At 44.0% G+C, this 57,671-nt stretch carries 43 protein-coding genes and 3 tRNA genes (2 of these 46 running past the window's edge); 13 read left to right on the plus strand and 33 right to left on the minus strand.

Annotation, left to right across the window (positions count from 1 at the left end; all coding sequences use genetic code 11):
• On the plus strand, window positions 1–364 hold the 3' portion of the coding sequence (locus W293_RS0106720) for a PilT/PilU family type 4a pilus ATPase (protein WP_025651703.1). It extends 758 nt beyond the left edge of the window; only the last 364 of its 1,122 coding nucleotides appear in the window; its start codon lies beyond the left edge, outside the window; its stop codon occupies window positions 362–364.
• Between the two features lie 101 nt (window positions 365–465).
• On the opposite strand, the gene fur is transcribed toward W293_RS0106720, so the two are convergent.
• The gene (gene fur / locus W293_RS0106725) at window positions 466–900 is read right to left on the minus strand and encodes a ferric iron uptake transcriptional regulator (RefSeq protein WP_025651704.1); all 435 of its coding nucleotides are present in this window, start codon (window positions 898–900) and stop codon (window positions 466–468) included.
• Window positions 901–1,225: 325 nt separating this feature from the next.
• Here fur and W293_RS16180 point away from each other — a divergent pair, with 325 nt between their 5' ends.
• Window positions 1,226–1,645, plus strand: a complete 420-nt coding sequence (locus W293_RS16180; RefSeq protein WP_025651705.1) for an outer membrane protein assembly factor BamE — start codon at window positions 1,226–1,228, stop codon at window positions 1,643–1,645.
• 85 nt (window positions 1,646–1,730) lie between these two features.
• On the opposite strand, the gene W293_RS0106735 is transcribed toward W293_RS16180, so the two are convergent.
• The 4 genes from W293_RS0106735 to W293_RS0106750 all read right to left on the minus strand — a co-directional run bounded on the left by W293_RS0106735 (window position 1,731) and on the right by W293_RS0106750 (window position 4,853).
• Window positions 1,731–2,192, minus strand: coding sequence for an RnfH family protein (locus W293_RS0106735; RefSeq protein WP_227502346.1), 462 nt, complete (start codon window positions 2,190–2,192; stop codon window positions 1,731–1,733).
• Window positions 2,111–3,253 (minus strand): hypothetical protein, encoded by a 1,143-nt coding sequence (locus W293_RS0106740; protein WP_025651707.1) that lies wholly within the window; start codon window positions 3,251–3,253, stop codon window positions 2,111–2,113. The genes W293_RS0106735 and W293_RS0106740 overlap by 82 nt, the downstream gene beginning before the upstream one ends.
• Before the next feature lie 234 nt (window positions 3,254–3,487).
• On the minus strand, window positions 3,488–4,156 hold the full coding sequence (locus W293_RS0106745; RefSeq protein WP_025651708.1) for a c-type cytochrome: 669 nt from the start codon (window positions 4,154–4,156) through the stop codon (window positions 3,488–3,490).
• 361 nt (window positions 4,157–4,517) lie between these two features.
• Window positions 4,518–4,853, minus strand: a complete 336-nt coding sequence (locus W293_RS0106750; protein WP_037025007.1) for a c-type cytochrome — start codon at window positions 4,851–4,853, stop codon at window positions 4,518–4,520.
• 391 nt (window positions 4,854–5,244) lie between these two features.
• On the opposite strand from W293_RS0106750, the gene yihA reads away from it, so the two are divergent.
• A complete protein-coding gene (gene yihA / locus W293_RS0106755) occupies window positions 5,245–6,018 on the plus strand; it encodes a ribosome biogenesis GTP-binding protein YihA/YsxC (protein ID WP_025651710.1) in 774 nt (257 codons plus the stop codon).
• A 104-nt stretch (window positions 6,019–6,122) separates the two neighbouring features.
• Here the strand turns inward: yihA and W293_RS0106760 are convergent, their stop codons facing one another.
• Both W293_RS0106760 and W293_RS0106765 read right to left on the minus strand, forming a co-directional pair.
• Complete coding sequence (locus tag W293_RS0106760; RefSeq protein WP_025651711.1) at window positions 6,123–6,800, minus strand: HAD-IA family hydrolase; 678 nt, start codon at window positions 6,798–6,800, stop codon at window positions 6,123–6,125.
• 147 nt (window positions 6,801–6,947) lie between these two features.
• Window positions 6,948–7,958 carry an RluA family pseudouridine synthase gene (locus tag W293_RS0106765; RefSeq protein WP_025651712.1) on the minus strand — a complete coding sequence of 337 codons (1,011 nt, stop codon included), beginning with the start codon at window positions 7,956–7,958 and terminating at the stop codon, window positions 6,948–6,950.
• 1,241 nt (window positions 7,959–9,199) lie between these two features.
• On the opposite strand from W293_RS0106765, the gene W293_RS0106770 reads away from it, so the two are divergent.
• The gene (locus W293_RS0106770) at window positions 9,200–13,567 is read left to right on the plus strand and encodes an Rne/Rng family ribonuclease (RefSeq protein ID WP_025651713.1); all 4,368 of its coding nucleotides are present in this window, start codon (window positions 9,200–9,202) and stop codon (window positions 13,565–13,567) included.
• A gap of 225 nt (window positions 13,568–13,792) precedes the next feature.
• Here W293_RS0106770 and W293_RS0106775 read toward each other — a convergent pair whose 3' ends face one another.
• Entirely contained in the window at window positions 13,793–14,722 is a 930-nt protein-coding gene (locus W293_RS0106775) for a DUF808 domain-containing protein (protein ID WP_025651714.1), read from the minus strand.
• A gap of 415 nt (window positions 14,723–15,137) precedes the next feature.
• Here W293_RS0106775 and W293_RS0106780 point away from each other — a divergent pair, with 415 nt between their 5' ends.
• The 5 genes from W293_RS0106780 to W293_RS0106800 all read left to right on the plus strand — a co-directional run bounded on the left by W293_RS0106780 (window position 15,138) and on the right by W293_RS0106800 (window position 21,788).
• Entirely contained in the window at window positions 15,138–15,998 is an 861-nt protein-coding gene (locus tag W293_RS0106780; protein ID WP_025651715.1) for a DsbC family protein, read from the plus strand.
• Between the two features lie 318 nt (window positions 15,999–16,316).
• Window positions 16,317–17,678: a homoserine dehydrogenase gene (locus tag W293_RS0106785; RefSeq protein WP_025651716.1), complete on the plus strand. Its 1,362-nt coding sequence runs from the start codon at window positions 16,317–16,319 to the stop codon at window positions 17,676–17,678.
• A 385-nt stretch (window positions 17,679–18,063) separates the two neighbouring features.
• A complete protein-coding gene (locus W293_RS0106790; protein ID WP_025651718.1) occupies window positions 18,064–19,245 on the plus strand; it encodes a thiolase family protein in 1,182 nt (393 codons plus the stop codon).
• A gap of 583 nt (window positions 19,246–19,828) precedes the next feature.
• The gene (locus W293_RS0106795; protein ID WP_037025010.1) at window positions 19,829–20,677 is read left to right on the plus strand and encodes a DUF2382 domain-containing protein; all 849 of its coding nucleotides are present in this window, start codon (window positions 19,829–19,831) and stop codon (window positions 20,675–20,677) included.
• A 499-nt stretch (window positions 20,678–21,176) separates the two neighbouring features.
• Window positions 21,177–21,788 carry a YsnF/AvaK domain-containing protein gene (locus W293_RS0106800; RefSeq protein ID WP_025651721.1) on the plus strand — a complete coding sequence of 204 codons (612 nt, stop codon included), beginning with the start codon at window positions 21,177–21,179 and terminating at the stop codon, window positions 21,786–21,788.
• A gap of 200 nt (window positions 21,789–21,988) precedes the next feature.
• On the opposite strand, the gene W293_RS0106805 is transcribed toward W293_RS0106800, so the two are convergent.
• Window positions 21,989–22,522 (minus strand): hypothetical protein, encoded by a 534-nt coding sequence (locus tag W293_RS0106805; protein ID WP_025651722.1) that lies wholly within the window; start codon window positions 22,520–22,522, stop codon window positions 21,989–21,991.
• A 318-nt stretch (window positions 22,523–22,840) separates the two neighbouring features.
• Window positions 22,841–25,657, minus strand: coding sequence for a preprotein translocase subunit SecA (gene secA / locus W293_RS0106810; RefSeq protein ID WP_025651723.1), 2,817 nt, complete (start codon window positions 25,655–25,657; stop codon window positions 22,841–22,843).
• 401 nt (window positions 25,658–26,058) lie between these two features.
• Between secA and mutS the strand changes: the two genes are divergently transcribed.
• Window positions 26,059–29,160 (plus strand): DNA mismatch repair protein MutS, encoded by a 3,102-nt coding sequence (mutS, locus tag W293_RS0106815; protein WP_025651724.1) that lies wholly within the window; start codon window positions 26,059–26,061, stop codon window positions 29,158–29,160.
• A gap of 92 nt (window positions 29,161–29,252) precedes the next feature.
• Window positions 29,253–29,576: a ferredoxin FdxA gene (gene fdxA / locus W293_RS0106820; protein WP_025651725.1), complete on the plus strand. Its 324-nt coding sequence runs from the start codon at window positions 29,253–29,255 to the stop codon at window positions 29,574–29,576.
• Window positions 29,577–29,665: 89 nt separating this feature from the next.
• On the opposite strand, the gene W293_RS0106825 is transcribed toward fdxA, so the two are convergent.
• The 22 genes from W293_RS0106825 to W293_RS0106935 all read right to left on the minus strand — a co-directional run bounded on the left by W293_RS0106825 (window position 29,666) and on the right by W293_RS0106935 (window position 54,946).
• Entirely contained in the window at window positions 29,666–30,115 is a 450-nt protein-coding gene (locus tag W293_RS0106825) for a pilin (protein ID WP_025651726.1), read from the minus strand.
• Between the two features lie 113 nt (window positions 30,116–30,228).
• Window positions 30,229–30,738 carry a pilin gene (locus W293_RS0106830; protein ID WP_025651727.1) on the minus strand — a complete coding sequence of 170 codons (510 nt, stop codon included), beginning with the start codon at window positions 30,736–30,738 and terminating at the stop codon, window positions 30,229–30,231.
• Window positions 30,739–31,033: 295 nt separating this feature from the next.
• The gene (locus tag W293_RS0106835; RefSeq protein WP_025651728.1) at window positions 31,034–31,468 is read right to left on the minus strand and encodes a type IV pilin protein; all 435 of its coding nucleotides are present in this window, start codon (window positions 31,466–31,468) and stop codon (window positions 31,034–31,036) included.
• Window positions 31,462–32,058, minus strand: coding sequence for a type IV pilin protein (locus W293_RS17555; RefSeq protein WP_025651729.1), 597 nt, complete (start codon window positions 32,056–32,058; stop codon window positions 31,462–31,464). Before W293_RS17555 ends, W293_RS0106835 begins: the two co-directional genes overlap by 7 nt.
• Window positions 32,051–36,055, minus strand: a complete 4,005-nt coding sequence (locus W293_RS0106845) for a PilC/PilY family type IV pilus protein (protein WP_025651730.1) — start codon at window positions 36,053–36,055, stop codon at window positions 32,051–32,053. The genes W293_RS17555 and W293_RS0106845 overlap by 8 nt, the downstream gene beginning before the upstream one ends.
• Window positions 36,056–36,096: 41 nt before the next feature.
• Window positions 36,097–36,918, minus strand: coding sequence for a hypothetical protein (locus W293_RS0106850; protein WP_156915626.1), 822 nt, complete (start codon window positions 36,916–36,918; stop codon window positions 36,097–36,099).
• A 161-nt stretch (window positions 36,919–37,079) separates the two neighbouring features.
• A complete protein-coding gene (locus tag W293_RS0106855) occupies window positions 37,080–38,189 on the minus strand; it encodes a PilW family protein (protein WP_084212284.1) in 1,110 nt (369 codons plus the stop codon).
• On the minus strand, window positions 38,189–38,752 hold the full coding sequence (gene pilV / locus W293_RS0106860) for a type IV pilus modification protein PilV (protein WP_025651733.1): 564 nt from the start codon (window positions 38,750–38,752) through the stop codon (window positions 38,189–38,191). Before pilV ends, W293_RS0106855 begins: the two co-directional genes overlap by 1 nt.
• Window positions 38,752–39,234 (minus strand): Tfp pilus assembly protein FimT/FimU, encoded by a 483-nt coding sequence (locus tag W293_RS0106865; RefSeq protein ID WP_227502366.1) that lies wholly within the window; start codon window positions 39,232–39,234, stop codon window positions 38,752–38,754. The genes pilV and W293_RS0106865 overlap by 1 nt, the downstream gene beginning before the upstream one ends.
• A gap of 303 nt (window positions 39,235–39,537) precedes the next feature.
• The gene (locus W293_RS0106870) at window positions 39,538–40,341 is read right to left on the minus strand and encodes a ComF family protein (protein WP_025651735.1); all 804 of its coding nucleotides are present in this window, start codon (window positions 40,339–40,341) and stop codon (window positions 39,538–39,540) included.
• Window positions 40,342–40,383: 42 nt separating this feature from the next.
• Window positions 40,384–41,826: a phospholipase A gene (locus W293_RS0106875; protein ID WP_025651736.1), complete on the minus strand. Its 1,443-nt coding sequence runs from the start codon at window positions 41,824–41,826 to the stop codon at window positions 40,384–40,386.
• Window positions 41,827–42,490: 664 nt separating this feature from the next.
• Window positions 42,491–44,695: a protein-disulfide reductase DsbD domain-containing protein gene (locus tag W293_RS0106880; RefSeq protein ID WP_025651737.1), complete on the minus strand. Its 2,205-nt coding sequence runs from the start codon at window positions 44,693–44,695 to the stop codon at window positions 42,491–42,493.
• A 128-nt stretch (window positions 44,696–44,823) separates the two neighbouring features.
• Entirely contained in the window at window positions 44,824–45,393 is a 570-nt protein-coding gene (locus W293_RS0106885) for a protein-disulfide reductase DsbD N-terminal domain-containing protein (RefSeq protein WP_025651738.1), read from the minus strand.
• 397 nt (window positions 45,394–45,790) lie between these two features.
• Complete coding sequence (gene gspG, locus W293_RS0106890; RefSeq protein WP_084212285.1) at window positions 45,791–46,330, minus strand: type II secretion system major pseudopilin GspG; 540 nt, start codon at window positions 46,328–46,330, stop codon at window positions 45,791–45,793.
• A gap of 516 nt (window positions 46,331–46,846) precedes the next feature.
• Window positions 46,847–48,049 (minus strand): type II secretion system inner membrane protein GspF, encoded by a 1,203-nt coding sequence (gene gspF / locus W293_RS0106900; protein WP_025651740.1) that lies wholly within the window; start codon window positions 48,047–48,049, stop codon window positions 46,847–46,849.
• A 125-nt stretch (window positions 48,050–48,174) separates the two neighbouring features.
• On the minus strand, window positions 48,175–49,254 hold the full coding sequence (locus W293_RS0106905; RefSeq protein WP_025651741.1) for a hypothetical protein: 1,080 nt from the start codon (window positions 49,252–49,254) through the stop codon (window positions 48,175–48,177).
• Between the two features lie 301 nt (window positions 49,255–49,555).
• A complete protein-coding gene (locus W293_RS0106910) occupies window positions 49,556–50,491 on the minus strand; it encodes an AraC family transcriptional regulator (protein ID WP_025651742.1) in 936 nt (311 codons plus the stop codon).
• A 787-nt stretch (window positions 50,492–51,278) separates the two neighbouring features.
• A tRNA-His gene (locus W293_RS0106915) sits at window positions 51,279–51,354 on the minus strand.
• Between the two features lie 39 nt (window positions 51,355–51,393).
• Window positions 51,394–51,470: transfer RNA gene (locus W293_RS0106920), tRNA-Arg, on the minus strand.
• A gap of 108 nt (window positions 51,471–51,578) precedes the next feature.
• A tRNA-Pro gene (locus W293_RS0106925) sits at window positions 51,579–51,655 on the minus strand.
• A gap of 225 nt (window positions 51,656–51,880) precedes the next feature.
• Complete coding sequence (locus W293_RS0106930) at window positions 51,881–53,443, minus strand: McrC family protein (protein ID WP_025651743.1); 1,563 nt, start codon at window positions 53,441–53,443, stop codon at window positions 51,881–51,883.
• Window positions 53,444–53,461: 18 nt separating this feature from the next.
• Window positions 53,462–54,946: an McrB family protein gene (locus tag W293_RS0106935; protein WP_025651744.1), complete on the minus strand. Its 1,485-nt coding sequence runs from the start codon at window positions 54,944–54,946 to the stop codon at window positions 53,462–53,464.
• Window positions 54,947–55,299: 353 nt separating this feature from the next.
• On the opposite strand from W293_RS0106935, the gene W293_RS0106940 reads away from it, so the two are divergent.
• Window positions 55,300–56,013 carry a DUF4442 domain-containing protein gene (locus W293_RS0106940; protein WP_025651745.1) on the plus strand — a complete coding sequence of 238 codons (714 nt, stop codon included), beginning with the start codon at window positions 55,300–55,302 and terminating at the stop codon, window positions 56,011–56,013.
• Window positions 56,014–56,215: 202 nt separating this feature from the next.
• A complete protein-coding gene (locus W293_RS0106945) occupies window positions 56,216–56,704 on the plus strand; it encodes a RidA family protein (protein WP_025651746.1) in 489 nt (162 codons plus the stop codon).
• Between the two features lie 105 nt (window positions 56,705–56,809).
• Here W293_RS0106945 and gspE read toward each other — a convergent pair whose 3' ends face one another.
• Window positions 56,810–57,671 carry the 3' portion of a type II secretion system ATPase GspE gene (gspE, locus tag W293_RS0106950; protein ID WP_037025520.1) on the minus strand. It continues 677 nt past the right edge of the window, so 862 of the gene's 1,539 nt are visible here — the last part of the coding sequence; its start codon lies beyond the right edge, outside the window — the gene reads right to left on this strand; its stop codon occupies window positions 56,810–56,812.

The raw sequence follows: 57,671 nt of genomic DNA on the forward strand, positions 1-57,671 counted from the left end.
GTTTATGGATTTGTCGCTGAACTTGCAAGCCATTATCGCCCAGCAATTGATTCCAACCCCAGACGGTAAAGGTCGACGGGCAGCTATTGAGATTTTATTAAACTCACAACTGATCAGCGACTATATCCGTAAAGGCGAAGTGCACGAAATCAAAGATGTCATGACGCGCTCGCGTGACAGCGGCATGCAAACCTTTGACCAAGCACTCTTTGACTTGTATGAGCATGGCGAAATCACTTATAAAGAAGCGATATTGCACGCCGACTCCCCCAATGATCTGCGCTTAAAAATCAAACTCAGCAGCAAAAATAGTAACGCCAATTTAGACGAAGGTGCTGATAGCTTGTCCTTAGACGTCAGCTAATCTGTAGCAAATAAGTCAGTCAATAAAAAAACAGCCCTCAATCATGAGGGCTGTTTTTTGCATGCATTAATATCAGCATCTATTAAGTGGTCATATAGCCATTATTTTGCGCTGTCGCGACATTCTTGATTGTTACAAATGCCATATAGTACCAATGAATGACCCGATAGCTTAAAGCCATGCTCAGCGGCGACTTTGATTTGTTCTTCTTCAATAGTTTCATTATGAAACTCAATAATCTTGCCGCAAACGTCACAAACCAGATGATCATGATGCTCTGCTTGGGTAATCTCAAACACAGATAAATTGTTTTCAAAGTTATGGCGCTCAACAATCCCTGCTTGTTCAAACTGGGTCAGTACGCGATAGACGGTCGCTAGCCCTACATCTTCACCTTGCTCAATCAGTGCTTTGTAGACCTCTTCTGCACTCATATGATGCAGCTCTGCGCGCTCAAGCAACTCTAAAATTTTGATACGCGGTAACGTTATTTTTAATCCTGCTTTACGTAAATCTTGATTGGTAAAAGAAGCCATAATATCCCTTCTGACTGTTAAGTCTTAGCAAATAAAAACTAAAGAACATGAGGTAAATAATCGCCAATGATTATTATTAATTAAATACTAAAAATTCAAATAGCCCTAAACTGGCTTATCTTGCGAAAATTTTTAGCATGGTTAGCGTGGTTAAACCTCACCGCAAGTCTATGAATTTAAAATATAAAACATCTAATACGTGAGGTAGTGTTTGGTAAATAATGTCGTAAGTGGTAGGCAATTGCAAGTAAATGACGTATCATTTGTCCAAGATTGTCGGCAAGACCATCAGCAACGCTTCTTGACCGCACCTAATCCATTTTTTATGAGTCATCTTACCATGATAAAGACATTAAATTTTCGTCCGTTAAGCCGCGCAAGCGCATTACGCAAGATTGTCCTGACCGGTATGCTTAGTGCCTCGGTTGTGATGTCTGGCTGCTCATTACTGAGTGTGTATAAGATTGATTTGCCACAAGGGACTGCGATTACCCAAGTGCAAGCACAAAAACTGCAAGTGGGCATGAACCAAAACCAAGTCCTTTATATTTTGGGCAGCCCAGCGATTAAAGATACGCTAGAGCCTAAACGTTGGGACTATATTTACGATTATAAAGCGGGCACAGAAGGTAAACATAAAGGCATCGCTAATGTCAAAAACGCTAGCCAACATTTAGTGGTGTATTTTGATGATAACGGCTTGGTCAGTCGCATCGAAGGTATCGAAACCCTGCCTGCCCAATAATTCTGATGTAAATTTAGGCTTATTGGTTGTTAGTCTCAAAATGGCAGACTTGATAACGCTTAAGCTTAACGGTTCGGCTAAATGATTAACCTCGAGACTTACTTTTGCGCTGAGACATAGGATCAGCGCTTAAGCTGCGATAGACTTCTATCCGGTCAAACGGCTGCAATTGATAGTTTAGCGGCTGCTTTTGGGCGTAGATACCTACATGCCAACGCTTAGCCGCTGGTGCTGTCACATGTTCCGCTTCCTCACACCACGTTGCCAATGCTGGAAATTGCATCAACCAGCCTGCTTGCGCGAGTGCCTCATACAAAGTAGTGCCCTCAGCGACTGACAACGTCAGATAATGTTGACGCTGCGCCTCTTCAGCATATGCCAGATATACTGTCATGAACGCGCTCCGCTTAGACTGGGCCACAGTATTACTGTTACGAGTATGGTTAAATTCAACCGCATCAGCCGTTAGCTCAACCACTGCATCACCCAGCCTATTAATGCCAATAGCAATGCCACTGGTACAATGAGACGTATCGCTACCCGCCATAGGTTATAGAACGCTTCATTGCCAAAGTTTAGAGACTTGCGTAAATGGCTTATCTTCATCTGCCAGCCGGCGAAAATCGACAACAACAATACCGTGATACTACTGATAATAACCAGTATACCTACTAGCCATGTAGTCGGTATAACGAGGACTAGTACCAGCGCTACCACAAAAGTTATCATCAAGCTAACCAACAGTCCAAACTTATGCGCCAACTGCTGTGCACTATAATGTAGCAAGTAGCTCGCCACAAACACCACCCCTAGCCAATAAATCAGTTGTCCGATCGGCGGTAGTGCCATGCCACTGATGAATAATGCTACAACGCCAACCAATAACTGTAATATCCATATAGGCAATACCAGCTTGGTCGCGCGATATTCTTGATTGGCACGAGTGCGTGCTGGCCTTTGCGCATTGATATTGTCTACCTCTACCGCTGTGACGACTTGCTTGGTTGATAAATGTTGACCGAACCAATACAGTCCTGTACCCGCCCCCACACTGACTAGCGCTAAAGCAACCGCGCGCGCCCATTCACTTAAGCTGATACCCGTCATCGCAAAGTCAATATTCGGCAAACCATTCGCCACCCCTAGCAGCAAGCCGACGAGCATTAATCCTAAGCCAATCGGTAAAGGCGTAACACCGAGTAAGCTTAATAAGACGGCGATGACCATCAATCCCGCAGCGATAGCAAAGCTTGGAATGTCAGGTGCACTATGAATATCGCTAAGCGCCGATACAATACCCGTGCTAGCGCCCGATATGACTAACGCGGCAATAATAATCGAAACTAGGGCTGCCAACCAACCAAAGCTTCGCCATAACGGACTGGCATCAGCCTCACGAGTGAGTTTCTGCATACCTGCCAACGGGGCATCGACACTACGATAAGCGAGCGCAATCTCAGCATATACCACTGGCAGTGAGACCAATAGCATTGCCAACAGCCAAAGTAACCAAAAGTCAATCTCACCAATGGACGCAGGCGCAAACCAGCGAAACAACAATAGTGGTAGCAACGCGGCGATAAAATAAGAAGCATAGCGGATCATCATAATCTAAATCCAAACGATCTAAAGTGAATAACGATAATTTATAACCCTCTGTACAATACACAGGTCTGTTTAATATAAGGGACTATCTAATATAAGGGACTAGCAGTTATAAAAAAACCCCGAAATCGGGGTTTAATAACTAAATAATGGCTGACACCTAAGCGACGGTTCCATAGCAAGGTACTATCTATGATACAGCCAATTTATAATATAGCCGACGCTAAGCAATATCACTTAGTGAACGGCGCTCACATAGTCGGCCAAAATACGGATATCGCGATCTGACAGCTTAGAAGCTACTGTCTGCATCATACCCTTTTCGCCTTCTTTCGCTGCATCGTTAGCACGCTTTTGATCATCGCTTGCGATATCATCTTCGCGGCCAGCGGCACGGAACAGTTTTAGCTGAGTCGCAATATATTGCGAGTGTTGTCCACCTAAACGTGGAAACGCCGCCCAAGTATTACCGGCCGCATCTGGACCATGACAACCTGCACAACCAATAATGCCACGAGATTTGTCACCACCTAAAAACAGCTTGGTCGCTTCTTGGTTAGTCGCTGGATTACCGAAGCCAACACCCCAAGGTGCTTGGCTTGCATAATAGCCTGCCACATTGGCCAAGTCTTGTTGCGACAAATTCGCCACTTGCGACTGCATAATACCGTTTTTGCGGTAGCCTGCTTTAAAATTGACCAACTGCTTATAGAGATACTTAACATTTTGGCCGCCTAAATTAGGCTGAGCAGGAACAACACTGACACCGTCAACACCATGACAAGCTGCACAGACTGTTTCTGCAATTTGCTTGCCGGCGTTAACGTCATATTCGGGAACAACAATAGCAGCTTGTACGCTGAAACTTGCAACGCATAAACTGGCAGCAGCGATTAACTTTTTCATTGATACAAATCCTACTAGCTCGGCGTAAGCATTATTTAGAGTGGTTGCATCGACGAGCCCATTGATATACGTCGCGCTACTATTTAGCGAGTTCAGCATATATCTTATGGACTTGCTACAAGCAGTCTGAAAGTACTTACTAACATCAGGGTTTATTTTGGATTATTATAGCAAGACTTTATAGTATTTGCCTACTTAATCCCTAATTAATACCTACTCAGTCACAGTAGCCAATGGTTTTTCTATTGGTGCTACCACAGAAAACTGCCTGAAAAATAAAAAGCGCATGAGGGGTATGCCCCTAGCGCTTTATTATATCCGTCTAAAATTTTGGTCAGGCACCTGCTATTTATGCGTTTTGCTATTTACTCATATAGTCAATCAGCTTGCGATAGTCATCATTACTACAGTTATCACAGAGTCCGCCAGCTGGCATCTGTGTCATACCACTTTTGACTGAGTTGATCAGAGCTGGCATGCCTTTTTGTTGGATGAGCTGCTGCCACTTAGCACTGTCGCCTTTTTTGATAGCATTCAACGCGCCACTATCGTGACAAGCCGCACATGAGTTATTATAGGTCGTAGCAATATCAGCAGCACCGGCACTGGTTGTCATTGCCGTTGTCAGGACAAGCGCTGCGCCGCTACCTGCTAACAGACGACAGGTTTTGGTAAAAAGTGTGGTGATTGAAGACATGGGACACCCCCTTATGTGTTTTTCAGACGTTTAATTTAATATTTGCTTAGTTAAATACGATCTTAAACGTTTTTCATTAAACATTGTAACAATATATGTCGACTTAATATACATGAATCGAGTTTGGCTTTCGTAACGCCTTTATTGTGCTGTAAAGAACTTTCGCTAAGCGCTACTACGCTTTAATGGTATGCTGTCGTTTATATGAGACTAATCGCCATCATTTCAATAAGTAAGACGGTTAATAGTATAGAATAGTCATAATTTGAGACGATCATAGCTATCAGCCTTAGCCACTCGCGTTTTATTTATTCGATGCGCCGCTTTAACGACTAGCCAACCGCAAACTCTCACTACCGTATCCAATTTTTTGCAGATTAATGAGCCATTTATGAGTACCCCGTTTACAGATGTCGCCGCCGAACATGCGGTGTTTAATACCAAATCGCGCCAACGAATTCAGCAAACTGAGTTTATGACGTCAGCACCTACGTTTCGCCTTTGTCCGCCTGATGTCGGGTTAGAGGTTGCTTTTGCAGGACGCTCAAACGCGGGTAAGTCCTCGGCTATCAATGCATTGACCAACCAGCGGCAGTTGGCGCGCTCGTCCAAGACGCCTGGGCGTACGCAGATGATTAACTTTTTTAGTATTGGTGACAAGCACAGACGTCTGGTTGATTTACCAGGCTATGGTTATGCTGCCGTGCCGCTGGAGATGAAAAAAGAATGGCAGGTCGAATTGGAAGAATACCTGGTATCGCGCTCAAGCCTAGCAGGTTTGGTGTTGATGACAGATATTCGTCATCCGCTCAAATTCTTTGATGAGCAAATGCTATTTTGGGCCAAAGAAGGTGATCTACCTGTCCATATTTTGCTGACTAAAGCGGATAAATTGAAATATGGCGCTTCTAAAAACGCCTTACTCAATACCCGTAAAAGACTAAAAAAGTTAGGTCTTAAATGCACCATTCAACTGTTTTCTGCCTTAAGAAAAGAAGGGCTTGATGAATTGGCTGGGGTGATGGGCAATTGGTATGAGTACCAGCTTAGTGATGACAAAATCATTGAATCTTCTTTTAATCTGCTTGATGATGAGCCACTTACAGAAGAAGATATGTTCGAAGATAATGAGCAGCCTAACCATGAGTTGCCAACTGATAAGTAAATAGCAGAGTATTAGTAGTACTTCATAAAAGTTGATAAAAAAAAGGGTGTATCGTTAATAGCGATACACCCTTTTTTGCTGTCATGTATTTGTTCACATTGATTCTAGCCGCACAACAGTTTCGCTAATTCTTGCGGTGTCTCTACCTGATAAGTGGGTAACTGAGCAGCCAGTTCGGCGCTGGATGCGGTACCATAGTTGACAGCAATGCTAGTCATACCCAGCTTATTTGCCATTTGAATATCATAGATACTGTCACCGATGAATACCGCGCCTGATATTGGCTGCTGCGTATGATTCAAGATGTCGGTCAGCATTTGTGGATCAGGTTTTGAGCCTGACTCATCAGCACAGCGGGTAATGTCAAAATAATCATGACTTGCCGAAGCATCCAATACGCGATCCAGTCCGCGCCGCTTTTTGCCAGTAGCCACGGCAAGCTTACGACCCTGCTGTTGCAAAGTCTTTAGCATGGCCTCCGTAGGGGCAAAGAACGGTGTGCGATGGCTATTTGGAATATAGTAGTCAGCGTAGCTTTGCTGAATGGCCAGCTTTTGCGTGTCACTGGCCTGTGGATACAAAATCTCAATACCGTTCATCAGGCTAAGACCAATGATGTCTTTGACTGCTTGATCAGTCGTGTGAAAGCCATGCGCCTCTCCAGCCACATGCATAGACTCAACGATTAGACCAATTGAATCCATCAACGTACCGTCCCAATCAAAAATAACTAGCGTCTTATCAGCTAAGCTATGATCAGACTGTTCAGACTGTTCACTCATAAATTTGCCTTAGTAAATGGTGTGCATTTATTACAGATACTAAAACGTCACGCCGACTTATTAATACAAATCAATAAGTGAGCATGACGTTTAGGGTTAACACTTAATACTGGCTACACTTTAACATTGAGCGCAAAGCGGTCAAGTTTATTCAGGTAACTTGGTCTGCTCTGGTAGCCAATCAGCCATCTCATCTGGTAATGGTGCAGTAATAGTCTTATAACCCGGAATGTCTAAGCGCCATGCATGCAAGCACAGACGATGCACGCCAGATTTGTCATGTACGTTGTACTTATCGTCACCTAGGATAGCGTGACCCAGATGAGCCAAATGCACCCGGATTTGATGGGTACGACCCGTTAGTGGCTTCGCTTCGATTAAGCTGACCGGCTGACCGGCAATCATAAAACGGCCATGCACGATAATATCTGTCTGGCTTTCTTTAGATTGAGGATCCTGCGCATCTACTTTCACGCGGCGCTCACCACTAGCCAGTGTATAGCGTAGCAATGGTGCATCGATACGTTGCTCATTCAGGGCAGGCTGACCCTTAGCAATGCATAGATAATGCTTTTGGATGGTTTTATCGACGAGATGCTGCTGCAAAGTTTTCAGCGCTGAGCGCTTCTTAGAAATCATCAGCAGACCTGAGGTATCTTTATCGATGCGATGAATCAGCTCTAGGTATTTTTTACCAGTCACTTCACGCATGGCTTCGATAACGCCAAAATCAAGGCCGCTGCCACCATGTACGGCAATACCAGAAGGCTTATTGAGCACTAGCAGACCATCGTCTTCATAGACCACTCGCGCCAATAAGCTATTGGCAAATTCAGTGCTGATAATGGGTTTTTCACGGGTCGCCAGCTGTACAGGAGCGATACGCACCACATCCTCACGCTGCACTCTATCGTGTGCTTTGCAGCGCTTATTATTAACTCGAATCTCATCTGAGCGAATCATTTTATAGATGTGCGACTTGGGCAGACCTTTTAGACGGTTCAATAAAAAGTTATCTAAGCGCTGGTCGTGCTGATGGCGAGTGACTTCAAGGTAATTGACCTTTTCAAAGTTACTAATCTCATCGTCGGCGCTTTGCGGGCGAGTTTTGCTATTGAAGATAGCAGGAGCTTCATGGGTAGTTGCGTCGTCAGTCATTTTGGAGTTTGTCATTTTTAGTTAGGTATTTACACAAAGATTTGTTATAGTTTAGCATGTTGAGCGCCAATTAAGCAGAGGTTGCGGCAATAATCGTTATTGTCTCAAACAACTTATCGCCATCTTTACTACTTGCTAGTAACGAGGCCTACATTGTACTTCAAGCTAATTTTGCACGCATCATCTAATTTTTAGGATAAAATGCCAATTAACACATGGCATAGCGTCCAGTAAACGGTATTTATACCAAATATAATCGCCTTGACCATGGTAGCAAACGCGCCCATTTACCAAGCGATAGCAGTACACAACTACTCATTTAACGCACGACCACGACTTGATTTTTAATCATGCAAGCGCGCGCAGTTGAGCAAGTGACGGTAGTCCGATATTAAGAGTTTAGAGCTGCCTGAATATTGGCGGTCAAACAGATATAATAGATGTCATATAAAAGATATATACCCAATCGAGCGATTCGCCGATTACTATTCTGTTTGCCAAGTACGCCCCGCTGAGCAGCAGCGCAGTGGCACTCTTAAGGTCAGACACCAAAATACATAGATGTTATAAGTTAAAATAATAGATAAAACAATTGATTTGATTTGAGCCAATATTGAGAGGTTCGTTGAATTTAACGGTTTAGCGAATAAACCGAACAGCGAATGAATTGTGACCATGTGGCAAGCGCTTCGATAGACTCTTACAAAGTATATTACATGCCCTTCACCACTTTAGATGTTCATCATCTTGGTAAAACTTACGATGGCAAGGTGTTAATCGCCAAGCCTCTAGGCCGATAAAAACGGTTGACAGTCGGTGTCGATATTTTAGCGGTAGTTTTCAGGCCCTTAAAGTGTGACAGTAGATAATATTACAGCCTTACACCCTGTATCAGTAACTACTTAAAACCCTCTGTTTGCTACGCTCAAACGCAGTCAGTTCATTGTGAATTAATAGGCAATTTTTTTATATGTGCCACTTAATACGCTCTTTTATTTATTCAATTTTATCTGAGCACAACGCTGCTCTCTCATCTGGTATTTTTAGCTAATCTTAATATTAGCGTCCCTTGCTACCACCGCTTCCTTGCTTTGGTTATTATTATATTGATCACTGTCCAATTGGCAGTCTGAATAAATCGTTAATGTGGCTTGTTATAAAAGCCACTTACCATAAAAGTTTTTTCATTCAGAGTTTTTCAATATATTAGTCGTTGTCCTGTGTATTCATAGGATAATAGTATGAAACGCATTCTGATTAACGCCACTCAAAACGAAGAAATTCGTGTCGCCTTATGTAAAGGCAACCATCTTTACGATTTCGATTTAGAAAACCGTACCCGCGAACAAAAAAAATCTAACATTTATAAAGGCCACGTCACCCGTGTCGAGCCGTCGCTTGAAGCCGTGTTTGTCGAATATGGCTCACAGCGTCAAGGCTTTTTGCCGATTCGTGAGATTTCTGCTGAATATCTAAGCGGTAATCCACGTGACGAAAATATCAAAAAACTCATCAAAGAAGGTGATGAGCTCATCGTCCAAGTCGAAAAAGAAGAGCGCGGTAATAAAGGCGCTGCCCTATCGACTTATGTGTCATTAGCCGGACGTTATCTGGTATTGATGCCAAACAACCCTCGTGGCGGCGGTATCTCACGTCAAATCTCAGGTAAATTGCGCGAAGATATGAAACGCATGCTAGGCGGGCTTGACTTGCCAAAAGGCATGAGCGTCATTATTCGTACTGCTGGTATTGGTAAAACTCAAGAAGATTTGCAACACGATTTAAACCATCTGCTCAATATCTGGCAAGCCATCCAAGAGCAAAACCAAAAATATCCATCACCGCGCTTGGTACATCAAGAAGCGGGCGTTGTTACTCGTGCCGTGCGTGATTATCTACGCGATGACATTGCTGAGATTTGGATCGATAACGAAAACGCTTATATAGAAGCGGCAGGCTTCATCGATGCGGTCATGCCAAAACAAGCTGAAAAACTGCGTAAATATACCGATTATGAGCCGATGTTTTCGCGCTTTAATATCGAAAAACAAATCGAAACTGCCTATCAGCGTGAAGTGCGCCTGCCATCAGGCGGCTCAATCGTTATCGACCAAACTGAAGCCTTGGTCTCTATCGATATCAACTCAGCCAAATCAACCAAAGGCTCAGATGTCGCTGAGACGGCTTATCATACCAACTTAGAAGCCGCAGACGAGATTGCTCGTCAATTGCGTCTGCGTGATATGGGCGGCTTAATTGTCATTGATTTCATTGACATGAATGACAATAAGCACCAAAAAGAAGTGGAAAAACGTCTGATTGATGCCACCAAATATGACCGCGCGCGCGTGCAATTTGGAGATATCTCTAAGTTTGGTCTGATGGAGATGAGCCGTCAGCGTCTGCGTCCGTCATTAGAAGAGTCGACGGGTTATATCTGCCCGCGCTGTCATGGCAACGGTATGATTCGTGACTTGCGCTCGCTGTCACTATCGATTATGCGTCAGATTGAACAAATTGCGCTAAAAGAGCGTCAAGGTGAAGTGCAAGCCGAAGTACCGACTGATATCGCAGCTTTCTTATTAAATGAAAAGCGCGATGCCTTAGTTTATCTTGAGCAAGACAGTGGTACGCGTATCACCATCTTGCCGCACGCACATTTAGAGTCACCAAACTTTAAGCTACACTTTAACCGTGATGGCTTTGCGCCTTCAAGCTACGAGCGTATTACGGATACAGCCCAAGAACATAGTGATCTTGGCTACGAGGTTGACTGGCAAACTGCTGAGAAAGAGCGTCCCGAGCAGCAGCCGACCCGCCAGCCACGTCAAGTAGCAGACAATAGCGCCACAAGCCAAGCAGCTAACCGCGCACCTACTACTGCCCCAAGCGCAACTGAGCAACAGCAGACTAGCACCGTCAGTCATAGCAATGAGCGTCGTAATAATACGAATACGAACGCCAATAACGCTGTGTCAGCACGTGCACCACAAGACAATAAAGCGAGCGTTGCCGCGCCTGTAACCACTCAAGCTGCTAGTGTTGCAACGACTGTGCAGCCGCAAGCTGTGGCATGGTTGTCGAATCTATTTGCACAAGCCCCGCAGGCGCAAACAACCAATAGTGTCAGTAGTCGTGATGCCGCAGAAGCCATCGAAGCCCTCGTAAACAATGGTGGGCAAAGTTTAGGCTCTTTCGGACAAGTTGATAATAGCGCGTTGACTGGCAATGCCCAGAGCACATCGCAAACGACTCAACCAGAGAGCAGCCAAAAAAGCGATAACCAAGCGTCGAATACCAACGCTAACCGTCAGCAAGCACGTCGCAACACGGACAGTGATAATGACAGTGACGACAACAATGCTGAGGATAGAAGAAGACGTAAGCCGCGCAAATCAAGATCTTCTAAGCCGCATCAAAGAAAAGAGCAGCGTGACGAGACGAGCAATGATGATGTAGCCAACAATAATGCCGATAGCAGCGCTGCAACCAGTACTGATGACAAGTCAGCTGATAGTAGCCAAGACAAACGTCAGCAGGACAATAGCAATAGACGCTCTAGCGATCGTAATCGCAATAATCGTCAAGATAGCAACCGTAATAGTAATAACAACGGGCGTAACGACAGCAATCGCGATGATACTGAGCAAAAAGACAGTAACGAGGCAGCGGCAGCAGACGAGCAGACTCGCACTAAACGTAAGTCGAACGCTCAGCGTGCCTCACGCGGCAAGCTTGAGCGCGGCGATACACTAACAGCTGACAATGTTAAGCAAAACGCTCAGCAAACGGCTATCAGCGCTAGCAAGAACCAATCAAGCACACGCCGAAACCAAGACCCTAACGAAGTAGTGCTACAGGTCAATGAAGCAACCAATGAGCTTAAGACACCAGAAGTGGTGCACTTATCCTTAGATGACAGCAAGTCTACACAGACAACTCGTCAGTCAGCTGAAGAACAAAGCTCCGCGCGCGATACGACGAAAGACGAAGCAGCGAAAGAGCGTACAGACAATAGTCATACTCAGCAGAACGCTGCTAAAGAAAGTGTCCACCAGCAAAATAGCGCGGTGAAAAATACTGACAAGCATGGTACGAATGAGCACGGTACCAGTCAGCACGTTACCAGTCAGAAAAGTACTCAGGTGAAAAGTGCTCAGGTGAAAAGCGCTGAAGAAAAAATCACTGCAGAAAAAAGCGCTGATATAAAAAGTAACGCTAAACAGGATAATGAGTCTGTTAGTGAGACGCAAAAAGGCAATACCCAAGCCAATACTGGCAAAAGCAATGATGCAGAAGTGAGCACTACGGCAGATCAGGTGCAACAGGCTGCACCTACAGACGACCGTAAAGTCAATGACAAAACAGCATCGGTAGATGAGCAAACAGCGTCTAAAAACAGTGTTGACAGTCAAGCGGATAGTCAGAAGCCAGTCACTACTGAGGCAGCTAGCGTAGCAGCAGCACCAAGCGCACAAAAAACTGACGACGGCAATGCAACTACGCCCGCGACGGATACTAGCAACCCTAGTAGCTCAGCGCTTGAGCTGACGCATGACGCATTGTTTGCCAAACGCTACGTGACAGCTAAGAAGTTCGGGCAAGCGAGCAATGACCCACGTGTCGTTCGTAGTCAGCAAGCGCAATCTGCTGAGCAGCCGCAAGCAACTGAGCAAGTAGTAACAAGCGCACCAAGCATTCGTGGTACGGTTGGTGACTTTGTTCGTAAGGCATTAACCGATGCAGAAAGTCGTTTAAAAAATGATGGCGTCATCAGCTGCTTTATTGCTGCTATCGAAGCACATACGCAGCAAGCCCAACCGGCTGTTAATGGCGCTAAGGTTGAACGCGATTCAAGCGAGAACAAAGGCGACAACAATGACTTTGCCACTCGTCGCTTTGACTTTAGCAACTACGGCTATCAACCTTTAGCCGCGGATTACCTTGCCCGCTTTGAAGCGATGACGCAAGCGGTCAGTCAGTTTGCGGCAGCGCAAGGCAAAACAGCCGTTGAGCCACGTGCTATTGGCAAACGTGCCAGCAACGATCCACGCGGTCAACATCCTGATTATCAGGAACCAGCTGCACTCACTATCTCTGATGAGCAAGCAGCGGAGCCAACTGTTCCTGCTAGCGAGCCAGTCACTGAGTCTCAGCAGAATGATAATGACGTTGATGCGCACAAAGTCGAAGCTACTGCTTTGACCAGTGAAGCACAGACAGACAATATCACTGCTGAGAGCGAACAACTGCTAAAAGCAGAACAAGCGCTAGAAGAGGCAAATGCCAGCAGCAATGACAATGATAATGGCATTGACAATAAAACTGCTGATGTCAAAGATGTTGAGGCTGAGCAAGCAGAAACTGAGCAGCCTATAGTGGAGCAACTGACTAAAGAAGAAAGTCAGGCAGCTAAGTCAAAAACCACGATTGCCAGTTATAAAAACATGATTGAGAATGTGGCGGAGCAACTATTGCCACAAACAGGTATGTTTAATTTAACCACGCCAAAAGTACCAAAGGCGCGCAGCCGTAAGCCAAAGACTGACCATAAAAAACCAACGCAAGCTGAAAAGCTAGAGTCTGGTGAGTCAGACAGCGAAAGCTAATTGTAGAGCCCAAAAGCAAAAGCCCCAAAGTTGTCAGCAACTTTGGGGCTTTTTTATTCTATAGGATTCTTTAAGCCTTAAAAATGATCGCTTATATGCATTATATTTAATGTATAGGCAAGGAATTTTAGAATCGCTACAAGGCGACCGACCGCAGATAGTACACTGAGTACATCTAAGGCGTGTAACACTGTAGCGATTTCAAAGTGCTCTGACTATAGCGCTTTAATGCGCAGAAGAAGCATCTTTATCCTTACCGCGTATTTTGCCAATCATCGTCATAATGCCAACCATGACCACACCTACTACCAAGCCGACCAAACCATTTAGCAGCATCGTCGTCGCACTTTCAAATATGCCAGTCAGATGCGCCAAGTCTTCGACTTCATGATGCAAAAAGTCGATACCGTGTACCAGAATACCACCACCGACTAAGAACATCGCCAATGTCCCAGCGATAGTTAAAAACTTCATCAGCTTGGGTGCCGCCGATACCAAAAATTCACCGATTTTTTGCGTGACACTGCCTGATTTTTTCATCAGATAAAGACCCGCATCATCCATTCTGACGATACCAGCAACCAAGCCATATACCCCAACCGTGATCGCTATCGCAATAATGGAGAGTACCAAGCTTTTTTCTAGCAAGCTTGCCCCTGCAGCTGAGCCTAAGGCAATGACGATAATCTCAGCAGACAAAATAAAATCTGTCCGAATAGCGCCTTTGATTTTTTCTTTTTCAAAAGCAACAAGATCGATGGTTTCATCCGCATTGGCTTGCCGACGGGCATTTTGCTCCTCGTCGTGTGGTAAGACGTGAGGCCAAAACTTATGAATGACCTTTTCAGCGCCTTCATAGGCTAAGAATAGCCCGCCACACATCAGCAAAAACGTCACCAAGGGTGGATAAATGGTACTGATTAATAACGCGGCCGGTACTAAAATGAGCTTATTGATGAATGAACCTTTAGCGACGGCCCAAACCACTGGTAACTCGCGATTGGCTTTGACCCCTGTTACCTGCTCCGCATTCAGGGCTAAGTCATCACCTAGCACCCCTGCGGTTTTTTTGGCGGCCACCTTGGTCATGACCGAAACGTCATCGAGTATTACACTGATATCATCAAGTAGGGTTAATAAACTGGCACCTGCCATACGCACTCCTTAGTATAAATTCGCTTAGATTAGTAAATGTTTCAAAATGACAGTACTTCAAAATAAATGTTGCAACATAATAGTGATGTCATCATAAAAAGTGATTATAAGCAGTAGACTACCTATAGGTGCGACGATATTAAATAGTACAAATGTATTTTATTTTTCCAAATTTAACCGCCATCGATGCATTATGTTTATGATGGGTATAAAAATAGCCTTTAGAGGTTATTAAAAAAATTATGTTAATATAGCGTATATGATTACTTATCCTTTATGATTGATAAATGCGATAAAACCAGCCAATGTCGCCCTTCTTACCACACGACCTACTCGTCATGATGGGTCAGAGACCATACAAAGCCCTTTTATTATGAACCCTTGATTAGGCGTGACTGCCTAAAGGAAACACCCTATGTCCTTCTCTCCTTTTTCGAAAGCCGTGCCGACTGCTGCTAATTTTTCACGCAACCATTTATCTCGGGTCATGATGAGTGCCTTATTGGTCATCGTCGCGGCTGGCTGCTCAAACAATGCCGCCGATGCCACCAGTACTAATGCTAGCGTGGTTAATAGCGCTCAAGCCAAAACCAGCACTGCCCCAATCACGACTGAAAGCGACGCTGCTGTGGTCAAAGCACTACAAGCCAACTTAAACGCCTCTGGCATTGAAGAAAAAATTATCTCCGCCGTGCCGACTGATATGGATGATATCTATTGGGTCACCGCTGAAGGGCTGCCTGCTTTTTTTACCGACAAATCCGGCAAGCATATTATTCAAGGGCAAATCATTGCGGTTGGTGACGCTGCCCCCGTCGATATTAGCGCCGCCTTAGTCGCTGGTACTGCGCAAGAAGCGCTAAAAGCCGTCGATAAAAGCGAGATGATTATTTATCCTGCAAAAGGTGAAACCAAGGCTGTGGTCTACGCCTTTACCGATGCTGACTGTGGCTATTGTCGTAAGCTGCATTCAGAGATGGATGACATCAATGCACGCGGTATCGAGGTACGTTATCTCGCATGGCCACGTAGTCAAGAATCAGTGCCTAAAATGGAGGCGATTTGGTGCAGTGAGGATCGCAATGCTGCCATGAATCAGGCCAAAATAGGCGCAGATATCCAAGGGCCTAGCTGTAGCAATCCGGTGCAAGAGCATATGGCATTGGGCGCAAGACTTGGTGTGCGTGGTACGCCAGCGATATTTACTGAAGCAGGCGAACAAGTAGGTGGTTATCTCCCAGCCGCCGAGTTGGCTCAAGCAGTTGGTGCTATCTAAGTGAACGCAGGCTATTGAACCTAAGCTACTGAATTAAACGCGAGCGATTGATTCAGTAGCTGTTATATATTTTTGATATTGCTGACCCCAGCGACATTGAGTAGACGTCACAAGCGCTTGTCGGTATGATACGATAAAGCGCAAGGCAACATCAGCCACATACTTTTTTATCTAAGCATTTTTTATCCCACTATAGTGAAGCAATGGCAAGACTGACATTAGGAAAATGAGCGCAGACCGTACGTTTAGTACCGTAAGCGCATCTGATACCGTAACAGCTGGTCATTGCTGCACTATATTTAACCTTTTGAGGATACTGTGAGCAACTCCATCAAACTAGCGATACTTGGTCTGGGCACCGTCGGAACGGGCGTGATCAACTTAATCAATGATAATTTAGATGAGCTAAAACGCCGTAGTGGACGCGATATTATTATTACTGAAGTCGGTACGCGCCGTCAGCGTGATGATATCGATCCCGATATTATGCAAAACAGTGATTTGATGGCCATTGCTGCCAGTGACAATGTCGATATCGTCATCGAAGTGATCGGCGGTACTACCCTCGCAAAAGACGTCATCATGCACGCCATCAAAAACGGCAAACATGTGGTGACGGCAAATAAAGCCTTGTTGGCTGAGCACGGCAATGAGATTTTTGCTTTCGCTGAAGCCAATAATGTCCACGTCGCTTATGAAGCGGCGGTCGCAGGTGGTATTCCAATCATCAAAGTGATGCGTGAAGCACTGGCTGCTAATAAAATCAATTGGTTGGCGGGTATCATTAATGGTACTGGCAACTTTATCATGACCGAAATGCGCGATAAAGGTCGTCCGTTTGCAGACGTGCTGAGTGAGGCGCAAGAGCTGGGTTATGCCGAAGCAGATCCTACTTTTGATGTCGAAGGCATTGATGCAGCGCACAAACTGGCCCTCCTCGCCTCGATTGCTTTTGGTATTCCGCTACAGTTTGATAAAGTCTACTGTGAAGGCATTACTGGTATCACCTTACAAGACGTCAACTATGCCGAAGAGCTTGGTTATCGTATCAAACACTTAGGCTTTGCGGTGCGCCGTGATAGCGGAGGCAGCAATGGCGACGATGCAGGTATTGAGCTACGCGTTCACCCCACACTGATTCCTCAAGATGCGCTACTAGCAAATGTGAATGGCGTAAAAAATGCGGTGTTGGTCAATTCGCACCCGCTTGGGCAGACGCTATATTGTGGTGATGGCGCTGGCGCTGGTGCTACGGCGTCTGCAGTAATGGCAGATGTGATGGACTTGGTTCGGGTATTGGGCAGCAAGGACAACGACGATCAAAGCAACAGTAATCAAAACAACCACGGCCACCATGTGCCGCACTTAGCTTTTATTCCTGAACAACTATCAGATACGCCTATCTTGCGTGCTGAGCAGATGATCACGGGCTATTATTTACGCGTTCATGCTTTTGACAATCCTGGCGTATTGGCTGATATCACTCGTATACTTAGCGATGCCGGTATCAACATCGATGCTATTTTACAAAAGCCTGCCCATAAGCTGGGTCAAGTACCCGTCATTATCTTGACGCTACCAGTGGTCGAGAGTCAGATGAATCTGGCCATTGAAAAAATTGAAAAGCTAAACACCATTACCGATAAAGTGGTTCGCATTCGTTTGGATGAGCTTGCTTAAGTTAGAAGCTTATCACTGGTTTTTAATAATGGCTGATTTTAGGGCGTATCCTCATTTTAAAAATGGTCATAAAAATGAGATAAATTGCCGTCAAACGAGGAAAATAGCGCAAATAATATCGAGATATTAATCAGCTATTTGACAATGTTTGACAAAATTTAGCCATTTTTAGCCCATTTAGAGACAATCGCTTGAATTGAGGACACGCCCTAGTCTTTTAAGACTTTGCTATAGATAATACTGTAGTCACATTCATGAGCCATTGTTTTAACCTTGAATAAAATCCAGCCGTACTTATATTATCGTTAACAGAAATGATTTTAGTCGCGTTTTTTTGTTTAAACACACAGACTTTTATTAAAACAAATGAAAAGGAACAACAATAATGTCAAATGATGCAATTGTAATTTTAAACGGCGCACGTACCCCAATGGGCGGCTTCCAAGGCGCTTTAAAAGACGTCAGTGCAACCGACTTAGGCGCAACAGCCATTAAAGCCGCTGTTGCTCGCTCTGGTGTTAGCGCGGACAAGATTGACGAAGTAATTATGGGCTGTATCTTAACAGCGGGTTTGGGTCAAGGCCCTGCGCGTCAAGCCATGCGTAAAGCGGGTCTATCTGATGCCACCGGCGCTGTCACTATCAATAAGCTTTGTGGTTCAGGTCTAAAAGCTGTGATGCAAGCACATGACGGTATCAAAGCGGGCAGCTTCGATGTCGCAGTTGCGGGCGGCATGGAATCCATGACCAATGCTCCTTATATTATGCCAGGCGCACGTGGTGGCTATCGTATGGGCCATAAAGAAGTCAAGGATCATATGTTCCTAGACGGCTTAGAAGATGCTGAAACCGGTAAGCTAATGGGCATGTTCGCTCAAGAAATGGCCAACGAAAAAGGCTATACCCGCGAGCAAATGGATGACTTTGCCATTGAGTCTCTCAATCGCGCGCTCACGGCTATTAAAGACGGCCACTTCGAAAACGAAATTGAGCCAGTCACCTTTAAAACTCGTAAGGGCGAAAGCACCGTTGAGACAGATGAAGAACCTGGTCTTGCTAATGCCGAGCGCATTCCTACTTTACGCCCAGCTTTTGCAAAAGACGGTACGATTACTGCGGCCAATGCCAGCTCAATCTCAGATGGCGCGGCTGCCGTCGTTATGATGAAAGAGTCACAAGCAAAATCTGAAGGTTTAGAATACCAAGCACGTATCATTGCGACCGCTTCAAACTCACGCCATCCAAGCGAATTTACTATCGCTCCGATTGGTGCCATTGAAAAAGTCTTAGCCAATGCTGGCTGGTCAGTCGCTGATGTCGATCTATGGGAAATCAACGAAGCCTTTGCCATGGTTACTATGGCTGCAATGGATGAGCTAAACATTGAGCATGCCAAAGTAAACGTCGAAGGCGGTGCTTGTGCCTTGGGTCATCCCGTTGGCTGTTCAGGCGCACGTATTCTAATTACCCTGATTAACTCTTTACAGCGCACTGGCGGTAAGAAAGGCGTGGCCACTCTATGTATCGGTGGCGGTGAAGCGGTAGCCGTGGCTATCGAACTGCCTTAATTATCGATTAGTAAAGCTAAGCTTCATTATTTAAAAATAGACTATTATTTAAAGTTTTAATTCTTCGCTTTAAAAAGAACCGCATTGCTCAGCGCTATGCGGTTTTTTTGTGCGCAAAAACTTTTCAAAAATGAATTATGTGCTTTGCAGTAAGAAATCTTTAACTCAAATATATATATCTGCCGTTCCCTTTACAGCCTCTTACACGCAATTACTTCAAGCTCACACTTTGCTACCTTGCTCATATATCTCATCCAAAATCATGATGTTAAGATAAATACAAGTTAAGGTAACAGCTGTTTAGCGCTATATAGTCTATTACCGACTAATTTTGAAAAAGTTTTTATCAGATCAAAAATTTAATTATTTTAAAAACCATTAGGGCGTGTCCTCATTTTAAAAATGGTGATAAAAATGAGGTAAATTGCAATCAAACAAGGAAAATAGTGCAGACAATATCGAGATATTACCTAGCTATTTGACGATGTTTGGCAAGATTTAACAATTTTTAGCCCATTTAGATTACTATCGGTTGAATTGAGGACACGCCCTAGTCATTTACTCATATAAAAGGAAGATAATAATGAGCCAACTAATTCGTTTAAAAGATATTCAAGCTACCCACCGTGATCTTATTGGGGATGACTATTATGACCCAACAGGCAAAACAGCCTACGGTGTTAATGAAGAAAAAATCGGTAAAATCGAGGGCGCTTTGGTAGAAGACACTACTGGTCGTATTCGCTACTTAATTGTCGATGCAGGCGGTTGGTTTAGCTCAAAAGAAGTACTAGTACCAGCAGGTTTGGCACGTATTGTTGGTGATGATGTGTTCTTTGATAGTTTAACGCAGGCGCAAGTAGAAGCGATGGACGTCTATGATCATGACTATCAGTACAGCTATAAAGAGCAGTATGAAAAAGATCGTCAGTCATTCGTTGCTGACAGCGTACCAACAGAAGAGCGTATGGAAATTGCTGAGCACAACTACGAAGCCCCAAACACGCTTGAGCTGCTAGAAGAGCGTCTGACCGTTAATAAAGATCGTATCGTCGCCGGTTTAGTAAAAGTCGGTAAGCATGTCGTGACCGAAGAACGTAATGTAGATGTTGAACTAGAAGAAGAGCATGCCAACATCGAGCGTACCAATGTTGACCGCCCTACTGATCGTCATATCGGTGATGTGAATGGCAATGAAAGCATCGAAGTAGAGCTCTCAGCAGAACGTGCCCGCGTTGGTAAAGAAACCTACGTTTCTGAAGAAGTGAACGTTGGTAAAACAACTGAGCGTCATACTGAGACTATCGTTGAGACCATTCAGCGTGAAGAGCTAGATATTGACCGTGATGGTAATGTGGTTGATCGTGAAGGCAATATTGTCGACCGCGACGGTATCACTGCTGAAGATGTACGCCGCGCCCGTGGCATGTAACTTGTGGCACACAATATACAAAAATGATCACTTGATGCTGAAAACTAGATTCATTAAGTAGATAAGCACCAAATGACTGCTAATAGCAGCTAAATATGTCATTCAGTTCCATAAAGATCAGAGTTTCTCTCTGGTCTTTTTTTATGTCAGTGCGTGTCATCATTTAGATCGTGAGGCTTAAAATGAGGAAAATTGCAGCCAAACAAGGAATGAATTGCCATAAATATGAACATATCGACAAGATTTCTGACGATGTTTGGCTAAATTTAGCCATTTTAAGACCATTAAATGTATCAATGTGCTAATTGATGACACATCCTAACTCATATTTTTATAATTCAGCGTACTTTGTGGCGAGTTTTATAATGATGACAAGTTGTATAATCAAGTTAACAGTAATTGATAACCCTGATGTTTTATAATCATTAAGAAACCTTTAATGAAAAAGAAATATTTAATAAAATATCTTTGGAATTTATTTAATAATAAGGAAAATAAGATGACAGCCAATAATAATAATGAAACCCTAACAACCGATACCAATCCGCCTATTGCTGATCATAGTGCTGAAAACAAACTTCCTGCTCCTGAACATGATAGAGAGCCATTGGCTACCTTGAATCAAAAAGCCAATGGCGGGCGTTTAGAGTTACTGGAAGAACGTCCTGTCGTTAACAAAGAACGCTTGGATGTGGGTAAGGTCACGGTCACTAAGCACTCTCGAACCAAGACGATACAAGTGCCAATTGAGTTGGTAGAAGAATATATTACCGTCCGCACCGACTATAATGATGCCGAAAGTCAGGATTTACTGTCAGGCAATTACGATGATAAGGACATACTGCGCCATGTTGAACCATCGCTCGACAGCAAGGCGGTCGTGACTATCAATGGCAAGCAAGTTGAAATCGGTGATGCGCCCATTGAGATTATCTTATCGCGTCAAGTAGCGACCATCACTAAAGACACCTATGTCATTCAAGAAGTCGATGTCAACAAGAGTACCCACACCCATACTGACAATATCGAAGTCACACTTAAGCATGAAGAGCTAGACGTGACAGAGGAAGGGTTTTTGGAACATGAGCGCACCTCTACTCATAAAAAATAGCCCTGTGCGGAAAGGCTAATATCATCGCGGTTTTAAGATATTTTGACTATAACTCAAAAATCAGCAATAAAAAAAGCAACGACAACGTTGCTTTTTTCTTAATAGCTTACTTATACCATTCACAAAAATGAGAGTAACGAAGAAAACGAGTGAATTGAATACACTCCCTAGGCTAATCTTACTTTTTAGGTTTGGTATTATTATGATGTTTTCTTACATTCATAAGTGCTCACATTAGCGGCATCTGCACCTGCTGTGCGCATCACGCCCGTTTCACGCGCTTCGTGTGCCACACGCCATTGGACAAAACCTTCTCCACCGTCCATAGCAGTCTTTGCTTCAAAAACTTCAGGATTGCTAGCGTCATTGGTTTTCATCAAGGTTGTTGTTCCTTGAGCAGTAGCAATGACCACTTGGTTATCGGTATCTTTATAAGTTGCTGCAACTTGCAACTCAGGAGCACACAGGTAGTTTATCTGCGTCACACCACCGTTCACCGAAGCAACAGTATCATCCTCTACCTCACTGGCTGACGCATCTTGTGGAGCGACTATCATATTATTGGGCTCGGCAGGTTCGGCAGACATAGGAACAGATTGCTCTTCGCTTATGTTGTCTTCTAGGCTCTGCTCAGGCTCTTGCTTTTGTTGACAGGCTCCAACCGTTAGAGCACCGGCCAATAAACCTGTCATCACAACAGAGGTACGCAACTGTTTTAATAATTCTACATTCATAATACGCTCCCAAATAAATATGTTAAACACTATAGCGTGTCCATAAATTCACGCCTATGCTGAATTTGTAAACAATCACTACAAAACCATTGCTTATTGTTTGAATAATTAACTGAATAGTCTTATCCACTTAGCAAGTATAGTCAATGAAAAGTAATATCGAACCATCATGCACTGCTGCTATTGTCGCGTTTTTAGGAGATTGTGACTATACTTTTCATAAGCGTTAAAAAAAGCCCCCATCTATGTTAGATAAGGGCTTGTTACGACCATTGAAAACGCTTTTAGGACGGCTTACTTATCCCTAATGGTAACGCTTTAGATTTTGCCGTGGCATTGCTTATATTTAAGTCCCGAACCACAAGGGCAAGGTGCGTTACGGCTGATATTCATACCAGCGTATGGATTTGGCTCATCACCGATTTTAAAGTTGCGATCCGCATTATTACCAGCACCAATCGCAGCGCCTATCCCTGCCGCGCCGCTATTAGGGTTACGATTTTGTGGTTGCCCCTGCTCTGCTGCATTATTGTCCGCATTGCTATCTAAGTTGTCGATATCATCATGCTCGAATTGCATGCGCATATGAGCAGCATTCTCACGTTGCTGCGTTTCTAATGCCGCCAGCTCTTCTTTGGTCGGGATATGGACACGTGATAAATCTTGTACCGTCTCTGACTTAATCGCCCCTAGCATCATTTGGAACAACTCAAACGATTCCCGCTTATATTCTTGCTCAGGGTTTTTTTGCGCATAACCACGCAGATGGATACCTTTGCGCAGCTGATCCATTTGCGTCAAATGTTCTTTCCAGTGCTTGTCTAGGCTTTGCAGCATAAAATGACGCTCAAGCTGAGCGGCATCTTTTTCACCCATTTGCTCACGGCGACCATGATAATGATCCAGTGCTGTCTGAATGATTTTGGCGCGTAGCCCTTCTTCATCTAGGCGGCGATCTTCATCTAGCCAATCATTAATCGGCATTGATATCTTAAACTCATCCTCAAGCTCATCTTCCAATCCATCAACATTCCATTGGTCATCGATAGAACCTGGTGGGATAAATTGGCTAATCATGGCGTTATAGACTTCATGATGCATGACTTCAATGGCCTCTAACAGATCCATATCTGCGAGCAAATCATCGCGCTGACCATAGATCACTTTACGCTGCTCATTGGCAACATCATCATACTTGAGGAGATTTTTACGCGCATCAAAATCGCGGCTCTCAACTTTACCTTGCGCGTTTTCGATCGATTTGGAGACCATTTTGTGCTCAATGGCTTCGTCTTCTTTGAGTCCCATGGCGCGCATCATATTGACAACGCGGTCACCGGCGAAGATACGCATCAAGTCATCTTCGAGCGATAAGAAGAAGCGCGACATGCCAGGGTCACCTTGACGACCGGCACGACCACGTAGCTGGTTATCAATACGGCGTGATTCATGGCGCTCAGAACCAATGATATGCAAACCACCAGCCGCAACGACTTGGTCATGTTTGACTTGCCATTCTGCCTTCAGGCGTTTCATCTCTTCTGGACTGACCGAATCAATGTCTTCGATAAACGACTGCCAGTTACCACCAAGGATAATATCAGTACCACGACCGGCCATGTTGGTGGCGATGGTGACCGATTTTGGGCTACCAGCCTGCGCGATAATTTCGGCTTCACGCTCATGCTGCTTGGCATTTAGCACGTTATGCTTGACGCCTTCTTGATCGAGTAAATAAGACAATTCTTCGCTGGCTTCAATCGTCGCCGTACCAACCAATACTGGCGCACCTTTGGCTTGAATCTCTTTAATCTCACGAATGATGCCTTTATATTTTCCTAATTTGGTCAAGAAAATCTGGTCATCCATATCGATACGCGCAATGGGCTCATGGGTTGGGATCACGATGACGTCTAGGTCATACGTTGATTTGAACTCTGCCGCTTCGGTATCAGCCGTACCGGTCATACCAGACAATTTGTCATAGAGACGGAAATAGTTCTGGAATGTGGTGGTTGCCAGCGTTTGGTTCTCCGCTTGGATCTCGACGTTTTCTTTGGCTTCGACCGCTTGATGGAGCCCTTCTGACCAACGACGACCGGGCATGGTACGACCGGTGTTTTCATCAACGATGACCACTTCGCCATCATCGACGATATAATGGACGTTTTTGACAAACACATGATGGGCGCGGATGGCTGCTTGAACATGAGCCAATAACGGCAAACGGCTTGGGCTATATAAACTTTCGTTTTCGCCCAGCTCGCCCACTTCGATTAGGAAACGCTCAATTTTTTCATAGCCCTTTTCGCTAATCTCGATCTGACGGTTCTTTTCATCAATCCAAAAATCTTCTTCTTCGTTATTCTTATTAGCTTCTTCATCTTTTGAACGAATTAGCACCGGAATAATAGTATTAATCAATGCATACATACGTGAAGAATCTTCGGCTTGACCCGAAATAATCAGCGGCGTACGCGCCTCATCGATTAAGATAGAGTCAATTTCATCGATAATACAAAAGTTTAATGAGCGCTGCTTTTTTTCGCCTAAACTAAACACCATGTTATCGCGTAGATAATCAAAGCCATATTCGTTATTGGTACCGTAGGTGATATCCGCTTGATAGGCGTCGATCTTTTCTTGTGGCGGCTGCTGTGAATAAATCACCCCAACCGTCATTCCCAAAAAGCCAAACAACGGACGGTTCAATTCCGCATCACGGGCGGCCAAATAATCGTTGACCGTCACCAGATGGACGCCTTTGCCACTGATAGCGTTGAGATACATCGCCAAGGTACCCATCAAGGTTTTACCTTCACCGGTTTTCATCTCAGCAATTTTGCCTTCGTGCAAGGTGAGACCACCGATCAGCTGCACATCGTAGTGGCGCATGCCATTGACGCGTAGCGATGCCTCGCGGCAAACCGCAAACGCTTCTGGTAATAATGCATCTAAGCTTTCACCATTTTGGTGTCTTGCTTTAAACTCTTCGGTTTTTTGTTGTAATTGCTCATCAGACAGGGCTTGTATCGTCGCCTCATGTGCGTTGATCTTGCTGACCACTTTGCGCATGCGTTTTAATTCGCGGTCATTTTTGGTGCCAACCACACTGCCTATAATCTTTGATAACATAATTTTTTGACCTATGGAAATATTCGATAATTAGTACGCATGACAGCGCTTTACTCGCTGCTTATTCATTATTTGGCTGATTACGGTTTCATTTAAGGCAGTCCAATAAACGATTGCCTAATAACTTTATAATAAAATCTTGCCTAATGAAGTATCGCCCAATTAAGTGTGCCGTCATTATATATGGTTATGACGGCGATGGATACAAGGGCAATGAGTAGATATTTGCCGACGTAAAAACGTTGTAGGACGTGTTAAAATAGCGCTTATGGCTTTAAATTATTTAGCTTTTTAATCACCTCATTTAACGGCATGATTTGCTCACTATCCTTAACTATTTATTATTATAAAAACACTTATTTCGCCCACAGTAAACTCATAAGAACCAAAAGAGACTCTGCATGACCGCTAAGCCGTCCGCTCAAAATCCTCATTCAGCTGAACCGTTAGTCATAGGCGATGCCATCTATCATTTGGCAGACCATACGCCGATGATGGTGCAATATCTAACCATGAAAGCCAATTATCCGCAAGCACTGCTGCTGTACCGGATGGGTGACTTTTATGAATTATTTTTTGATGATGCCAAACGTGCCGCGCAAATCTTAGACATTACCTTGACCCGCCGCGGTACCGATAAAGCTGGTAATACTATTGCGATGGCAGGCGTGCCCTTTCATGCCGCTGACAGCTATATGGCGCGGCTGATTGCGGCTGGGCAGACAGTGGTTGTTTGTGAGCAAGTTGACGAGTCAGCCTCTGACACTGCCACTGGCACTGACAATGCAAATAGCGCGTCCAAAGCGCCTACGATGGGTGACAAGCAAAAGAAAGACAAAAGCAAATCTGCTGCTGGCACTATTATGCGCCGTGAAGTGGTTAAAACGCTGACTGCTGGGACGATTACCGATGATGCGTTAATCGCGCCCAATCATACACCGACCGTGGTCGCGATTGATATTGCAATGCCAAAAGGTAACAGCAACCAAGCTTTGCAAGCCGCCATTAGCCAAATGGACTTGGCCGCTGGGACGTTAACGACGCAAACAGTAAACGCTAATAATGACGATATCGAAGGCTTACAAACTCAAATGCTGACGGTGCTGGCACGCTTTGCCCCGAGTGAATGTATCATTAGCGAGGCACTCAGTCACAGCGATGTAAATAGTAGTGGTAATGGCGAAGATTGGTTGACATGGCTACGGCAAAATCTTGATTGCCCTATCATCGAAGTCGCTGCCAATGACTTTCACCGTGAGCATGCCAGCGCAACTCTTTGTCAGCAGTTTGAGGTACAACGCCTCGATGGTCTAGGAATTAGCGATGCCACGCTTAGCCAATCTAGCTGTGCCGCCCTTATTCATTATGCACGGCAAACCCAACAGCGCCATGTGCCACAAGTTAACCAGCTTATCGTCGAGTACAGCGATGACTATCTAATCATTGATGCCAATAGTCAGCAAAATCTTGAGCTATTTACACCCGTCAGCAGCAATGGAACGTCGCTGATATCCGTGCTCAATCACTGTCAAACACCGATGGGACGTCGTTTATTGGTGCAGCAAATGAAGCGTCCACTACGGCAACATGCACGTATCAATCTGCGCTTAGAGGCGATAGCCAGCCTTTTACAGACAGACAGTCAATCGGATGAAAACAAACAGCTTAAGCAAAATTTAGAAAAACATTCATTGGTCAGTGATTTACGCGAAACCTTAAATGCCATCGGTGATATAGAGCGTATCAGTAGCCGTATCGGGCTGATGAGCGCTAAACCGCGTGATCTGCGTAAACTTGCTGATGGTATTGCTAGTAGCACCCAGCTGACTACTCTACTGACCAATGCTGGTATCAGCCATGAGCAGGCAGGACTGTTGCCCATGCTAATGCAGCAATTGCCTGATCAATTACCTGCGGTACAAGCTGTCGCTGAGCTAATCGAGCGTGCCATTATCGCCGAGCCACCGGCGCATATTCGTGATGGTGGTATGCTAGCCGCAGGCTACGATGCAGAGTTTGATCGCCTCACCCATTTGCATGACAATATCCAAGTGACCTTGGATGAGATGGTAGAGCGCGCGCGTCAAGAAAACCAATTGCCCAGCCTAAAAGTGGGCTTTAATAAGGTCAGCGGTTTTTATTTTGAATTGCCTAAAATGCAGGCAAAAAATGCACCGGCGCACTTTATCCGTCGGCAAACGCTCAAAAGCAGCGAGCGCTTTATCACTGACGAGTTAAAACAAGTCGAAACAGAATATCTAAGCGCACAGACATTAGCGTTAACTCGTGAAAAACATCTGTATCACCAACTGTTGACACTATTAAGCAGCCATTTAGCGGAACTACAACAGCTAAGCGCGGCTATTGCGCAAATAGATGTGCTTAGTAATTGGGCGCAACTTGCGATCACTTATCACTGGCAGCGCCCAGTCATGAGTAACGACTCAAAAAATGACAGTTATGCAAAAATTGATAGCCAAACCAGTATCGATATCAAAGCAGGTCGTCATGTCGTTGTCGAAGCGGCGTTAGATCCAAATAATACTGCCACTCAAAGCAAAACAACCAAACATAGCAGCCATTTCGTTGCCAATGATTGTGCATTGGGCAGTCATACGAATCCTGAAAGACTTTTAATGATTACCGGTCCTAATATGGGCGGTAAATCTACCTATATGCGTCAAACTGCACTAATTGTCCTGCTGGCTCATTGCGGTAGTTTTGTACCAGCTGCGCGCGCTCATATTGGCGATATTGACCGTATCTTTACCCGTATTGGCTCGGCTGATGACTTGGCAGGTGGCAAATCAACCTTTATGGTTGAGATGATTGAGACCGCTAATATTCTCAATCAAGCAACCAATAAGTCGCTCGTGCTGATGGATGAAGTCGGACGCGGTACGGCAACGACTGACGGGCTCGCAATCGCCCACGCTTGCATCAATCGCTTGGTCGAAATTGGCTGCCTGACATTATTTGCCACCCATTATTTTGAACTGACAAAATTGACAAAGAATAATAATAGCACTGAAAGCAGCCATGCCAATATTCGTAATGTCCATGTCGCCGCTAGTGAAGTCGATGGCCAATTATTACTATTGCATCAAATACGCGCGGGGGCAGCAAGCTCTAGCTTTGGACTACACGTGGCAAAAATGGCGGGTATTCCGACTCAGGTACTGAACGATGCCAAGCGCTATTTAATAGACAATTTGAAAATAAATAGCGTAAAAACAGAAAATGAAAAAATTGTGATAGATAAAGTTGATGACAAAAATGACTTAGCTAAGTCAGTAAAGGATAAACGCCAGCAGGCTTATAATGACGAGGCAGAAAAAGCAAATAGCAGCAGTAATAACCAAACTAGAACTACGAATAATAATCCACAGCAAAATCAGCTATTTAGCTTGCAAGATGAGCTTAACGCTATTAACCCTGACAACCTAACACCCAAGCAAGCGCATGACCTGCTCTATCATCTTAAGAAATTCATTAGTCATTAAAGGGATTTGTCAAATAGTCGTAAAAGCGTTAAAATACACCTTATCCTAAACTATTCTATTTAGCCTTAAGCCAATAACAGGTAGACAGCACTATGACCTTTGTCGTTACAGATAACTGCATTCTTTGCAAATACACCGACTGTGTGGAAGTCTGTCCTGTGGACTGCTTTTATGAAGGCCCGAACTTCCTCGTCATCGATCCTGATGAATGCATCGACTGCGCGCTATGCGAGCCAGAATGCCCTGCAAATGCAATCTTCTCAGAAGATGAAGTGCCTAAAGGACAAGAGATATTCATTGAGCTCAATGCTGATTTGGCACAAAAATGGCCAAACATCACAGAGATGAAGCCGCCAATGCCAGAAGCGGAAAAGTGGGATGGTGTAGAAGGTAAGATTCAGTATTTAGAGAGATAGGTAATACGTTAAGATAACTCCAATATACTGAACCAATAAAAAACCACCTAATGGCGATATGCTGTTAGGTGGTTTTTTATTCGCTCATTTTACTGGCAATTTTGAGGCAAATAAGACTTTGATATACCAGTAGACACTGTACAGTCCCATTTACCGTTTGCTGTTAAATTAAGACTTATCTGCTCATTTGATAGATAACTGAGGTTTTGAATATGACAGGTAACAGCATTAGGTGTTGCAGTGTCTATATTAGGCGGTATCACATTAAACTGACAATAATTCGAACTTCCTGCCAGATTTAATCCAGCAGGACTAAAATCAGTCACTCCTGACCCTTCATTCATCAACATCTGATACGGCGTTCGAAAACTATTAATTTCTTGATAAATAGTCATTACCTGCGTTTTTCGTACATGTGTCTGATAACTAGCCATACTAATCGCTGCTAAAATACTGATAATAGCAACAATAACCATCATTTCGATTAGCGTAAACCCTGACTGTGATAGCGAAACGCGGTTTTTATTCGATGACTCCATATCAAATAACCTCTTACGTTATAGACTCTTAATGTACTCGTTGTACTAACACGTATTTTGGATATAAAAAAAGCCAAACATCATGCTTGGCTTTTTTCATTCTAGCGGGTCTATTAAGTGATTGGAGTCAGTGATGTGTCAATAGCACATGATTTATTTTCAAACTTCTCATCTACGTTACTAACACACTTCCAAGTACCATTCGCATCACGAACAAGTTGTACTTGTTTACCGTTAATACCTGGGTTACCACTATTGAATGTAACCTCGATAACACCTGCACCGTTTCCAGTATCGTCAATCTTAACAGTACCAAATGATGGGCTAACGATGCCTAAATCCTGAGGTGTTTCACCACGTACAGCAGGTACCTGCACAACTTGTCCATTTTCCGTTTTTGTTGTTGCCGCTTTAGCCTCAGTTGTACCATCTGGAAACTCACCATACTCCATAACGTACTCTTCTAAACCAGTTTTATTGGCTGTTATGGTAGATACTGCTGCTGCGATATTGGCACGGCCAACATAGTTCTGATACTGAGGAATAGCGATCGCAGCTAGAATACCGATAATAGCAACAACGATCATTAGTTCGATTAGGGTAAAACCTTTTTGTGTGTTCATAGAATTGTCCTTTAGGATAATATGACAGTAGATTAATAATCTTACTGTCAGTGATAAGTATATTTATTTCTTATAATAACTGCTGCATATAATGTGCCAAAATCATCACTTATAGTATGTGTTTACCGTAATCAGCCTGCTAGCCTTGTTATTAATGCTTAATGGGTCACTATTACTATGATAACTGACACTAAATGTTACGCTTAGCCTACTGTATATTGTCAATTTATGTCATGTTTGAGCGTAAATAGTAAACTAGACTGACGTTTTTTGTCAATTAATTACATATCTATGACTATCTCCATTCATTACCCATACCACAGTCGGTATCTCTACATTTTAGCCCGCGGTAGTCAAAGGTTAGATCGCCATCACCAGCCATTCGGGTACCTGCTATAGGTGACGCTATAATTGTCCATTCAGCGGTCAGCGGATCTGGATCAAAGCTGATCGTATAGAGTGAATTACTTTGTGGGAAGTTACCACCGAGACCAGTGAGTAACGCATTGCTATATTGCCCTTGCGCCAGCTTGCGACTTTCGATAGTAGCAGCGATGTTTTGTAGCTCGCTCATCGTATCAGCACGGTGACCCCTTTCGATATAGCCTTGATAGCTTGGGTAAGCTATAGCTGCTAAGATACCGATGATAGCAACCACAATCATTAGCTCTATCAGCGTAAATCCGCGCTCATCTTTGACTTGTCTATATGTATTTTTTACCATTACCATGTTTGAGCACCATTTCCGCAATCATCTGCTCCAATCGCGATACTTGTCGTTGTCATACATCTGATACCAGAACTGGTAAGCATGATTTTGCTTCCAGTTTTAATATAACGAGTGGAATTAGGTACTGCAAGCATCTTCCATGTGCGTCCTGTGACATTGTCCACACCGGGATTTGCTACTAAGCTGACAGGCGTGCCTGATGTATCGCCATCAACTAGAGTAATACGATAGGTGTAATCATCGCCACTACCGGCAGGCACATTAATGATGGTATCATCCGCATCTGCGTAGCTGTAATCAGTATCGCCATTGCTATCTACTGTCTGTGGTACAAAGCCTTTATAAGTCAGAGCAGTAGCACGCCAACGCTCTAGCTCTAATTGTAACTGCAGCATTCTAGCTTGGGTATCACGCTCAGCATTGATGATGACATAACGGCGATAGCTAGGTACTGCGATAGCCGCCAAAATAGCTAAGATAAAGACAACAATCATCACTTCAATAAGGGTGAAGCCCTTTTGGGCAGTTGGGTAGCGACTTGCTGACACACCGCTCAATAACCGCTGTATGCTGTTGCCATATCTAGTCATTAACTGACTCCGATAGCTGCTCATACCATCTAGTGGTAAATAAACGATAGTCCATAATACTGACATTACCACCACCGGAGCCACTAGCGTTTACATTATCTGCACCAGTACTCGATCCTCCACAATTGCCGCCAGGACAGTTGGTATCTAGTCCTGACTCATTATCTGATGACCAAGCACCACCGAACTCAATACGATTGCCTGAGTCGACTAACTCACTGAATGACTGGGTACCTAACATAATACGTGTCGTAGGGTTCTCTGGATTAAAGGCGCCAAATGCCAGCTCTTGAATTCCCTTGCCTGCGCGTACAAACCCACCTGTACCATTTGATGATTTGTCTGTTGTAGCATCCTCTTGCTCACAGATACCATAAGGCAAACAATATATTTGACGCTCTGAACCACCAACAATCTGAGCGGCACAGCCACTGGTCTCATCATATTTCATCTCTGGGCTGTATGCAGTCATATAATAAAGACCACCAATGGCCATACCATCACCCATGGATTTGACATTTTTGACTTTACTATTGCCATCAAACTGATTTAACGGATAGAACCAACCTTGGGACGTAGCGACATTTGGTCGCATTGGTACTTTAACACCTGCTTTGGTTACACTGCCATCGTTTTGATTAAACGGCAATTCGATTAAATCATCTGAATCGAGGTTCTCAGTGGCTAACGTAATTTTTGTGTCTTCTCCATAAAGTCCTGGACTGGCAATATCTCGATCAATGACTCCGAACAATCGATCGGACTGGCTAGGGATATCATTGCGCAAGCGTGATATTGGATTGCTTCTATCACCAGAGGCGATATTGACTAGTGCAAACAGAACGCTTTGATCTTTATAAAAGCTCACTGAAGGCTGACCATAGAACCGGCGCTGTAAGCCTTTCTCGACCAGCGTACCAGAGTTGCCATCGAGTACCTTTACGATGCGGCGAGTAAAGTTATTGATACCTGCACTACCGCTGATAGCTTGCCCATTCCGCAGATCCACGCGGAATAACTGGCCGCCCAAGTCACCAAAATACAGATGATCGATCATACCGTCATCATCACGATCCAAGGTTGTAATTTTACTGACGACACTGTGCTTCATCTCTGGCACTTGGATATGCTTGCCCGAGGCACCTGACGTTCGGCCTGATATTGACCAAATCACATCACCTGTCTTGGCATCTGCGATATATACCGCATTGCCGTCCGTCATCGATTTATTGCAATCTTCAAACTCATTGTCAGTTGCATCCAAGCGGAATGTCGGATCTTCGTAGCATTCATCATAACCACCACCGAAGATGATGACATCCTTGATGCTGTTTTTACCCGTGCCAACTTTTATCTTGCCAGACACCGGCTCACTCCACACTTTTCCCAATGCTTGATAGCCATCAGTACTGTTATTTATGCTAAATAGCATTTCAGGGCTACTTAAACTGCTAACATCTAGACCATATACTCCCTTGCCGCCTTGGCGTAGACCACCATAGACGTAGACTTTATCAGCGAGGATTTTTCCAGATGACTCAGATGTGGGCGAACTAAAGTCGTACTTATAACTGCCTTGTACTGACCATGGTGCATCAACGCCAAACACAGGCGCATCTACGATGCTACCTTCTGGCTGTAAAGCTTGAATCTGCTTATTAAGGATAGTCTTTGGAATGAACGCCAAACTTTCTTGCCCACTATCTGCAGAAGCAATGTGTAAAGCACCTTCCATTGAGCCAAACATCACATAGTCATCACGGCTACTCTCATCAGTTGCTACCATACCTGCATCGGCATCTACCTTGCCATCACCATCAGTATCTTTATCATTCGCATTGATATTGGCACCATAAGAGATGAGTGTCGGTCTAGAGTGAATCACTCCACCTAACACTTTTATATCGCCTGGTGGATTAATAATGATTTTTTCGAGCTCCGCTAGCACGCCGCCATCGGCAGCATCGATACGATCTGCTTCAGCCTGAGTCGGGCTGGCATCATAACCCAAGAAATTGAGTAAGTATAATTTGGTTAAAGTTTTATATGAATCATCAAGGTCACCAAACCCTTGTAATGCTCCATCCGTGACGCCCACTTTGAGCAATTGCGTTTCGCCATCCACGATATTTTCAACATAGACATTACGTGTGGTATTGCCCCCTGTCTTTGGTGTTTTTAGCTGAGCATAAAAGCCACCCGCTGTGATTCTATTATTTACATTAATACTAACGCCAGCTTCGTTAAGTACCGTTTGGTTTTGTGTGCTCCAGATATCTTGTGCATTTGGATTTAAGTCATCAGGAAAGCCGTCACCGTCATCATCGACATAGAGTCTATCGCCATCTTTTCCATATAGCGTGGCTTGTTTGACATGGTATTTTTTGAGATTGCCCGCCCATATTGAGGCATCACTACCCACTTTGGGCTCTAGCATCGGTAGATAAGCATAAGGTTTGATGCCTAGACTACTTAGAGGATCTGCGGGCACAGTGATAGTACCTGCAGGAATACTGGGTAAATCCGTTTCTAATTCCTGTATAACAGATAAGACACTACCAACGATGTCCTTTGTATCTTTAGCAAAGAAAAACCCACCTTGTCCATAGCCACCAACACTGACACTATCAGTATCATATATACCTGATTCCATACCTAGGTTACAGGCATTGCGTGCATCAGGATTGGCAGTAGCCGAAATCTGCGAGCAGTCGTAATACTTTTTATTATATCTATAAGGCGCGCCATCACTGTCCGTAAACCTAGTCAACGTGCGCTCTACTGACGTATAATTATTTGGATTGTTTACAGTATCAAACGTAGCACCAAAACCAACCATTGCTGTTGTCACTTGGCGCTCTGTCCTCAGTTTTTTTGCAAATGCACCCATGCACTTCCATTGGTTATTTTCTGTTTCAGCGCCCTCTAGCAGCCCACCTGAATCAGGACAAGAAAAGCTAGAAAGATTCAATGATGTTTTCATCATACTCTCTAACGTAGACCTTTCGCCCATACTGTTGGGTAAACCATCAGTGAGTAGATAGATACCTTCTGCGCCGCATTGCTGAGCTTCTGGTGCCCTGTACGTATTGCTATTTACAATTTCAGTATCTGAAGTTGATAGCATACCGCTGTACTGGTTGTTAGCTATTCCACCAGCTGAGCTGTTGCCCAACATATAAGCACCAGCATCAGTATAGGCTGCTGCCATCGGTGTGCCACCAGAAGCATTCAGATTGCCTAAAAACGCGAGGATATTCTGCTTTTGGGTCGCATCCAATGGTTTTGCAGGAACCTTTATTTGTCCTTGCTTACTATTTCCGTAACCAAATGCTCCAATACCAAGCGCTATATCTTCATTCATATTCTCAAGCTGTATGAGCTCATATATTGCATTTTTTAGAGAAGACATACGATCGTATTTTACCTCTCCATTTAGCAAACAAGCTTCAAGCGCTACACCATCTCTAATCGACCTCAGAGGTAAGTAACTATCAGCTAAATCATTATTAGGATTAGAGATCGGATTGTCTCTCATTACACATAACTGGTTGTCTTTGCCTACCAAGCCTTTAACTGTATATTTTTGAACCCAGTCTTCTTTTACAAGGTTGGCAGGTACATTATTGGGACTAAAATAATAAAAATTTTTATCTCTTACATTGAAACAGCCAATAAAGGGAAAACATTGTCTTCTGGTGCTATAAGCCCGATAGACCCTAGTATCTTCAAAAAGATAATCTCTAATGAAACTATAATCCCCTTTCATACTTCCTGATTTATCTAACATCAAAGTTAGCGTAGGTTTATTCGATTCGCTACTGGGTTGATAAATAGTCAAATCGCCAATTTTGTTATAGCTTGGATCGCCACTGCTATCATAGGAGGTACCAGCATGGGTTATCACTGAAGACGCCAAGAACGCACCCACCGCCAACGTGATAGCAGCAGGACGAAACTGTGGTGATAAGGCAAAGGTCGATTGAATGAGTTTCATATTTAGTTCCTACTATATGCGAATTATAGATATTGGCCACGTTACTTTGCTGATTGAGCGATATTGCCATTCGGCGTTAAGCCCAATAAATCCTGACACGCTTGAGATATTTTACCGTCACCTTTACCATAACCTTCATTTATACAGTTCTCGGAATCGACATTGTTTTCTAGCTTGGCTTCTTTGACTAGTACCTTGGCTGGTACACCAATCTTGGCCAAACACTCGTTACGCGTCTCGCCAAAATATGTATTTTGAGTAGAGTCATCTTCGTCAGTTCCAGCTACAAATGATGCAGCATTTTCGCTAGGTTTTTTTAGACACTCGGTAATCTTTGCGTCTGATACTTTTGACATCGCTGGCAAAAATGAGGTGGAGTGTATGCGAAAGCTTGGCGAGCTACTGGTCGCATCATCTGAGTTGATGGTTATCTCTAGCGGCACATTGCCAAATGGTGTCACTGGTAATGACTGTGTGTTTGGCCTGGTCACTGACACCTGAGTCATGACGTTTTGACGAGCATTGACAAAATCGCCAGCTTGACTAGGGCGACAAAAACCGCTTGAACCTGCACCGCCTACCAACTTACTTTGCCCCGATGGGGTAATAATAGTTGCCTCAGACATCTTAAAAAAATAGCTTTGGCGTGGACGATAACAGAACAGCACCTGATCACCACGGTTTGATGTGGCACCAGTATTCAAGAAATAACCAAAAAAACCAAGTGACCCAAGAATATTGGCTTTTTCACTGCTGTATGTCGGATCATTAATGATATTTTCAATATTCTTGTTGGATGTATCTGAAGTCGTTAGTAGTAAGGTATCTACCTGATCGCTAGTCGCCAAACGTAATGACGTCATGCTATTTCGTACAGCAATGACGCCTACGACAATAATTAATAGCAAAAACATTAAAACTACGATTAGTGTAGCTCCATTCTGGGAGGCTGGCAGCTGATATTTAGGATATTTATTCATAATATTATTACCTAAGCGAGACAGGTTTACACATCAGGTTTTGCTTAATCATCCATAACACTTATATTTCTTAATGTCACATACGACTCTACTACCGTGCGCAGATATTTTTTGCTCAAACCATTATTTAGGGTGGAGGTTTTACCCAATACAGTGAATTCAGATGGGCCTTCTTCATTCAACACTGCATTATCAGAGCGCAAAATCAAACCGTACTTTATTCCTATAATAGGCGGTTGATCTTCAAGGTCCAAATCTAGATAGTCGTTTACCGTATAATACTGTAGCTGATTGCCCTCTCTGGTCGATAATAATATATCGAAGTAATCCACATGGGTCATAACCTCCTGACCAGCATCACCAAAATCTCTGATTGTATTATTGGTTTCAAATTCAACAGATTCAGATAGCTTTTCATCTGGCCTACTTTGTTCAGTATACTCATCCATAACTTCGGTAATATACTTTCCTGCATCACAATACAAAGAAAGCTCTGTAGGTTTTGATGCGTCAGGTGCTCTTAGATAGAAGCGCTCTACAATGATTTGGCCATCGATGACTTCTTTTACTCCACCGATAGTGACCTTTCTTGGACCTAGCGCCAACTTACCTTCACAGTCATACATGTCTTGTGGCGCACGGTACTGTATGGTCAGCTGACCACTTTTCGAGCTCGTGTTGCTCGCTCCAGTCCACTCATTTGTCTCAGTACCTACCGTTTGATCACCAGTACGAGTTAATAAAGCAACATTTACAGGAGAGCCACCTAAAGTAATATTTTTGGGTACTTTTGGATCACCACCTAAGTCTTTGGGATTACGAAAGCTATCTAAAGCTTTATTGCCATCCTCATCCTCTATTGCATTCTCAGCGCTCGTTAAAGCGATACCAGAACCAGGTTGGTCGGCTGCAACCTTATCTGCTAATCCTAAGTTTGCAAGACGCGCTTTTCTTTCTATTATAGGTAGATTAAAGGCAGCATCTTCGACTAACTCTGAGGCGCTTGTTTGTATGCCTGCTGTTTTCGCATTGATCATATAGACTTGTACTGCAGCAGCAGATACAAGCAGACCTAAAAACAGCGATACCATGAGTTCTATTAATGTAAATCCCATTTGGCGTTTCCGACAATCTTGAAGCATTGAGATTCTCATTAATAAGCCTCCATTATCAGACAATGCGACCCTACTTTGTAGGAACCACTACTGTTGCCACAAGCATTGTCTTCACTGTCATCTAAAACAGGTATTGTTTTACCCCACGAAGTAATAATGCATTGTCTAGCATTTATATCAGCCATATCTGGGCAAGTGGTCATGTTTAACATGATATCTTGTTCACAGCCTAAATTGGCTGCCTGCCACGTGTTCAATGCTGCTATTTCTTCGGCGTTACAAGCGTCTGATTTGCAGCTATCTTGATCAAAACTGCTGCTTGCCTGTGCCACTTTCGCACAATACTCAGTGATATTATCTGTACCTTGATTCAGGGTGTTTAACGCTGTCATAAAATCATCAGTAGCTAAAGTATTTAAGCGCATATTTTCTGATAGTTGTTTTGACATACTCATAGCACGACTACGTACCAAACTCTCATCCGTAGCATTCAACGCATTTATCTGCAAAGCACTAAAGCCTAATACAGCGACAGCCAATAGTAGCAAAGCCACCATGACCTCAACTAAGCCTACCCCGTGCTGGTTATTAAACTGAGCCATTAACAAGTCCCTCCTACTGCAGTACTTATATTAGCAACTGCAGTAACGATAACCTGCATCTTAGCAGATGAGTTTCCGCTATCACAGATGTTATAAACCACTGCATCCGCGCGCTTACTTGGGCTAAAGGTAATCGATGATTCTTCCGCCTTTATGATACTCTTTGAGCTATAACCATAGCTTGCAACCTCTTCCGAACCAGAGCCCTTAGTTTTTATGGACATCGAATGAGTACTATCATCGAAACTGAACTCCAAAGCCTGTCGCCGAATCACGCTTTCGACCTTGGTTTCTTTAAGGGCATTTTCCAACATCGCAGCAGTCGACTTAACGCGCTGATTGGCCAGCTGCGTACTCATACTAGGCGCTGCTATACTGACAATAATGGCAAGCACAGCAATCGTTACCATCAGCTCAATCAGGGTAAATCCTGAGCTGTTCATTCGCAATTGGTAAGGTACATTTTTCGCAGATGCGTTCACATCAAATCCTATTTATGGCTGTGTGCAGCTCTAATTTCTTAAAGGCAATAAATACCTAATTTTTATAGTAATGAAGCCGGTATAGCTCGCCTCATTTTTTAATTATCTATAAGGCTTCTATACAATACTGCACTGCAATTTTTATTCCATTTAACTTGATAAATGGTGTTGTAGTAACGGTTATATTAAAAAATACAGAGAAATAACAAATTTAGCTAAGGTATATTCATAATATAGCGGTAAGGTAACACATTAGCAACATAATAGTAGATACCAATAGAACAGTAGATTGGTGGCAATCTATCACTGATTACCGTGCGCTAATGCATAGGCAAAAAGATGATATCCATGGGAGGGTTGATGCTGATCAAGCGGTGCAGCGCCGAATGAGCTGTGCAGTGTACGTCCTAATGCTTGCAAACTAGCACCAGTGGTGGCGACATCATCGAATAAAATTAAGCGCTTAACGGCTGGCTTTTCGTTTAATGCAAAAGCGTTGTCTAAATTACTCAAGCGTTCGGCACGACTCAGTCCTTGCTGGCTGATAGTGTTATCAATACGCTGCACCCCGTGCCACAGTGGTATGTGCCAATGCTTAGACAAATGCGCTGATAAAATACTAACGGGATCAAAGCCACGCTTGGCCAAGCGTAGAGAGGTAGTCGGCATAGCGACAATCACACTGTTATCATGATGACAGCCGTGCGGACGTGGCAGTTGCCGCAGAGCGTGCAGCAATAATGGCAACTTGGTCATGTCCTCAGAATGCTTAAAAGCACGAATCGCTTGGCGCATGGGATAATCGTAATAAGTCGCGGCTTGAATAGAAAGCGTACTAGCAGCCGCGATGTCGACCTGAAAGGGCTTGGGCAACCAGCCTATACTATGATGACAATGCGAACAGAGCAGACCGTGATTTAAACGTTTATCAAAAAAAAGACGCAAATTGGCAATCAGTGCATGATTGCTAGGCAAAGAATCAGAGAAAGAATTGGGTGTATTTGCTGAGTGCTGTGAGGTGCTGCGATGAACGCGGCATAACTGGCAGCGTATACTTAGATACTCTGCCAGCCATAGTCCGGTTTGATAAGGGACTAGGTGCTGCATGCTTTGGCGCTGCATGCTTTAGGGTCAGGATGAGTATTGATACTAAAAACCCTTCCAATCGTTAAGCACGATACCAAAGCCAATAGAGGTGTTTTCATGGTTATAATCGATGATGGATTCGCCATAACCTTGGAACAGCTGCACAAAGCCATTGACGTTTTCTGATAATGGATAGGTATAGTCGACTTGTGCGGCCCCTTTATTGGTGCTTGGGTTATAACGCAAGGTACCGCTTAGGCTCTGCTGATTGGCCAAATCATATAAAAACTTGACATCGCCATAGCCCATATAATCTTCGATATCTGGATTGTCCTCACTACTGTCATCTTCATTATTCACACGCGCCCATAGACGCGGGATGACGGATAGCTTGCCCCACTCTGCACCTGCCATAAGATAAGCACGGTTCCATGAGCGCGATAACGGATCGCCTTGTCCATTGGAGTGGTGAATAGCGCCTACACCCAACATGCGTAAACGCCCACCAAAAGGTAGGTCGGCGGCTACAGGTTGGGTCAAAAATATCTCAGGCTGATAATCGGTGGCGCGAAATTCTCGTGAGTTATCCTCATTATAGACCTGCCAGTGCGACTCTTGGGTATAACCAAACCACAAGTCAGCATTGGTATCGAATAAATCCTCTGCGACCTTAGTCTTTAAAGACAACTGAAATTTTAGCTCGGTCTCGCGTATGTCATTAGCAGAGTAAGACTCTGTTTCTTGAGAGGGAGTCCCTGGGTTTAAGTTGGGATCAAAGGTATAAAATAACGGTAGTACATAGGTTGGTCGGTACGGTCTTACCGTCCAAGTACCACGTTCGCTGTTTTTATCAAGGTCATAAGATAAACTCAGCGGCGTATATTTTTCAATATCGCCTTGAGTCACGCCCACATTTTCTAAAACGTTTGCTTCTCTTTGCGTCAGCCCAACCGTATCTAGACTCTGACTCTCAGTAGAATCTGATTGATTGGCCAATAGACCAGTATCAGTCTCATTGGTCTGTACAATATTAGTCGTATTCTCTTCAGCAAAGACAACTTGCGGATTACCGGAAATAGTCGTTTTAAATGTTTTTGCCAAATCTAGCGGTTGTTTGGTATTTATGTAGCTCGGCGTTTCGCCTTGCTCAGCAACCTTATCGAAGCAAGCAAGACGGGCAGCACTGGTCTGTACTTGCGTACATTCAAAAAACAATTCCGCCTGCTTGGCGACGAATTCACTATTTGACAACTTACTGCGATCGAGCGATTTATTAGGCGTTTTTAGACGCTCAGAAACCACTTGCTGAGCATTGTCGTTTTCATACTCAACCGCAGCGTCCGCTACAGGTATTTCATTATAAACCTGACCGTCATTCGCCGCTTGTACTTGTAGAGCCGTACAACTTAAGGCGATACCCATAGCGATGCTCAGCGGTGTCTTTGAACCAAACCCTAAAGCCATGGTGCGTCGAGTCTGATGCTGGGGTGTAAGAGGAGCAAACATAAGTGTCCTTTGTCGTAATTGGCATTGATGCCGGTAGATTATCTAATGCAGATGGCATCAATAACAGGTAAGCTAAAATTGGTAGTCAATGATATCGATATTTGATTGAAAATTATTAGGGCGTGTGGCTCATAACCAAATGTTGGTAGCAATTGGTCATAGCGTTGTTACTTCAACATTGTTGCGTTATTGTAATAAAATTATCATCATTATACTAGCGTTATCAGAACTTAATCTAGCCCATGTTCAATTAATAACACCTTAACAGCTATAATTATATTCTTGCTGCTCCTAAATCATTCACGCTGTCATTGCTCAGCGTATTGTCTGTCACTCCCCTACCGATTCAGACATATAGCAACGCGCTCTTTGTTCGTGCAAGTGTGCTTTGCTATCCGTTATTTATTCAAGAGAAACACCAATTATTAGTCATAAGAAACCGGATTATAAGCGATAAAAAAGCCAGCCTCCTTCTCAACCGGTTAGGCCGAGAGAGATGCTGGCTTTTCGCTTGTTTTTAGTTATATAGTCAGTGAAAAATAATATCGAACCATCACGCACAACTGATATCCATTTTTTTGCTTGCTGTGCCTGCGCAGACAGAGGCGACAAAAAATGGATATCAGCAGCCGCGTCGCGTTTTTAGGATATTTTGACTAGGGCGTTAGAGCGATTTGGTATTATTCAGCGCTGTTAAGGTTTGCTCAAACTCTTGGCGACCGATTTCACCGACTTGCTTATTTACCAATTGACCGTTTTGATAATACAACAGCGTCGGCGGACCAAACAATTGATAACGCGCCAAGATAGCTTTTGAATCATCCGTGGTTTCTGTGATATCTAAGCGCACCAATTGCCAATCTTGCATTTGCATAGGACGATTGTGGAATAGGTTTTTATCCATAATGCGGCACTCAATACACCATTCAGCGGTCACATCAACAATGACTTTGGGACTAGCCGCAGTAATCACATCTAGCTCTGCAAGGGTAGTAATGCGTACATCATTAGCATTACGACTGGCGTTATTCACTCCTGTCGTCTGCCCCGTCGTTTGCTCCATTATAGGTGAGCTTAATGAAGCCAAAGGGTGTAGGCTGTCATCATTTCCCAATGCTGCCCCGATAACCAGCGTCGTCGCCCAAATACCCGCAATCAAAGCCAATGCTTGGGTCAGCATACGACCCTTACCTATCCAGCTCCACGCCCATGTCGCCACGACCATAAACCATAACGCCCAAACCAGTAGCATCACTGGTGAGATGAAGACGCGCTCAATCAATAATAGCGCCACAGCGAATAATAATAAGGCAAAACCTAGCTTAACCCAATTCATCCACTCACCAGCTTTTGGCATGATTTTGCCCTGCGTCGCGCCAATTAAGATAAGCGGTGCCGACAGACCAAAGCCCAGCATAAATAACGCAGCAAACCCTAACAGTGGGCTACCGATGGTCGAGACCGCTAGCAACGCGCCAAATAACGGCGCAGACACACAAGGCGATACCACCAAGGCTGATAAGAAACCAGCCACCAAGCTGCCGCCCGTACTGCCCAACTTACTATCACCGGCTTGGCTCAAGCCTTGCATCTTACTGGTAATGGTGCGCGGTAAACGAATCGTAAAAACGCCGAGCATATATAGCGCCAGCAGGACAAATACAATCGCGAAGCTGATTAAGATAATAGGGTTTTGTAGCCAGCCGATGATACCTAGTGACTCGCCAAAGACGGCAATCACTGCGCCCAAAATACCGTAAGCAATAGACACGCCTATCGCATAGCTTGTGGTTAAGATTACGCCTTTTTTGACCGTTGGGTTTTTCTGACGAGCGACGATGTTAGCAACAATGGGCAGCATCGGTAATACGCAAGGCGTCAATGCCAAGCCCAACCCTGCTAAAAATAACAAGCCTAATGCCAACCAAGGATGGGTCGACAAACCAAAGGGATCGCTTTCTTCTAAGCTATTGGCAACCACGTTTTTGCTGTCAATATTAGTGACATTGTTATTGTTATTATCGAGCGCTCCATTATTGCTGGCTGCACCTCCTACGGCACTGGTATCCGCGCCAGAGAGGGTGTTACTAGCTGTGATTTCGCTGTCTAAAGCACCTTCATCCATCAAGGCATAGTCAATAACCTCGTCATCTACCAGCGACCGCTCGGCTTCAGAGGGTAGAGCATTCGCCTTATTTGCCTGAGTTGTTACGGGCAATGTGCTTGCAATGGCATCCTTGCTATTATTTTGGCTGGCTGGATTATTAGCGTTCTTAGCAGTACCGGCAGCGGACTGTTGTAAGGCCGCAATATTAACGTTAGTTTTAATCTTTTCAGGCGGATAACATAGACCGGCTTTAGCACAGCCCTGCCAGCCAATCGTCACAGCGGCGTCACTGACACTCTGACCATTACTGCTGGTTAATATCGTCGTCGCGACCATATTGGCTTGGTCAAAGACAGCTACTTTGCCGTAGGTAGGATCGTCAATTGAAACCGGCGATTGGCTAAATTGAAATGGTGCGGCACTCACGCCAGCCGGTAAAGTTAGCTTGATTTGATCTTTATAAACATAATGCTCAGGCGTAATATCAAAGTTAATCGCTAAGCGCGTGCCTGATGTTGTGCCTTTACTGCTGCTAGTGACTTGAAAGGCTTGATCAACCGGCAAAAACTTCGACTGGGCAGCACTTTTATCGCTACTAAAAAGGTCGCTAAGCCCAGCCGCCTGTACCGTCATCGAGGTCGCTGTCATACTAGCAAGCAGCGAGCCACTAGCGATAGCAAATGCCAATAGATGGTTTTTGGCAGCAGACGTTTTGGCGGCAGACGTTGATGATGATTCTGTTATTGACGTCTTTTTAGACATTAAGAACTACCTTTTTATAGCGAATGTTGGGGCAGACTGGCTTTTTGAGTAAGCGGCTTAACTACTCAACTAAGGCGCATCATCAATGAACACATAGACTAATTGACGACACGCCCTAGCGTTAAATGCTATTTACGTGGCGTAGCGATATTAACCGTGGTTTTAATTTTTTCTGGTGGATAGCACAAGCCAGCTTTAGCGCAGCCTTGCCAACCAATAATCACTGGTACATTCTTGGCACCTTTACCGTTATTAGTGGTCAACGTAGTAGTCGCCACTACGTTTTTTTGGGTAAATACAGGTACCTTACCAAAAGTAGGATCATCAATTGAGACGGGCGATTGACTAAAGGTAAATGGTGTCGCGCTCACGCCCTTAGGAAAATTCAAGGTAAGCTTGTCTTTATAGACATAATGACCGGGCGTAATCTCAAAAGCGATCGATAGGCGCGTACCGTTGCTGGTTGCTTTGCCGCTACTCACGACTTGAAAGGCCTGATCGACTGGCAGAAACTTCGACTTCGCAGCACTGTTTTGATTGCCAAATAAATCACTCAAACTAGCCGCTTGCGCCGTCACTGAAGTCGCCATTAGGCCCGTGAATAGCGTACTAGCCGCTAAAACAAAAGACAATAAGTAAGACTTTTTTGCACTGGCTTTGCTTGCTACTACTGTAGTGGCTGGCTTAAAAATGATCATGAGTGGCTACCTTTGATTACAACTGTCGATGTTTGGGGTCTGTTGTACATTCAAATATTAGGACTGCCAGTGCCACATTTGAATGTTCAACAAACCCTAATAGTGTGCTCATTATATGCCAAACACCTAACGCTACGATTAATGCTCTTAAAGCTAAATGTAGAGACGCACCTATATCGAGTGAAAAGTAATATCAATACATCACTCACTGCTGACATCAATATTGCTTGCTGTGCCTGCACAGACAAAGCCTACAAAAAAATTGATATCAGCAATACCGTCGCGTTTTTAGGATATTTTGACTGTAGAACAAAGCATCTGCTCTATGAATAAAAAATATCAACCAATAACACCTTATTGATTGATATGCAGCACTCATTAATAGTGTCAAATGATTCTATAGCTTGGCATAAATATCCGCATCTTGACCTTCGCCGCCCTGCTGACCGTCTGCCCCTAACGAAAACAAGTCATAAGGGCGACCTTCGTTACCGGGTGCGACATATTGCATCTCGTTTTCCCAACCATCGGTCGGATAGCCACCTTTAATATAGCCACCGTCAGGATAGTTTTTGGCATCTGCAGGCGGGGTGGTAAGGGCATCTAGACCTTGCGCGGTGGTCGGATAGCGCGAGTTATCCACCTTATACATATCCAAAGCATTTGAGACGGTCGCTAATGCGGTCTCAGTGGTTTTAACGCGGGCTTTATCACTTTGCCCGACCACTTTTGGCACCACCAAACCAGCCAAAATCGCCAAGATTACAATGACGACCATGATTTCAATAAGGGTGAACCCTGACTGCTGATACGCCTTTGACGGACGGCGCTGCTCCGACAATGGCGTCTTATCATTAATTGTATCTGAATAATTATTGGCTTGGCTTTTCGCAGGTTGTGGCATTGTCTTTACTTGAATATTGTCAATCATAGTCATCGCTTTTATCATCGCTTTTAGTATCAAGATAGTATAAACCGTAAAATAGTATAAACCGTAAAATGGTGGTCAAGTCGTATTGATTAATTTTAAGACGATTATCACTATAGACCATGATTTTATTTTTATCCAGCTCTGCAATCAGATTGTCGGTATTGGGACTACTAATTTAAAGTAAAAAACGAAGGCAAAGCTTAAATGGCATGAGGGATTGAGAAATACAATAATCTTTCAAAATTTACTATAGCGTACTGCTTGGCTTTACCACAGTAAAAATAAGGCCGAGTCAACAATATACAACAGTAAGTAAATCTTAAGAAAGCTAACGCAGAGTTTAGCAAGATAGGTGAAATAGAAATATTGCCACGATGGCAAAAGCATGGTTAAAATCAAGTGGCTTTGAACAATAGAAAAGGCAATGAACAAGACAATGAAAGGAGCAATAAAAATAAGAAAGCGTATAGATTCTTAAAGTGAAGAGATGGAAAGAAATATTATAAAAGTAGCCAATAATTGCTAACCTGCTAAATCATTCATGTTCACAATCGGTAGCATGACTGCCATAACAATAATCATCACTATCACGCCCATGAAAACCAACATCAAAGGCTCAAGTAATGATAGCAAGGTACTGATAAAGTTGGTGGCTTCCGCTTCTTGCATGTTGGCCGCACGGCTGAGCATATTTTCAAGCTCGCCTGAGTTCTCGCCACTTTTGATCATCTGTACCATCATCGGCGGAAAGTATGAGGATTTTTCTAATTGACTGGATAAGCTTGAGCCTTCTGTCACTCTATCGGCAGCAGTGATAATGGTTTTTTGAATATGTAAGTTGGTCGCAACGGCTGCGCCAATATGCAGCGCCTCAATCAGTGGTACGCCTGAGCGCACCAATATCGCAAGAGTACTGGCAAAACGCGCGGCATTAAGCCCCTTCGATAGCCGCGCCAATATCGGCAGTCTTAGCACGATACTATCTATCGTCAGCTTACCTGCTTGCGTCTGGGCAAAGCTATAAAATAAGAAAGCCGTTCCTGATAATACTAGCAACATGAGCCACCACCACTGGGTAATGAGGTTCGATAGGCTAAGTACAATTTGGGTAATCAGCGGTAGCGCCTGCTCTGACTGCTCAAATACTTTGACAATTTTAGGCACGACGAAGCTCATCAAGCCCATGATGACCCCAACTGCCATGACCATCAGTACAATCGGATAGACCATCGCCCCTTGGATTTTCTTTTGTAGCGCAAAGCGGTTTTCGGTGTAATCAGCCAACTGATTCAGGATCAAATCTAAGTGACCTGACTTCTCCCCCGCTGCAATAGTAGCAATATATAGCGGTGGAAAACTGGCCGCTTGTTGCAAGGCACGCGCGAGGCTTAGACCCTCTAACACGTGTGAGCGCACGGCTAGCATCAAGGATTTGATATGGGTTTTTGGGGATTGTTTAGCAACAGCAGCCAGCGTTTCCTCTAAAGGAATACCAGCCGCGAGTAATACTGATAATTGACGCGTGAGCAATGCCAACTCATAAGCCGACGGTTTTTTATAACGGCTTTTATGTTGGCTATGTCGGTCATTGACCGCACTGACTTCAACGGGCGTCCACTGCTTATCACGCAGCTGCTGGCGTACTTGCCGCGCAGAATCGCCTTCGAGTAAGCCTTTTTGGACACCGCCGTGGTCGTCGAGCGCTTTATAATGATAAGCGGGCATAGCAGCGGATATCCTAAGGTAGTCAAAAAAAGGTTGAATCAGTGCTTGAACAATAAATTTCTTAGATAATGGCTTGCTTAGATAACGGACTACTTAGATAACGGATTACTTAGATGAAAAGTAACTTAAAAGAGTGGCGTCGAGTCATTACTATCAGGCATCAGCCCTTGCAATAATAAAACATCGAGATGCTGTTGCTGCAATTTTTTATCAAAATCATTCACTTCAGCGATCAACATTCTCTCGATACGTTTGTCACTGGCAAAAACACTGAGCCGCGCGCAAATAACTGCCAATTGATAAATGCGCTTTTTACAATAACCGTCTAAGCCTTGTAGCAGACGCACCATATGCGGGGTCTCAAGACTGGCATAATCATAATCGGCAACGACCTCTTGCCCGAGCGCTGTCACGCTATAGCTAATAGACAGATGCGCGCAAAAATAACAACTGAATAAATAGCCGACCACATGGCCAATATAGTAACTGCGATCATAGGTAAAACTACTGACCCCAAAGTGACCAAGAACGTAACTATTGAGACTGGCTTGATCTAAGATAGGCTTGTCATGTTTAAGCTTACCAACCGTCGCGAGACGTAGCGGATTATGACCATCCTGAGTGGTCAGTTGCCAACCTGCTGGCTGCTGAGCTGGCATATGACGCACGATATCCGCGATAATATCGTCGACCACATGCAGCTGCTGCCAAAGGCGCTCAATGGCATCAGTATCCATTAGACCGCGCTTATCAAGCTGCTGGGCAAGCAGATATTGTTGATATTCGGCGAATTGTGCTTTTAGCGTTTGTACCAGATAAGTGGGACGCGTGGCGGTAGAAGCCATATATAGTAGTCGTGTGCGCTCGTGCTGGGCGCGATAGAGTGCCACACGCTGCGCAGCAGTATTGGTTTCGCTAGCAGCCTTTTTTTCGGTCTCTGCGCTTTCTGTCCTTGTGCTTTCAGTCTCTGGATTTTCAATTGCTATATTGTCGTTCCTAACCTCTTCTGAAGCGGGTAAGGTAAATAACGCGAGCAGCGCCGCTTTATCAGGCAAAGTCTCTTCACTGTTTTTTGGCTTATCTTCTGACAGAGGCTGATTGTTTTCGACATCGTCTTTATTAATACTGCTATTATTTTCGATAGACGTAGAGATACCTTGTTGGCTATTGGATTTTGTCGTTGGTTTTGCGGTCGGTTCAGTCATAACACACCATCAGCTTCAAAAATAAACATCGCTTGGCGCGCCACATATCAATGCCAAACAGTAAAATATAACGCGCTAAAAACAAGTGGTCGCACTTAGGCAACTCATGACTCCATAGTACCTGAACCTAAACACATTGTCAGCTGTACCGCAGCAAAATAGCCTCAATCAAATAATGCCATTTAAGTTTGCTTGTTGAACAACAATACTGAATAATCAAGTAGGCATAAGACAAAAAAAACGTTAAGGTCGAATCGTTAACCTTAACGCTTTGTCTTAACAATCAACACATTGCAAGATACTAAGCCAATAGCTGTCTTTGGTACTGCTGACGATAGGCTTTTGGCGATACCCCATAGACGCGCTTAAAAGCTTGGCTAAAGGTCGAGTCCGACGCGTAACCGACCAGCTCACTGATACGGCTGATACTGTTTTGCTGCAAGCGCAAATAACGGGCTGCTAGGCGCAAGCGATAATCGATTAGATAGGTCAATGGTGGCATACCAATGGTGTCTTTAAAACGCTGCGCAAAGCTGGAACGCGACATTCCAGCGACTTCCGCAAGCGTCAAAATCGTCCAGTTTTTGCTCGGTTCATCGTGAATCGCTGCTAGCGCTTTGGTCAAAAACGGATCTTTCATTGCCTTTAGCCAATTGTCTGTGACCTCGGGGATGCTTTCGATATAAACGCGCAAACACTCAATCATCATAATACTTGCCCAATGGTTGATCACCGCCGTTTTGCCCATACGCTCATGCTTAGACTCTAAGGTTAACAGCTTAATCTCTACATCAATAACCTCAAATCGCCCATCGGTGTCATTATTAATCTCAGGCAATATCGGTGGCAATACCGATAATAAAGGACGAACCATCTCTTTGTCGTATTTGCACTCAATCAGTATCAAAGACGACTTCGCATCGCCATTGCTGGTGAGATCAAGCGTATTATCTTTGCAGTTAGTGAGCAGCTCATCCAACGGCTTGGCATCATCACCATGATGATTCAGCGCATAACTGACGTGTTGATAGGCATTGGGAACCATGATGATGTCGCCAGCATGTGCCTCTCGTAAGCCGTTGCCCACATCGATACAAAAGCTGCCTGACATCACCAAATAAAACAGAATAGTGTCTTTTCTGGTAAGCGAATACGACCAGTTACCAGCACCATTTAAACGATAGTATTTTGTCTCAAACAAATGCACATTTTGTAGCAATACACTCAGTGCGTCCATCAATAACTTCCTCAATAATCTATGGCAGTTGAACCTAACCCTGCAAAATAAACCACCTAAGAGATATTACACAAGAAAAATCACTTATCGTGGACTGCGATTAAAGTTATACGTACGCTAAACACATATCGAACGCTAATTTTTAACAATACGATTTTTTATAGCCTCTGTAAAGAACGCTAATATTGGCAACATTGACAGCGCTTAATGACTGTAAATAACTCTAAATGAGCCAAATCCTCGTAATGACCCCCACATTATCATGCGAAACTCTTAATTAACGATTTATATTTACTTAATAATTGGTACTTTACCCTAAAAGCAGTAGGGAGTTATAACTAAATAAAAGTTAAGCTCTAATCAAAACTAACTGTACTCATAAAATATCCTAAAAACGCGACGCTATTGCTGATATCAACTTTTTGTAATCTTTGTCTGCGCAGGCACAGCAAGCAAGCAAGCAAGCAAGCAAGGAAAATAGATATCAGCAGTGCGTAATGGTTTGATATTATTTTTCACTCACTGTAGCGCTCATAAAACACTGGTAAGAAATTTAGCGCCTAACAAGTCCGTTGGCAACTAAAGAAGCCAACAGTGCGTGCGTAAAAAACAAGGAACAAAATAAGATTGTCTAACCGGCAAAAAACAGTCAGAGCAGTGGAAAAAATTGAAGAGATAGGAAGTTCAGATATAAAAAGCACAAATATAAAAAACGCAGACGAAAAAAAATGCCAACGAGGGCAATTAGTGGGTATAAAAGTTATGTAGAAAGTTATACTAAATAAAATGGGGCGACTGATGGGACTCGAACCCACGACAACCGAGATCACAACCCGGGGCTCTACCAACTGAGCTACAACCGCCATAACTATTGCCAAGGAAGGCAAGATTTGCAGGCTAAATGGTGCGCCTGGCAGGATTCGAACCTGCGGCCACCTCCTTAGAAGGGAGATGCTCTATCCAGCTGAGCTACAGGCGCTCTTAGAGGACTTTTATACATCTTGATTTGTTTATAATAGCAAAAACTTATAGCATCAAAACAATATCATTATACATAAAAAAAAGCCTGTAAGGCTCTTAAAATAGATGGTCGGAGTGATAGGATTCGAACCTACGACCCTCTGGTCCCAAACCAGATGCGCTACCAAACTGCGCCACACTCCGAAATTTTCTATTATCACGATAGTTAAGTTGATTAATTGGTTATTGGCAATGCCGCTAACTGCTTAATGTTCCTCGCTATCGAGGTGCACATATTAAGGGGTAAAGGTGATTGTGTCAACACCTATTTTCGAATATTTTATAAATTAGCCAAATTATATTAAAATTATCTTGGAGAGCCATTTTTCGGTGGGAATGTTTGCTTATGAACCGAAGTAATTACAGCGTCTATAACTCTTGTGGTAGTTCACCATTCAGCGTGCCACTCAGCACATCAAAAGGCATAAGCCACAGCTTTGCAGAAGCTGAGTTATGACTATCGGCGTTACCACTTCCATGAATCTGTTGTCTGAGCGCTACAGGTTGTCTGACGTTACCTTGTACAGGATAGACCAACCACACCTGCCCTGCTTGATACGCTTGCGCATAGCTGGTCAACTGATAGGCATCGCTGGCACTGAGCGCACCTGAATGGCTCAGATGCTTCCACTTTATATCGATTACATGGCTGTAGTTACGCGTCTCTTTTGCGCTAGCCATGCTCTGGTTATCGTCATAGGGATGTTTTCTAGCATTTTTCTCCTCACGAATATCATCATTTGGGGTCTGATAAATAAGTAAATCCGGACGGATAGACAGGCACGTCTGTCCTTCTGCATCATTTAGCCACACGCTTTGTGCTTGATGCAGTGCCTGATAATTTTTATTTAGTTGCTCAAACATCGAGGCGATACGTAGGCTTGCCCATTGCTCAAAAGCTTGATTCATATCCATCAATAGACACAAGCGTGGTCGCGATAGAGGTTGAGAGGATAGGCTGGCAGCGATACCGTTGCCGGTTTGTATATCTGAGCGCTGCAATAGCCAGTAAGCCAACTCTAACAATTGCTGCGCGGCCTGTGCTTGTAGCTGACTCAACGGTTGTAGTGCTAGCTGGCGCTTTGCTTGCTGATATACCGACTCTAGGCGCTGCCGCTCATGGTAATTAAGCGCCCGCACTTGTTGCCAGAGCTGTATGGACTTGGGTGGCATGGCTGTTTGCAGGAGCGGTGCCAGCCATACCAGCGCGCTTTTAATCAAACGATTGCTCAGCATGTCTTGACTGAGCATGCTGCGCTCACAGACAAACTTATGCGGTTGTACACTATTGCGGCGCAGTTGCTCTTTGATAAGTAGCCGACCTTGTAGCGTTGCCTGATTATCCACCTGAGCTTGGTAATGCTGGGTTGGTTGATAATGCGCCAAGCGCTGTAAAAACTGGCGAGCGAGCCAATCTGATAGCGATGGTGCAGCTAACGGCAGCGGCGTTACCTGCGAGCTGAATTGACCCAAACTTTTTGTATTGGCTGATTTACCGTTACGTTGATTACTGCTATTGATCAAATCAGACAGCATGTTTTGTACCCATTGACGGATTTGTCCAATATCGCTATCACTGTTTTGATGGGGCTCAAAGGACTGCTGCTGCGGGCGACTGGTAGATGCTGAGGCAATTAATTTGGGTAATATCTCAAGCGTCATACCGCTCGGTAACAATACGATGCCGATATAATGCTCGACCTTGAGCTGCCATTGTCCCTGTTTGCGTTTAATAGTAAATACAGCAAACTCTTGCGCCATCAACCAATGAAAGTCAGACGCTTGCCAGAAATCGTGCGCCATTAAGCGTTGATGCTCAAATACCGTCATAATATTAGCATCGAGCGCTTTTATTCTGGCGCTATTAGCAATATCGATACTGTTAGCGTTGCTACCTATCGCTTTACTCTCAGACTGTATTACTCTACTCATCACTAGCTAGCAACCTTATCAATATAAACGCTGGTAGACGGATAGAGTGGCGAACTCGCCTGTTCTTTCGATAAGATCGGCATTAATCCGATAGCTACCAGTGTTAATCGATTGTCCTAAAAAGGCATTATGACCGCTAAATAGCTGACTGGTTGTCATGTCATTCGTTTGATGATTTATCTCGTCATCCACATGATCACTAATCTGCGCTTGGCTATCTTGAATGAACTGTGCCTTCATCGGCTGCGGCTCATCTCTAAACACATACTGCAAAATAGCCATTTGCCCGCCAGCCGCTTGTGCCAATTGCGGAATAATTTGTTCAACCAATGCAGTTTGTAGCTGCGCCAAACTCTTTACGTTGAACAAAAACGCATGACCCAATTGCGCCTCCGCCCCCAATGCTTGGGTTATGCGCTTGTTTAAGCCCGTTAGCAACTTAGCCAAATCTATGGTTTCTGATGTTTGCCTATCTTCTAGGCTTTGCTTAGCGTTGCCAACAGCGGTGATAATGGGTAACAGTTCGGGCTTAGGCGGACAATCAATGAAACGAAAGCGCCGACGCAAAGCCATGTCTAGTGGCGCTAAAGAATGGTCTTGTGTATTCATCGTGGCGTAGATATCGACATTGGCTGGCACACTAAACGCACGACCAGAATAGGCCAAATTCACGCTCATAGCGTTTGCCATACCAGCGCGCTTATCAGCTTCAATCAGGCTCAGTAGCTCACCAAATACCCGTGAGACGTTGGCTCGGTTGATCTCATCAATCAGCATGGCATAGCGCCGTTTTGGGTCACGCGCAGCACTCTGACAAAGCTTGAGGAACGCCCCATCTTGAATGGCATAGCTCATCTGTGCTTGACTATTACCCGTCTCAGAACGGTGACTGACATGACCAGAAGCTGCCATAACGGGTCGAATACCTTCAACAAACTCTTCATAACCATAGGCTTGGTGAAAACTGACCATACTAAAACGCTGCTCGCTAAAAGCTTGGTATTGGCTTGCGGTATTGTCACGCTGCGCTTGCTGAAACTCTGCCAATTGCTGCGCTAAGTTGCTTAATAAATCCATACTTTCGGGTAGCAAGTACCAAGCGCCGCTATGGTCTTTATCAAAGTAAGCTTGGCTAGCACGGTTTTTATACGTCACGGTTTTTGAGCTGCTAGGACTGTGCATTTGCAGCACCGACCATGCCGTATTACTTAAGTTCTTCTCACGGGCATTTTGGGCAGCTTTGGCAACAAAGAATTCATGACTGACAATTTCGGGTACTTTTATAAGGTCTTGTTTTTCAGAGTGAAAATCTAAAAATATCAAACATACCACATCACGCCAGCTTAACGTTTGTAATAGCTGTGCCAGCAAATCAGCATCGTTCGCTCTCGGTAGATAGTCGGTATATTGCTGAGCAATTTGGAGCAATTGGTAGGTTTTACCAGTACCAGCGACGCCGGTATAAATGATATTGGTTGGCTCATGAATAGACATCTCAGGCATAACTTCTTCCGGCAATCACAATGGAAATAAAAAATGATAAATAACGCGTGCTAAAATACCACTATCAAGTCATGGTTATTTTGCACTCAACATCGCTAGCCACTTAATCTAGCAAATAACTTCGTCTAAAAATATCTTATGATCTCTCATAACGTCCAATCAATGCTAATGCTATGGTTACGTTACTGCCATTTAATAAGCGCAGCAGTTCATGCTAATAATAGTAGCCACATCTAGGTTGAGGTACCATAGTCGCCATAGCGGCTACGATAACATGCACTACATTTGCCACTATAATGAACAATGTATCATGCTAGAAATTTTACTTAACCCATCTAAAGAAGGATTTTTGTATGTCAGGATTATTAAAAAAACTCCCTAGCAAGCTGAGCAATAAATTGCCAGCTACCGTATCTGACAGCACAAAATCGCCAGTCGAAAAGCCCAAGAGCACCCTAAAGCCTGTGAACAATCAATTTACCAAACTCTTATCAGTGACAAAATATTTACCCGCTGGTGCACGCTCTACTATTTTATCCAAAGCGTTTGGCAAGGTTGTACCTTATGTCGGCACGACGGGCGTCTATTATGAAACAGTTGACCCCAACCAAGTCGTGGTCAGCTTAAATAATAGCAAAGCGGTGCAAAACCATATCGGCTCTATCCACGCCGTTGCCATTACCCTACTGGCTGAAACCGCGACTGGCTTTATTTTAGGTCTAAACCTACCTTCTGACCGCGTATTATTGATTAAATCGTATTCGGTAAATTTCTATCGCCCAATCAAAAAAGGTCAAGTGGCTGCAGTGGCGACCTTGTCTGATGAGCAACGCTTGGACATTTTGAACACGCCAAAAGGTGAAATGGTTATTCCTTGCGTGATTCATGACCGCGAGTCTGATAGTGAGCGTGACCCTATCGTCGTTGAAATGCTCTGGGCTTGGGTGCCAAAATCAGAGTTAGAAGCACGCCGTCAAGGACAAAATAATAAGTCCAAATTCGAGACTGAGACTGCTGCAACAGACGGTGTTACAACCGAAAATGATGATAAAATCGAAAGCAAATGATAACGTAATAACAGACATAACAATGACTGCGCTATTAACGACTTTTTTTATAGCGCACTTTTAATCCATAAACTTATACCATTCACACACAAAAATGAAAGTAGCGAGTAAAACGGCTGAAAGTACTACTTACCGTAGACTAAACGCGTTTAACAAGGCTAATCATAATTTTTAGGTTTGGTATTATAATAAGGAGACAGCGATGTCCACATATACTCATAAACTTACTGCCAATTTATCCAAGGCGCTCTTAGTGGCTGCCTGCTCGTTAGGCTTTGCCGTTAGCGCCAATGCAGCACCCGCAACCAATAACTCAACCATGACTAAATCTAGCCCTGTCTTTTTGGGTGATGGCGGCAACTATCCATTTTCAGAAGCGGTACGCGTCGACGACACTTTATACATGTCTGGGCAAATCGGTTTTAAAGATGGCAAATTGGTCAAAGGCGGTATCAAAGCCGAAACCAAACAAGCCTTAGATAATATCAATGAAACCTTGTTAAAATACGGCTATCAAAAGTCAGACATCGTCAAATGTATGGCGATGCTGACCGACATGGACGATTTTGATGATTTTAATAAAGTCTATAAAGCTGAATTGGCTAAGCCCTACCCTATACGCTCCGCCTTTGGTGTTGCAGAGTTAGCGGCGGGTGCTAGCGTTGAAGTTGAATGCACTGCTGCAAAATAGTAGCGCTATTAAAAGTAAGCCAAACTGGCTTTTTTCGTTACACGGTTATTGAGTCAATTGACCTGACGTTGACTCAATAACCGTTCTGCTTTATACAATCACGCTTTATACAATCATATCATCAGTGAGTGCGCTCTCTTTGGTCACTCGCAATACTTCTTCCAATGTTGTCCTTCCTGCGATGACTTTACGCAACCCATCAGCACGTATCGATGGTGTCTGTTGGCGCGCATATTCTTCTAGCTCGTACTCCGCTGTATTGCTATGAATCATCCGCCGCAAAGTATCATCAACGGGAACGACTTCATATATCGCGGTACGCCCTTTAAAGCCTGAATTATTACATTTATCACAGCCAACGGGTTTGGGTAAGTTAATCGTCTGTGCTATTAAACTTTCAGCATGTAACCCTATACCAATTTCAGTAAATAATTTGGCTTGTTCGCTATCAGCAGGCTGCCACGTATGGCAATGCGTGCATAGCGTACGTACCAAACGCTGGGCGACCACACCGATGAGCGATGAGGATAATAAAAATGGCTCTACACCCATATCTTGCAAGCGCGTCACCGCACCGATGGCAGTATTGGTGTGCAAGGTTGATAATACCAAATGTCCTGTTAACGATGCTTGTACTGCAATCTCGGCGGTCTCTAAATCGCGAATCTCACCGACCATCACCACGTCTGGATCCTGACGCAACATCGCGCGCAGACTCTTGGCAAAGGTCATATCGACCTTATTATTGACTTGCGTCTGCCCAATACCATCGAGCTGAAACTCAATCGGATCTTCGGCGGTCAAGATATTACGAGTTTGGTCATTGAGATCCGTCAATGCTGAGTATAGCGTGGTGGTTTTACCCGAACCTGTCGGTCCTGTCACCAGAATAATGCCATGCGGACGATGAATCAAACGCTTTAGCTCGGTGTAGTCGTTATCAGACAGTCCCAAATAGGTCATGTTG

Origin of the sequence: Psychrobacter sp. TB67 (genome assembly GCF_000511065.1) — a bacterium.
Taxonomy (GTDB): Bacteria; Pseudomonadota; Gammaproteobacteria; order Pseudomonadales; family Moraxellaceae; genus Psychrobacter; species Psychrobacter okhotskensis.

Bases quoted from the DNA above. Each gene is read 5' to 3' on its own strand.
- secA (WP_025651723.1), bottom strand. From the start codon at position 25,657: ATGTTATCAAAGATTATAGGCAGTGTGGTTGGCACCAAAAATGACCGC.
- W293_RS0106825 (WP_025651726.1), bottom strand. From the start codon at position 30,115: ATGGAGTCATCGAATAAAAACCGCGTTTCGCTATCACAGTCAGGGTTT.
- W293_RS0106835 (WP_025651728.1), bottom strand. From the start codon at position 31,468: ATGGTAATGGTAAAAAATACATATAGACAAGTCAAAGATGAGCGCGGA.
- W293_RS0106795 (WP_037025010.1), top strand. From the start codon at position 19,829: ATGAGCCAACTAATTCGTTTAAAAGATATTCAAGCTACCCACCGTGAT.
- W293_RS0106930 (WP_025651743.1), bottom strand. From the start codon at position 53,443: ATGAGTAGAGTAATACAGTCTGAGAGTAAAGCGATAGGTAGCAACGCT.
- fdxA (WP_025651725.1), top strand. From the start codon at position 29,253: ATGACCTTTGTCGTTACAGATAACTGCATTCTTTGCAAATACACCGAC.
- W293_RS0106800 (WP_025651721.1), top strand. From the start codon at position 21,177: ATGACAGCCAATAATAATAATGAAACCCTAACAACCGATACCAATCCG.
- W293_RS0106850 (WP_156915626.1), bottom strand. From the start codon at position 36,918: ATGACGTCATTACGTTTGGCGACTAGCGATCAGGTAGATACCTTACTA.
- W293_RS16180 (WP_025651705.1), top strand. From the start codon at position 1,226: ATGAGTCATCTTACCATGATAAAGACATTAAATTTTCGTCCGTTAAGC.
- W293_RS0106845 (WP_025651730.1), bottom strand. From the start codon at position 36,055: ATGAAACTCATTCAATCGACCTTTGCCTTATCACCACAGTTTCGTCCT.
- W293_RS0106775 (WP_025651714.1), bottom strand. From the start codon at position 14,722: ATGGCAGGTGCCAGTTTATTAACCCTACTTGATGATATCAGTGTAATA.
- pilV (WP_025651733.1), bottom strand. From the start codon at position 38,752: ATGGCTCAGTTTAATAACCAGCACGGGGTAGGCTTAGTTGAGGTCATG.
- W293_RS0106940 (WP_025651745.1), top strand. From the start codon at position 55,300: ATGTCAGGATTATTAAAAAAACTCCCTAGCAAGCTGAGCAATAAATTG.
- yihA (WP_025651710.1), top strand. From the start codon at position 5,245: ATGAGTACCCCGTTTACAGATGTCGCCGCCGAACATGCGGTGTTTAAT.
- W293_RS0106805 (WP_025651722.1), bottom strand. From the start codon at position 22,522: ATGAATGTAGAATTATTAAAACAGTTGCGTACCTCTGTTGTGATGACA.
- gspG (WP_084212285.1), bottom strand. From the start codon at position 46,330: ATGACTATGATTGACAATATTCAAGTAAAGACAATGCCACAACCTGCG.
- W293_RS0106790 (WP_025651718.1), top strand. From the start codon at position 18,064: ATGTCAAATGATGCAATTGTAATTTTAAACGGCGCACGTACCCCAATG.
- W293_RS0106875 (WP_025651736.1), bottom strand. From the start codon at position 41,826: ATGTTTGCTCCTCTTACACCCCAGCATCAGACTCGACGCACCATGGCT.
- W293_RS0106880 (WP_025651737.1), bottom strand. From the start codon at position 44,695: ATGTCTAAAAAGACGTCAATAACAGAATCATCATCAACGTCTGCCGCC.
- W293_RS0106760 (WP_025651711.1), bottom strand. From the start codon at position 6,800: ATGAGTGAACAGTCTGAACAGTCTGATCATAGCTTAGCTGATAAGACG.
- W293_RS0106870 (WP_025651735.1), bottom strand. From the start codon at position 40,341: ATGCAGCACCTAGTCCCTTATCAAACCGGACTATGGCTGGCAGAGTAT.
- W293_RS0106770 (WP_025651713.1), top strand. From the start codon at position 9,200: ATGAAACGCATTCTGATTAACGCCACTCAAAACGAAGAAATTCGTGTC.
- fur (WP_025651704.1), bottom strand. From the start codon at position 900: ATGGCTTCTTTTACCAATCAAGATTTACGTAAAGCAGGATTAAAAATA.
- W293_RS0106765 (WP_025651712.1), bottom strand. From the start codon at position 7,958: ATGACTGACGACGCAACTACCCATGAAGCTCCTGCTATCTTCAATAGC.
- W293_RS0106945 (WP_025651746.1), top strand. From the start codon at position 56,216: ATGTCCACATATACTCATAAACTTACTGCCAATTTATCCAAGGCGCTC.
- gspF (WP_025651740.1), bottom strand. From the start codon at position 48,049: ATGCCCGCTTATCATTATAAAGCGCTCGACGACCACGGCGGTGTCCAA.
- W293_RS0106750 (WP_037025007.1), bottom strand. From the start codon at position 4,853: ATGTCTTCAATCACCACACTTTTTACCAAAACCTGTCGTCTGTTAGCA.
- W293_RS0106735 (WP_227502346.1), bottom strand. From the start codon at position 2,192: ATGGCGGGTAGCGATACGTCTCATTGTACCAGTGGCATTGCTATTGGC.
- W293_RS17555 (WP_025651729.1), bottom strand. From the start codon at position 32,058: ATGACTAGATATGGCAACAGCATACAGCGGTTATTGAGCGGTGTGTCA.
- W293_RS0106745 (WP_025651708.1), bottom strand. From the start codon at position 4,156: ATGAAAAAGTTAATCGCTGCTGCCAGTTTATGCGTTGCAAGTTTCAGC.
- W293_RS0106910 (WP_025651742.1), bottom strand. From the start codon at position 50,491: ATGGACGCACTGAGTGTATTGCTACAAAATGTGCATTTGTTTGAGACA.
- W293_RS0106780 (WP_025651715.1), top strand. From the start codon at position 15,138: ATGTCCTTCTCTCCTTTTTCGAAAGCCGTGCCGACTGCTGCTAATTTT.
- mutS (WP_025651724.1), top strand. From the start codon at position 26,059: ATGACCGCTAAGCCGTCCGCTCAAAATCCTCATTCAGCTGAACCGTTA.
- W293_RS0106905 (WP_025651741.1), bottom strand. From the start codon at position 49,254: ATGACTGAACCGACCGCAAAACCAACGACAAAATCCAATAGCCAACAA.
- W293_RS0106740 (WP_025651707.1), bottom strand. From the start codon at position 3,253: ATGATGATCCGCTATGCTTCTTATTTTATCGCCGCGTTGCTACCACTA.
- W293_RS0106855 (WP_084212284.1), bottom strand. From the start codon at position 38,189: ATGAGAATCTCAATGCTTCAAGATTGTCGGAAACGCCAAATGGGATTT.
- W293_RS0106830 (WP_025651727.1), bottom strand. From the start codon at position 30,738: ATGAACACACAAAAAGGTTTTACCCTAATCGAACTAATGATCGTTGTT.
- W293_RS0106885 (WP_025651738.1), bottom strand. From the start codon at position 45,393: ATGATCATTTTTAAGCCAGCCACTACAGTAGTAGCAAGCAAAGCCAGT.
- W293_RS0106935 (WP_025651744.1), bottom strand. From the start codon at position 54,946: ATGCCTGAGATGTCTATTCATGAGCCAACCAATATCATTTATACCGGC.